Raw genomic sequence first — 57671 nt, 5'->3', positions numbered from 1 at the left:
GGGCAGCGATACCGCCAAGATCGGCTCGTCGATTTGCACCCACTCGACGCCTGCCTGCTCCAGTTCGCTCAGCAGCTGGACGAAAGGAGGGAGATACTGTTCGACCAGAGCGTCAAGATCGTCGGCCCGATAGCCTTTGGACAGCTTCAGGAACGTATAGAGTCCGAGCACGACAGGCTTGCCTTCAATACCCAGCTTCTCCTTCGCTTCCCGATAGGCTTGAAGCGCGCGATTCTCGACGAGCGACGGGGTGACCCCATTCAGCTCGGGCACGATGTAATGGTAGTTCGTATTGAACCATTTCGTCATCTCGCACGCGGTCGCCCCTTGGATGCCCCTTGCCATGGCGAAATAGGTCGCGACCGGAACCGGACCGCCCTTATGGCCGAAACGGGCCGGGACGACGCCGAATTGGACCGCCATATCGAGCACATGGTCGTATAACGTAAAATCGTTTACCGGAATGAGGTCGATTCCTTTCTCCTGCTGTACCTTCAGATGCTTTAGCCGGATTTGTTCCAATTGCGCGGCAAGATCGGTCTCATTCGTCTTGCCTGCCCAGAACGATTCCAACGCCTTCTTCCATTCCCGGTCCGCTCCGATACGCGGATAGCCGAGCGAGCTGCTGCTTATCCCGTTCATATCCATCCTCCTGTTATTCTAGCTTTCTCTACGTTTCTCTTGCATGCGGACGCAAAAAAGACATCTTTTACCCGGAAAAAAGCATAGGTAAAAGATGCCCCTCATTTGTACAATTGGCGGACGCGATCTTTAACACCTCCCTATCTCCCGTAGGTGAAGCAGTGCTGTCAGAACAGGCAGGTCTCCTGGCTCCGGAATCATCGCCGTCAGCAGCCTTCCCGGTCGTTCGACCAGTGGCTTCCTAAGCTGACAACTACTCCGTTACAGTGGCGGGACCGCGTCGGTATTGCACCGATCTTCCCTTTTAAGCACCGGCCTCGGCCGGCGCACCCATTCCCACGATATTCGGTTATCGGGTTGCACACTTACACATGGATCATACAACACAATGGCAAGATGTGCAAACCTTATCGGAATACTGACTTATAGCCTCGTAAATATTGGAGCGGATCGCATGCCGATCTTGCTCGATCCATTTTTCATCGATGGCCCATCGTCAAAAGGCGGTAGCCGGGTTGAAGGATGACTATCGGTCTACGTGTAAAGCCGATGAAAAACCGCCGGGAGCTTGCGTCCCGACGGCCATCCGATCGATCCTCAATCCGCCTTGCTCTCGGACAATCGACGAATCTCCGCTTCCGATAACCCCGTCACTTCCGCGATCAGGGCAATATCCATTCCTTTGCGAAGCATGGAAAGCGCCACTTTTCCTTTTGCTTTTGCTTCTCCCTTTGCTTCCCCTCTAGCTTCTCCTCTAGCTTCTCCCTAGGCTATGAGACTGTTCCGCTCGATCAACGAATGTTCCCTTGCCTCGTACAGGCGGATCGTCTCCTCGTCGCTGCTCAACCATTCCAGCCGCTCTTCGGTTTTCCCAATGACAGGGCCCATTTGTATCAGCTCCTTCAATTGATCGGCAGGCAACTTCTTGTCCATGAAAAGCAGCCAACGGTGTAAGGGATCCTGCAGTTCTTCTCTTATACACGTACTTCGTTAGTTATTCTGCGTTAATCCGCACTACTTCTCTTCTACATTTATGGCTCGACCGCTAAATGGAAAAGATACAGGTAAATTTGGCCAAACCGGTTGAGGAGATACCTTAACTGGAAAACATGCATCTAAATTCGCTCCATTTCGGCTGATCGGGTGGTGAATACTTGATTACCTGCATGTTTTCCATTAAAAACAAACGTAACCATTAAAAATCCGTTTTTTGATGTAGTTTTTCCATTTAGCTTATACAGTAGCGTATTTCTCTGACCCGCCGCCGCGTAATGCAGCGCCACAACTGGCACCGATGCTGTCTTGTTAGAAAAAGAGGCTACCTCTCGAGCAGCATTTGGCTCAAAACAAATCCGTCCTTCAACCCTTGCTCGTACAGAAACGCTTCCGCCAAGCTGTGCAGGTGATTCATCTTCTCCTCGTATTCGAACCACATCTCTTCGCCCTCATCCGGCAGCATATTTTTCAATTCGGCAAACAATCGGTTAATGTCTCGCATCAAATCATCGTAATCGGGAACCCGTATGGCCAACAGCTTACCGTGTACGATCGTCTGATCGAGAATGAGCTTGTGAAATGCCTCGCGAATATCGCTCACCGGACACACTCCGATACTGGATCAAGTTATTATTGTATATTAGGTATTATAATTCATAACCTATAATTAGCCAAGTATAATTTGTTACATATTTTTCTCAAACTGTCTACAATTAAGTATAGATCACCCTCAGAAGGGGTTTAAAATTGGTGAGACTTGTTGACGCACGAAAACAGGCAGGCGTTTCTCAAGAACAATTAAGTCGTATAATTAGTGTATCTTTAAAGCATTATCAAAACATTGAACATGGGTTAAGTGTTCCGACTGTAACAATCGCTCTGCATATATGCGAGATACTGGGGATCGATCCTCGTGAGATTGATGAGTGGAAGGAACGACGAACGCCCAATATCAAATTGTAGCTGGATACTGCTTGGATTGATTTGTTAGTACAGTAAAAAAGCAAACCTAACGGCCAGTTTTGCCGCATAGGTTTGCTTTTTCAATTTTAACCCCACTTAATGATGCGCTACCGCCGCATCAATGCCGGCCAAATGCTTGCGTCTGGCCAAGACGAACGCAACGCCCAATAAAACCATAAATGCGCCGAAGTAGAAAGGAACTCTCGGGCTGTACCATTCGGCGAGCTTTCCGGCCAACCAAGGCGAAATCGCGCCTCCCATAAACCGAACGAAGCTGTAAGCCGCAGAAGCGACCGATCGCTCGACCGGGGCCGACTCCATAACCGCTGTCGTTATCAGCGTGTTGTTAATGCCGAGGAAAATGCCGGAGATTACGACGCATGCAATAATCGTCGCCGGTGTGACAGGAACAGAAAGGCGGCTCCCATCAGAATGCTGACGCCGAAAAACGGCCCGCGCCAGGAAATCGAACCGAGCTCGCCGCCCAACAACGGACCGACGGCGATACCGAGTCCGAGCGCAGCCTCATAAAAGATAATGGCCTTGGCCGTCCCCGACGCAGACAAACCGACGATGGCGGACAGAGCTGTCGCAAGAAAGAGCGAGTTGCCCAGTCCCCAGCCTCCTCGCAGCCACACGATCGAGTTGATCGTATCGGAGTTGCCCGCGAAGGCCGAGAACATAATAATCAACGCAATGCCGACGATTAACGTCCATTTCGTCCCGAGACGGCTGGACACAAAACCGGTAATAAGCATGGCTATGCCGGTTACAAGATTATAGCTCGTGAACAGGAGCGATACTTGGCTCGGAGTCGCGTTCATTTTCTTGGCTATCGCCGACAATATCGGACCGACCAGGCCTATTCCCATAAAAGAAATGACGCAGGCAAAAGCTACAGCCCATACGGCGAGCGGTTGGCTGAAAGTGCCGGATCGTTTCCGAAGCTCCTGAACATTGACGGATGGTGCGGATGACATATACTTGAACCTCCCGATTTACTTGAATGTATGGCCGATTGGTGCAGTCCGGTTAACCTCGGCGGAGCGAGTCGCCTTTACATAGTTGCACAATACAACTATAATGCAATTGTATTATACAACTTATCTCCTTTCTATCAATCGGGCAAGATTCCCGCACGAGGTTGATCCGGAATCGGACAATCAAGTAAAGTAGCACATAGGAGACGAATGCGAAAGGATGGGAACGATGGAGCAAAAACGTTTGGAGGACATCGATTTGGAACTGGCCACACTCGTTCGAAGAGCAACCGCGGCAGCTACGGACAAAAAACTGGGCACGTTGGAGCGCTCGGCCTACTTGCTGCTGACTCAGTTGTCCGCCCACGGTCCGATCGGTGTCAAGGCATTGTCCGAGCAATTCCGCCTCGATATCTCGACCGTCAGCAGACAGACGGCCGTTTTGGAAACCAAAGGATATATTCAACGTCTGCCCGATCCTACAGACGGCAGAGCAAGCAACTTTCAAATTACGGAGCTGGGCATGCAGGAGCTCCAAGAGACCAAGCAGGCCAGATTGGTCCGTTTCTCTAAGCTGTTCCACGACTGGTCGGAAGAGGAATGCCGGATGCTCGGACAGCTGCTGGCCAAGCTGAACCGCACGTTTATCGACGAATAAGAGCACATCTGCCGCCCATGCGAAGAAACCCGCGCTATACTACTATACGCAGGCTGCACATATTGCTAAGGTACCATCGCATGCATCCCCGACCCGTTTACGGGCTTGCCTCCAGGCTCTCGATCCGTTGCAGAACGGCATATTCGTCAGGGTAAATCATCAAATAGTCGGTCAACCCGACCATCCGGAACAATTTCTGAAAATGCGGCGATATGCCGTATGCGAACGTCCGGAACCCGCCCTTCATGCCAGCCCTGACGATACGGATCAGAACGGCGATACCGGCGCTATTAATATATGGAACGTGCGTGAAATTCAAAATCAAATACGGTCCCGACGCCCCCAAGCCGGTTTCCCACGATCGCTGTCCGAGCATCTCTTCCTCGGCTTGCCTGGTCATGTCGCCGTTCATATCGAGAATGATCCCGCGTTCGAATGACCGCAGCCGAACTTGAAAATGAGTATCCATGCGAGACGACTCCCTTCTATTTGTCATATCCAAATTCGATTTCCGTATAAAATGCACCCGCTTCGCTTCCGAAACGGACCCGATCCGCAAGCGACAGGATCAGCTTCAGCCCCCATCCGCGAGGATTGTCCTCTTGCAGCTTATTTCCGGCTACCATAGCCGCGAGCCGCTTTTCCTCCCATTGCGCATAGTCGAAGCCCGACCCGCAGTCGAAAATGCGGTATACGGTTCTGGAATCCGAAACTTGTACCCGTACTCGCACCTGCAGGCGCCCGTCCAGCTTGTTGCCGTGCTCCAGCGCATTTAGACAAGCCTCGGTGACTGTCGTAATCATATCGTCCAAACGGTCGCCGAATAGGCTGGAGGTACCCGAAAGCTTCGCGATGTTGGCGGAAATCCGTTTCTCCCGCCCGAACTCGCTCGGGATGCTCCATTCTGTTCCGATCAACCATTTCTCACTCATCTTTACACCCTCTTTCATCCTTTCTTGAACACATTGCCGGTTCTTGCTCCCCCATCTTCGCAAATACAACTGTCCTTCACCCCTTTTGCAGCAGAAGCTTGAGTATCGCTATAGGGTCACAGCTAAAAATCACCGCCACTCCCTTGGGGTATCTATGAATTCGGCAGCAGAAAGGGGTTCCCCTCTCGACTCGGAATGGAATCAAAAAAAAGAAGAGAGGCCTAAGCCACTCTTCCTCCAACCGTTCATTTGACCAACTGCCCCCGCGTAACGCCGAGCTGGTTCGTCGCTTTCAAAGCGCGCCACACGCTCGTGCCGCTGATCGCGCCTTGCAGCGCACGGCTGTACAGATCGAGCACCTCGCGCACTTGGTCCGGCGACTCCTCCAGAAACTCGACCCTGTAGGAGGTTACGCCCAGCTCCCGGAACTGCGGCAAATATTCCGCGCCGGATTGCTCGATCGCATTATACACCGTATTGCGGCAGCCTTCGTCGACACGGACCGGATGGGACATGCCGATTCGATCCTGCAGCGAAACGCGGTGATCCTCGCAAGGGCGCCCGCAGTTCGTGTAATTCGTCCCTTCGCTCAGGAACGTGCAATAGACGCAATGCTCGGTGTGGAACATCGGCAAATGCTGATGAATGACGATCTCCAGAGTCGACGGATCGGTCCTTCTCAGCATATCGACCATTTGCTGGATGTTCAGGTCGTAAGAAGGCGTTACCCGGCTGCAGCCCGCATCGACGAACAGCTCGACAGTCTTATGATTGACCGCGTTAAGCGAGAAGTCGCCGATCAGCTCCGGCCGGTAACCGTCCTTGCTCTCCGCCCGGTGCTTCATGAAGTAATACATCGCGCCGGTGTTCCTTACGAGCATGGCGTCCGGACGAAGATTGAGCATGTTTTTGAAGTAGCCGGTTTCTCCGGGCATATGGATGCGAGGTGTAGCCAAAGCGATCTTCCGGCCTGCCGCCCGCACCGCCTCCATCGCCGCCGGGAACTGCTTGATGAACTCGAAGTCGGCGTAGATCCATTCCACTTCGGTCGTCAATACCGCCTTCACCTGCTCCAGATTGCGGCATAACGCGATGAGATGCGGCTGTTGCGGACGATCGCCCCCTGCATCGGAGGAGAATATTCCGGCCGGTACTTGGCGGTGCGCATCCTCATACACATCTACACTACGCTTCCTATATTTGCGCGGCTGCTGGCGAGCCTTCTCCAACTGCTCGACCGCAAGACGGCGCATCTGGTTGAGCTCCCTCATCGGGATAATGAGCGACCCTTCCAGGTCGAGCTCCAGGCCGTTCAGGGCGCAAGTAGTCCCCCCGAGCCGTCCGAACTGCTCCTCGAACAGCGCCCGGTCCATCGGTCTTTTCTCCGCCTGCACGAGACCCAGCTCCGACCGAACTTCCACGGAATGCCCCGTCAGCTCGTCCGTCCATACGGATTGCAGCGGCTGTCCGAGCCGTCCCGCAACTTTGACGTTTATCGGAAATACGCGGTACGGCTTGTCCGTCTCGAACGTTTGCCGCAGCTTCTTGTCCAAATGCGGATCGCTCGTTTTCCAAATCCGGTCCCCTACGCGCACCCGCTTCAAGTCGACATCGTTGCGTCCGGGCACGATTTCGATCAATCCGCCCGCCGCCTCGCCCTCGAGCTTCTGCCCTTTGCGCCGGATGTCGTATACCCGTCCGCCTTCCTCCGGCTTCGTAGGATCGCCTGCATCGAACACGATGCCGTCCCCGCGCTTCAGCGGCGCTTCCAGCTCGCACAAGACGCCGTCGCGCAGCAGCTGCTTCACGCGCCCGAGGAATACGCCGCGGCTTTTCGGAAAGGTTCCTTCGACCAGCTGTTTATTGTTCGTTCCTTTGAGAAAACCGTACGTGAAGCCGCGCGAGAAGCTTTGCTGCAGCTCGCGCAGCTCCTCCTTCGTCGGCTGCGGGTCGCGTCCGGCAAAGTAGCTGTCGATCGCCTTACGGTATTTGCCGACAACGTTGGCCACATATTCCGGCGACTTCAGCCGGCCCTCGATTTTGAACGAGGTCACTCCGGCCTCGATCAGCTCCGGCACAAGCTCCAGAGCGGCCAAATCTTTGGGCGACAGCAAGTAGGCGACATCTCCCATCGGCTTCTGCACGCCGTCGACCATGAGATCGTAAGGCAGCCGACATGCTTGCGCGCATTCCCCGCGGTTGGCCGAACGGCCGCCCCACATTTCCGAAGTCAAGCATTGGCCCGAATAGGAAACGCACAGCGCCCCGTGTACGAACACTTCCATCGGAAGCTTCGCCTGGTCGCCGATTTGCTTGATTTGCTTCAAATTGTTCTCGCGTCCGAGTACGACCCGTTCGATATCGAACGGCTTCGTAAATTCGACCGCCTCCGGGGAGGTGATCGTCATTTGCGTCGAGCCGTGAATCGGGAAATCCGGAGATATGTCCCGGATCAGCTTCACCAGTCCGAGGTCCTGGACGATGACCGCATCGACTCCGGCGTCGATGCAAGCCTCGATCAGACGTTTGGCGTCGTTCAGCTCCTCCTCGAACACGAGAATGTTGAACGTGACGAACCCTTTTACCCCGTACAGGTGCAAAAACGACATAATGTCCGGCAGCTCGTCCATCGTAAAGTTTTTCGCCCGTACGCGGGCGTTGAATTTGTCCACGCCGAAAAAGACGGCGTCGGCCCCGTTGGCGACGGCTGCCCGCATGCAGTCCCAATCGCCGGCAGGAGCCAACAGCTCGATATGTTCGATGCGAATGTCTTCGCGCATGATTCGTTCCTCCAATAGCTTGCATGGAGCGGTTCCGACCGCCCCCTTATCCTTATAGTGTACCAGAAAAGGGGGCAGCAACGCCATCGGAGCAATTTGGATCGATTTTATGCGCAAGCTCGTCGGATTGTTTAGAAAGCTTTGACGAGAAGCCCGACCAAATTCGTGTCCCGGTAAGCGACACGCAGCCCGTCCAGCCGTTCGACGGACGTCCCGTCGCATTTTCTGGCGTCGGCCAGATCCGTCGAACGAAGCAATCGCCCCCGGGTAACCGGCGGTCAATCGGCGTGCCCGTTACAATAGGCCGCAGCATAAAAAGCGATCAAGCTCCCGAATAGGGAACCGATCGCTCTATAACCCTCATATGCACGATAGACTATCCATGCTCCTCGCTCGGGACGACCCTTTTCTTGATCTCCCCGAACGATACGGGCGTGTAGTCCCAATGCTCCACGCTTACGTTGAAATACTGATTGCCCTCGTACTTTTGCCCGTGGATGTGTCCGTGGATATTCACATACGGCATGTGCTTGTTCATATACATCGGCTCGTGCGACAGCAGGAAAAAACCGCCGTACACGATCGGGTATTCGCTCACCTGCTCGAAACCCGCATCGAGCCACCAAGTCCGCGAGCGTCCCCTGTCGTGATTGCCCATGATCAACGTTTTCGTTCCGTTCAACCGTCCCAGTATGGCGCTCGTTTTCTCCTTATTGAGGAAGGAAAAATCGCCCAAATGAAAGACGACATCGTCCTTGCCGACGGCCGCGTTCCATTTCGCGATCATCGTCTCGGTCATTTCCTCCGTGCTGCCGAACGGTCTCGACTCGAAATCGATAATGTGCTTATGCCCGAAATGATGGTCGGATATAAAGAAAACGTCGGCCATCCGTTACGCCTCCCCGCTCAGCTTGCGTTCGACCTCGCTCCGCGCGGGCAGAGCAGGAATAGCACCGCGCTTCGTCGTCGCGAGCGCCCCGACCGCATTGGCGAAACGGAGAGCCTCGACGGCGAAAGCCGGTTCGGCGAGCGTCTCATCCAACCCGGACGCATCGATATGCGCGTTCGCCAGCTTCCAGAGCAGCCCGCCGACAAAGCCGTCGCCCGCTCCGGTCGTATCGACCGCCTCGACCGATACGCCGGGAACGGTTACATCGCCCGTCTGCGTGAATACGCGGCAGCCTGCTGCGCCCAGCGTCACTACGACGCACCGCGGCCCGAGCCCGAGCATCAGCCGCGCTCCCTCCTCGATGCCGGCTCCGCCGTACAGAAACCCGATCTCGTCCTCGCTTACTTTGACCAAGTCGGCAAACGGCAGCTGATCGAGTATCGTCCGGCGGGCAAAGTCCGCATTCGTCCATAACGGCAGTCTGACGTTCGGATCGTAAGAGACGAGCGCCCCGTACGCTCTTGCCCGTCTGGCCGCATCCAGCGTCGCCGTCCTGCACGGCTCCGCTATGAGCGACACCGAGCCGAAGTGAAAGATGGCCGCATCGCGAAGCCATTTATCTTCCACATCCTCCTTGCGCAGCAGCATATCCGCCGCCGGGCTGCGGAAAAACACGAAATCGCGTTCTCCGTCTTCCCTCAACGATACGAAAGCAAGCCCGGTCCGGGCATCGTCCGTAATGGTAAGAGCCGGCTCGACGCCTGCCTCCTCCAACGCCGTGCGCAAAAATTCCCCGAACGGATCGCGGCCGACCTTCCCGATAAACCGCGACTTCCCTCCGAGCTTCGCCACCGCGGCAGCCACGTTCGCCGGAGCGCCGCCGGCCGCTCTGTGAAACGTGTCGACTTGCGACAAAGGCAGCCCGTTCGATTGCGGCACAAAATCTATCAAAAGCTCTCCCAAGCAAACCACTGTATTTTTTTCCATGCGTGTTTCCTCCTCCAAACGGAAGTCTTGCCTCGAATTATATCGGATGTATCGACAAAAGTGGAGTCGGATCGGCAACTTTCTCCTTCCGCCGATCGTCAAATGTTTAACAAGCAAGCATGAAATGCTATAATGACACTAGTCCTTAAGCCGATTGGCGATTTATTTCAACATTACGGAACGACTATTCTACAAGTTTTGAGGGATTGCCTTGTCATTGCGCAAAAAAGCGGCCTGGTTCGTCGGGCTCCTGCTGCTCGTCGCGGTGTTCGCGCTCGTATTCAGCCACAGGCAGGAGCGGGTGCGGCTGCTGTACGCCAGCGGGGGGGATGCTTACGACCGGGCGGCTTATCTGAATTTCCAACAAGCGATTGTAGCCAATGCCGACGTGAGCCGGCTTTCTCTCGACAAGCTCGATGCGAAACGGCTTCAATCTTACGATGCCGTTTATTTGGACGTTTCGCTCAAGCAATCGCCCGTGCTGCGGGAAGCCATACCCGATCTGGAAGCGTATGTGAGCCAAGGCGGCCACTTGTTCGTAGAGAACGACCTGCTGAATGACTTGCCCGCGCAGCTGCTCGGCGCATCCGCCCTCGAGCCAGTCAAAGGCTCGGCCAAGCCGATATTCGATTACCCGCAAGTACGCGGAAATTTGCAAGGCTTGCAAAACGTATTCAAGCAGTTTGCGGACAACTTTACCGCCCACGGATACATAACCGACATGACCGATATGATGCCCGGGTTCGATTGGGGGCAAGCGATCGTCCCTTCCACGGCCGAGCCTCTCGTATCGATGAACGGACAGGCGCTGTACGCGGTCAACCGGTACGGGCTGGGCACCGTACTATCGGCAAGCACGTTTTTGCCGAACCGGTATTTCATTACCGGGTTCGATCTGCAAAGCGGAATGGATTCGGCCAAAGGCTTTCCGACGAAAGCGACGAAGCACGACATGGGACTGAATGCGCCGGGACGCTCTTTATATTTCGAATTCAAGACCGGACTGCCGCAAGAGCCTTACTTTCATTTCTCGTTCGCGGCGGCCAACCATTTGTTCCGCAATGAATATTTATCCTACGTATCGAAGGAAACGCTCGGATACAGCCTCAAGAAGGTGTTCGGCCCTTACGGACGCCCGGCCATGGCGTACCAGAACCATTTCGAGGCGCTTCCCGCGATTGAGCATAAGGAAGGCATCGCGTGGGCGGAGCAGCTCAAGACGTACAACCAGATTCCATCGTTCTCGCTCGTGCGTTCGTCGTTCGACTGGCACCACTGGTACGAGGGCATTACGGTTCATTTGAATACGGGAACTACGGAGAAGCCGCAATTCGTCGGAGAATTCCCGAACTCGTTCTATTCCAGCGGGACGCTCGTCACCAGCGGGAACAGTCCGCTGACGGTCGGCCTTTATCCCGGCAAAAACCAGCTCGGGATGAAGCTCGAGCTGCCGTACCGGGCATATCCGGCCCTGGCCGACTTGAACGGGGACGGCCTGCCCGATTTGATCGTAGGCAGCTTCGATGGTTATTTATACCACTATCCGAACGCGGGGAAACAATTGTCCACGCAAATGGTGCCGGAAGGGACCTCGCACCCCGACGGGTTCGGAGCCCCGCAGCAGCTGAAGCTCGCTAACGGACAGGTATTCCGCACGGACGGCTACTCTACGGTAGCGGCAGCCGACCTTAACGGTGACGGCTTGATCGACCTGGCGATAGGAAGCGCCAAAGGGGACGTCGTAGCCCTGCTTCAGCAAAAAAAGGGCGGCTTCGCCTCCCCCGTCTCTCTATTGTCCGACGGGCAGCCGATTCGGGCCCGCTCCCATGCGGCTCCCGCTATCGGAGATATGGACGGGGACGGGACGATCGATCTGGTCGTCGGCGATGCGGACGGACGTCTTACGGCCTATGCCGGCATTCCCAGCAAACCGATGCAGTTCGGCCCGGGCCGGCCGCTGTTCCAAATAAAAGCCGGTTACGCGGCGCCGGCTATCCGCGACATGGACGGAGACAAAATCCCCGACCTTGTCGTTGGCAACAGCGAAGGGGATTTGCTCGTATACGCCCAAAACGCCGGGAGCTGGCTGCTGCAAGGGCCGATCGAAGGCCGTACGAACAATCAGATGGGCTCGAAGGCGCTCGTCGGCGGACAGTATTCGGTGCCGCTCTGGGCCGATCTGAACCATGACGGCAAGGAAGATTTGATCGTCGGCCAGCTGCAGTACAGCAAGCCCGTTCCGGTGGACGACCCCGCGTTTCCGTTCAAGAAGGAACTGCGGGAATTTCTCGACTACGCCGCTACGAACAAGCTGGAAATCGTTCCGCACGTATACGTGCACAGCTTTCTCAGCTCCGAGCAGGAGAAGCTGGAATTGCAGCTGCAGCGCAAGTCGTTCGCCGCGCTAGGCTTACCGTGGACCCATACGGGAACGAACCAGCATACATGGCGGATCAATCAGCTCGATCGGCTGCAGACGCTGCGCAACGAGAACGAAGCCGACATTTGGTACAACTTCGGCTTCAAGCCGTCGGACAGTCCGACGGAGCCTCAATGGGGCCAAGACTTCGTATGGAGCTTCCCTTTTCTGCTGGACGACAGCCGGTTGAAGACGTCGATGCTGCTCCATGCCCCGGGCTTTATGTACAAGCCGGGCGACAAAGGTACGTCGGACATTTACAAATCGTACGCCATGCTGGACATGCCGATCGATTATTTCGAGCATATCGAATACCAATACGACGATCCGGACAAAAGGAATATGATGACCACGTTCGTCCGCTTCTTCGACGAATTGCGGACGTCCTACGACTACAATTTCATGGCCGAGCCGCAAATGGCCCGCTCGTTCCTCGCCACGATGAAAAGCGAGATCCGGGTGGAACGCCCTTGGCTCGTCTATGCGATCGATCGGCTGAAGACGAAATTCGGCAAAGGGCTGCATTTGACGCTTTCCATCTCCGCCGATACGGACGGAGTGCCGGACATGGCAGGCGAATACCGAGATACGGCCGGAGTCGTCTTCGAGCCGGGCGAACGCTATGCGGACTACCCGTTCGCGACGGACTCTCCCATCTTTACAAAAAAAGAGGACAAGCTGTACGTCGGTCTCGGCCTGCGCCGTCTCACCAGCGTCTCCGTCAACTGGGGCGCCGAGCCTTTCCATATCGTCCGTTCCAACGTTCCCGTCCGCATCGAGGACAACGGGACGGCATGGACGATCCGGCTCGACTCCGACGGCATGCAGCAGGTCAAGCTGTACGCCCCTAGGCCGCTGAACATAACCGGCCAAGACCTGAAGATCGAGAAAGACCCGCAGGACAACCTGTATACCGTCACGCATTTCGGGGCCAAGACGAGCATTACCGTTACGATGCCGAGCGATTGACATACCAGACTTTTAGAAGGAGACTTGACGATGGAAGACATTATGCTGGAACTGGAGCGCCATATCCGGGAGCGCTACGAAATCGAAGAGAACGATGACGATTTCACCACCGATGTCCATTTGTTCGATTATGGCTTCATCGATTCGATCGGAGCGACCGCCTTGATCGCGCATATCGAGAAAACGTACGGCATTCAAGTAACGAATCAGGATTTGATGCTGTATCCGCTCAACACGATAACGGAGATATCCTCCTTTATCGCCGCCAAAACGGGGAGGTAACGCCATGCATACCGATAACGCGACTACCTGCGTCATTTCCTTGGATCGGCTCGATCCGAACCAGCATGGACAGCTCAAATACGCCTCGGCGTTCGTAAGCGAGCATATTGACGACATACGACTGGAGAATGGCACGATAACGATCACCCACCACGATCCGGACGGCGGGGACAAGATCGCAGCCGGCGTCCAGCGGCTGATCGAACGGTTTTCCAAGGGCGACTTCGGCTTTAAAGAGCATATTCTGTTCGAGAACAGGGGCACGATGCCATACCGAGGCGATATTATCGCGGATCTGGTCGAGGCCAAGACGATCAAGGTGCTGGAGCCGGGTCTGTTCATATTCCGCGAACCGTTCTCGAGCTTGCTGCGCTTCTTCGACGACACGTTCGTGCAGCGGATCGCGAACGCCTTCGGGGCCAAAGAGGAGTCGTATCCGGCCGTCATCCATTTGTCTACGCTCGATAAGACGAATCATTTCACCTCGTTCCCGGAGCACCTTCATTTCTTGAGCCATCTGAGGGACGATCTGGACGTCATCGAATCGTTCTCCGAATCGATCCGGCAATCCGGCGGCTGGAAAGCCGACGCTCCGCTCGATTTGAATCGGAATATGCCCAAGCCCCGCTTCGCGATGAATCCGTCTACGTGCTATCATTGCTATGAAGGGCTGCAGGGAGAGTCGCTCGAGGGAGACGGCATCGTCGCGACCGCGGTGGCCAAATGCCACCGTTACGAATCGAAAAACCATACCGACTTCGGCCGCTTGCTCGACTTCAGCATGCGCGAAATCATTTTCGTCGGCAAACCGGAGTTCGTCCGCGAGAGCCGGCTGAAAGCGGTAGAGCATCTGAAGACGCTGGCCCGCGAATGGGAAATCGACTGCCTGATCGAGAACGCGAACGACCCGTTCTTCACGAACGATTTTCAAGTGAAGGCCTCGTTCCAGCGCAATCAGGAAATGAAGTATGAAATGCGGCTGACCATCCCTTACATCAACAAATCGATCGCCTGCAGCTCCGTCAACTTTCACAGCACCGCCTTCGGTACCGCGTTCGATATCAAGATCGGCAAACGGCCGGCCACTACCGGCTGCGTCGGCTTCGGGCTCGAGCGGTGGGTATTCGCGTTCCTTGCCCAATTCGGCTTGAACGAGGAAGGCTGGCCCGTGTCGTTCCGCGAGCAGTACCGCGCTTGGCAATCCAAATAAAGATAACGAGTGATTCGCGTGAAACTTTTGAGCTATGTGAGAAAGAACGGATTCGTGCTGCTGCTCGTCGTCGCGTTCCTGCTGATTGACGTATTCGTCGCTCGGCTGGACCCGATGACGAACTCCCGGCGGTTCGAGAAAGACGATTTTACGAAAACGTTGTTTCATCATCAGTGGGATCGGTCCGGTCCCGTTTTTTTTGGCAACTCGGCCGTTACCGGTGCGTATATGGAAGACAAGGCGCAGCTGCCGCTGGTGGAAATGGGCATGTCGTACGGCAAAATTACCGATCTGCGGGCAATCATGAAGCGCGGCTTATATGACTTCCAAGAGCAGCTCGTCATCGGCATCGACGTGCATACGATGCTGGACCGGATGCAGACGGATCCCCGTTTCCCTTGGTCCAGGCCGTGGTACAGCCCGTATATATTCCACTATCGCGACTATTTCCAGGATGCGGGCGGGGAGTGGATCCGCAACGCTTGGGCCGGACTGCTCCGGAGGGAACTCGATTTCGGCACGTACGAGCCCCGCTGGATCGACAAGGAGCTGTACTTCGGGCGCGAACCGGCCGAACAGCTGAAGAAGGACTGGGAACGCTACGAAGCCAATTACAGCTGGATGCAGCTAGGGGATATGGCCGACAATCTCGATGCGCTCGACTGGGTAATCCGTTATGCGAACGATCGCGCGCTGCCACTTAAAGTCGTATGGATGCCGCTCAATCCGGACACCGCTTATCCGCAGCCGGCCTACTGGAAGCAGCTCAAGGAACGCGTAGGCGGTACTTTGCAATCGAACGGCATACCCGTCCTGGACTTATCCGACGTCTTCAAGCCGGACGAATTTCACGACCTCGTCCACTTGAACCGGGAGACGGGCGCGCCCAAATTTACGTCGGAGGTGGACCGATGGCTGCGTTCCTTCGAAAAGTCGGGGAAGTGATCGTCTACGCGATCATGCTCGCTCTTGTGGCCGTTTGCTTTACGGGCAAAGGGCTGTTTATTTATGAAGGCTTTTGATCGACCGTCCATTCCCAAAGGAGCCCGCTCATGTCTTATTTGTTGAACCTGCACGCTTTGGCCGCCCTGCTCGGCATGGTCTTCGTGCTCAGCTTAACTCGGCGATGGCCGCACAACAAACGAATACTCGTGCTCTTGTTCAACCTATGCTTCCTGTACTTGTTCAGCCGCAAGCTGTTCCTTTTCTCGGCCGTGTACGTACTCGTCAACTACGCGGGATACGTATGGATGTGCTACGCTCCCAAAGGACGGAGACTGCTGTTCGGTACCGCGATCGTGCTCAATGTGGCCGCCGTCGCCTCGCTCCGGCTGTTCGGGATGCACATATTCGAGCATCCGCTTTTCGACGCGATCTACTTATTCGGTCTTATTTACACGGTTCTGAAAGTGATCGACGCCTACTATTTCGCTTATTACGTAGGCAAGGACGGCAAAGCGCCGTTTCTGGACTTCGTCAACTACTTGCTGTTCATCCCGACGTTCACCTCGGGACCGATCCTGAAGTTCCGCGACTTCATCGCCGATTCCAAGAAGCCTTATGCCGTATCCGCAGCCGATTTCGCAGCCGGAATCAAGCGCATCATATTGGGCTTGTTCAAGAAAGTCGTGCTAGTCGCAGGCATGACCGTCGTGTTTCAGGACGTGCTCGGGCACGATCTTCGTTTTTACCACAGCTTGTTTCTGATGGTATGGTTTTATGCGCTCATTTATTTCGATTTCTCCGGTTATTCCGATATCGCGATCGGCTTCGGCCGGCTGATGGGCTATACGATTCCGGAAAACTTCAAACAGCCGTTCCTGTCCCCTACGCTCACCCAATATTGGCGCAATTGGCACGCTACGCTCGGCGACTGGTTCCGGGACCATATTTTCATGATTTTCTCGCGCAAATATTCATCCCGCGGCGCGGCTGCCGGATTGTCGATCCTGATCATGGTATGCATCGGACTATGGCATGGCTTCTCGTGGCTGTACTTGCTCTGGGGGCTCTACCACGGCATCCTGATGGCACTGGAAAGCTTAATGAAGCTGTCTCTCGTTAACCGGAAAAAGGTGTCGTCCGGCTATTTCTTTTTCCGCTGCATATGCACCCAACTGCTGGTGACGGCGGCTGTCATCGTATATAGCGGGAATTCGGACGTGGTGCTGCGTATTTATAAAGGGTTGCTTCAGTTTTGAGGCCGAAATATCCGGGGTTCGGCGTCTGTTTATTTGGAGACGGAAAAGACCTGCAGGCGATAATCGCCTGCAGGTCTTTTCACAATTGCCTCGGTCCTTGGACACTCAGTGATGTCGAGCAGCTGTAAAATAGGCTGTTATTTATCGGGTAGCCTACAGTCAGCCATTGCTTACTGTAAAAAGTCCAGTTATTTTCGGGCGGTTTCGATCATTCGGCGGTTTCGTGGTGATTTAACGGTATGTTTTCCAGTTATTTCGTCAGAAATCGCCTAAGACCTGAATTTACCTGCATCATTTGAGGCTGTTGAAAAAGTCTGCAAAGAGAGGAAGCGCCGGAGACAAGAGGTGGGGGAATGCGCTCCACATCCGTTAACATCGTGTTGTTTTTAAGATTTTAGCGGTTACAACACGATTTTAAAGTCAACCGCTTCGCTTTCCGCACATTTCCCCCACCTCTTTTTGTATGACAAACCTCTCTTTTGACTTATTCAACAGTCTCATCATTTCCAGTTAGCTGAAGGGCCTGCCGTTCACTGTTCGCCGATTGTTTATACTGGATACAAGCCACCGGGAAGGGCCGATTATGGTAAATGGAATTGCTTATCGCGCGAAGCATATCCTTTACTTTTTCGCATGCCGACGGGTCCCCTCCGAGCTTTACAATCAATGACCCTTCCTTGGCGCTTACAGTGCCGCCTCTTATCGGGGTGTCCAAATAAACCATGTTTCGATTACTAACCGCCTCGGAGATTGCATTGCTCGGAATGGGCGCTATTGTATTGAACCCCTCACCCTAACGTATTGCCGCACTAAATTGGAAAAACAAAAAACTACCGGTTTCTTGCAACACGGTAGCTGGTACTCTGCCTATCGATTTTAACTACGAACCTCTGTCGGTATGACTACGTTATGTTTAACCCATCCATCCTTGTACCATAAAGATGTCCAATACGATAAACACGAATAGACTGAACGCGGCAAATCCGATCGCGAATTTATTTTTTACCTTTGCGCCGACCAATCTCACCACGGCGACGATCAAAAGGATCGTAAACAAAATCATGAAAAGGTCGAATGTGTGGAAGTTGGATGCACTTGCCGCAGCAGCTTCATCTGCCAAAAACATAGCTTGGGACCTCCTTAAGGTTAAACATCACAAAATTCTCATCTTCATCTATGTTATCCTGCCCGGTCAATCGTTGCAAGCAAATTCTGTATTGTTAACAAGTTTGTCACCATTTCCCCAACGTGCCGATAGGAATAAATCGGACATTTGATCCTGCATGTATAAGATGTCCATCTCTTCTACTATTTATAACACCTCGCATGCCGAGAAAAAACACCCACAGGACCGGAATGCAGCATTCCTCACCTATGGGTGCCACTCGCTACCCGGCTCTATACGACGGCGTTTTCTTGCAGCTTTGCAGCGTCCCGCTGCTGCTCGGTCCTTACCCGGTCTCGTTCCAAGATCGGTTTCAGATATTTGCCCGTATAAGATTCGGCTACTTGGACCACTTCCTCCGGAGAGCCGACCGCAACGATCGTACCGCCCCGGTTCCCGCCTTCCGGTCCCAGATCGATCAAGTAGTCTGCCGTCTTGATCACGTCCAGATTGTGCTCGATGACGAGTACCGTTTCTCCGCTATCTACCAAACGGTGCAGCACCGTCAGCAGCCGGTCGATGTCGTCAATATGAAGTCCCGTCGTCGGCTCGTCCAAAATGTATATCGTCTTGCCGGTGCTGCGCCGGTACAGCTCGGCGGCCAGCTTCACCCGCTGCGCCTCTCCCCCGGACAATGTCGTTGCAGGTTGACCGAGCTTCATGTAACCGAGGCCGACATCAAGCAGCGTCTGCAGCTTCCGGTGAATTCGCGGAATGTTCTGGAAAAACTCGCAGCCGTCTTCGATTGTAAGCTCCAACACTTCCGCGATGCTTTTTCCTTTATACTTGATGTCCAACGTTTCGCGATTGTACCGTTTCCCTTTGCATACTTCGCACGGCACGTACACGTCGGGCAAGAAGTGCATTTCGATCTTGATGATGCCGTCCCCGCGGCACGATTCGCACCGTCCGCCTTTCACGTTGAAGCTGAATCGGCCTTTCTTATAGCCTCGGACCTTCGCTTCCGTCGTGTTGGAATAGACGTCGCGAATATCGTCGAACAGGCCGGTATAAGTAGCCGGATTGGAACGCGGCGTTCTGCCGATCGGCGACTGATCGATATCGATCACCTTCTCGATATGCTGCAGCCCCGCTATCTCCTTATGCTCCCCGGGACGCGTCTTGGCTTTCTGCAAATCGCGGGCAAGCGCCTTATACAAAATATCGTTGATCAGCGTGCTTTTGCCGGAGCCGGATACTCCGGTGACGCAGCTGAAAACGCCGAGCGGAATTTTGACGTTCACGCCGCGTAAATTGTTTTCCTTCGCCCCTTTGACTTCAAGCCATTTGCCGTTCGGTTTGCGTCTCGGGCTCGGTATAGGAATGAACTTCTTGCCGCTCAAATATTGACCGGTCAACGAGTTCGGATCTTTCATAATCTCTTCGGGAGTCCCTTGCGCGACTACTTGTCCGCCATGTATGCCCGCTCCCGGCCCTATATCGATAATGTAGTCGGCAGCCAGCATCGTATCCTCGTCATGCTCGACGACAATAAGCGTGTTGCCCAAGTTGCGCATATGCTCCAACGTCTGGATTAGCCGGTCGTTATCCCTTTGGTGCAGCCCGATGCTGGGCTCGTCCAAAATATATAGAACGCCCATCAAGCTGGAGCCGATCTGGGTAGCAAGCCTGATCCGCTGCGCTTCGCCGCCGGACAACGTTCCGGCCGAACGATTGAGCGACAAATAGTCCAGCCCTACGTTTACGAGAAACCCGAGTCGGGCTTCGATTTCCTTCAGAACGAGATTGGCGATCGTCCGTTCTTTCTCGCTCAGCTCCAACGACTCGAAGAAGCTCGCCGCTTCTCCGATCGATAGACGGGTAACGTAAGCCATGTTTTGGCCGGCGATCGTGACGGCCAAGCTTTCCCGCTTCAGCCTATGTCCTTTACAGCCTTGGCACGGCTTCGCGCTCATATATTGCTCGATATGCTCCCGGATGCCGTCTGATCCGGTCTCCCGGTAACGCCGCTCCAGGTTGCGCACGATTCCCTCGAACGGGACGAGTGCCTCCTTCGTAAACCCGAAGTCGTTCTCGTAACGGAATTTGATCTTTTCCCCGCCGGTACCGTACAATATTTTCTTCATATGATCCGCATCAAGCTCGGATACGGGAACGTTCTTCGGTATATCGTAATGCTCGCAAACGGCGGCCAAAAATTGCGGGTAGTAGTTCGACGTGCTTCCCGCCCACGCTTCGAATGCACCGTCTTCGATCGTCAGAGCCGAATTCGGCACGAGCAGGTCCGGGTCAACGATCATTTTCGCGCCCAAGCCGTCGCATTCCGGGCATGCTCCGAACGGACTGTTGAACGAGAACATGCGGGGCGCCAATTCCTCGATGCTGAAGCCGCATTCCGGACAAGCGAGCTTCTGGCTGAACAGCAGCTCCTCTTGATCCATCACATCGACGATTACGCGTCCGTCCGACAGCTTCAAGGCCGTCTCCAGGGAATCGGCCAGACGCGCGTGAATGTCGTTCTTTACGACGATCCGGTCGACAACCACTTCGATCGAATGCTTTTTGTTTTTCTCCAACTCGATTTTCTCGGATAAATCGCGCACCTCGCCATTCACGCGAACGCGTACGAAGCCTTGCTTCTGGATATCCGCCAGCAGCTTCGTATGCTCTCCCTTGCGTCCTGATACGATCGGCGCCAAAATTTGCAGCTTCGTCCGCTCCGGGTACTCCATGATCCGGTCGACCATCTGCTCCACGGATTGGGCCGTTATTTCGATCCCGTGGTCCGGACAATGCGGCCGCCCGATTCTCGCGAACATAAGACGGAGATAATCGTATATTTCCGTTACCGTCCCGACCGTTGAACGCGGATTGCGGCTTGTCGTCTTCTGGTCGATGGAGATGGCCGGCGACAGCCCCTCGATCGAATCGACGTCAGGCTTATCCATCTGTCCGAGAAATTGCCGTGCGTATGCGGACAGCGACTCGACATAACGCCGCTGTCCTTCCGCATAAATCGTATCGAAAGCAAGCGACGATTTGCCCGAGCCGCTTAGCCCGGTCAGAACGACGAACTTGTCGCGTGGAATCGTCACGTCTACATTTTTAAGATTATGAGCTCGCGCTCCTTTGATCACAATACGATCTTGTGCCAATTCGGATCATCCTTTCCTTTACTGCGCCTTCAGTTCCAATATCGCGTCGCGAAGCTCGGCCGCCCGTTCGAACTGCAAATTTTTGGCCGCTTCCTTCATCTCCGCCTCCAACCGTTCGATCACCGAAGCGCGGTCCTTCTTCGACATTTTCTCGGACTTGATATCGGTCAAATAGTCGGCCTTCTGCTCGGCTACCTTCGTGGCCTCGATGACGTCGCGTACCCGCTTCTGTACCGTCTGCGGCGTAATGCCGTGCTTCTCGTTGAAGGCGATCTGGACCGCGCGCCGCCGCTCGGTCTCGCGAATGGCTTTCTCCATCGAATCGGTCCGTTTGTCTCCGTACATAATAACCCGGCCGTTCGCATTCCGGGCCGCCCGGCCGATCGTCTGGATCAGCGACCGCTCCGCGCGCAGGAACCCCTCCTTGTCCGCGTCGAGAATCGCTACGAGCGATACTTCCGGCAAGTCCAAGCCTTCGCGCAGCAAATTGATCCCTACGAGCACATGATACGTTCCGAGACGCAAATCGCGCAGCAGCTGCATCCGCTCCAGCGTCTTTATATCCGAGTGCAAATAGCGCACCTTGATGCCGAGCTCCTTCAAATAATCGGTCAAATCCTCGGACATTTTTTTCGTGAGCGTCGTAACGAGCACTCTCTCGTCTTTGGCGATCCGATCGTTGATCTCGCCGATCATGTCGTCGATCTGCCCCTTGGTCGGACGCACCTCGATAATCGGATCGAGAAGGCCCGTAGGACGTATAATTTGTTCCACCATTACAGGGCAGTGCTCGATTTCGAAAGGACCCGGCGTAGCGGAAACAAAAATCGCTTGGCTCACCTTTTTCTCGAATTCCTCGAATCGCAGCGGCCGGTTATCCAGTGCCGACGGCAGTCGGAAGCCGTGCTCCACGAGCACTTCCTTCCGCGCCCGGTCGCCATTGTACATGCCGCGGATTTGCGGGAGCGTTACATGGGATTCGTCGGCGATGACGAGCATATCGTCGGGGAAATAGTCGAAGAGCGTATAGGGAGTCGCTCCCCGCTCGCGGAATGTGAGCGGACCCGAGTAGTTCTCGATTCCGGAGCAAAACCCCATCTCGTGCATCATTTCCAGATCGTAACGGGTACGCTGCTCCAGCCTCTGCGCCTCCAGCAGCTTCCCCTGGGAGCGCAGCTCGGCCAATCGCTCCTCCAGCTCGCGCTCGATATCGACAAGAGCGACCTTCATCGTATCCTCGTGCGTGACGAAGTGAGAGGCCGGAAAAATGGCGATATGGTCGCGCTCCCCGATAATTTCGCCGGTCAACACGTCGATTTCGGTAATGCGTTCAATCTCGTCTCCGAACAGCTCGACGCGCACCGCCTGCTCTCCCCGCGAGGCCGGGAAAATTTCGATCACGTCGCCGCGAACGCGAAACGTACCGCGAACGAAGTTCAAATCGTTGCGCTTATACTGGATATCGACCAGCTTGTGAAGAATTTCATTGCGCGGACGCTCCATTCCCGTGCGCAGCGAGAGCACCAAATTCCGGTATTCGATCGGGGAACCGAGGCCGTATATGCACGAAACGCTGGCAACGATGATGACGTCTCTCCGTTCGAACAGCGAGCTGGTGGCGGAGTGGCGGAGCTTGTCGATTTCTTCGTTAATGCTGGAATCCTTCTCGATGTAAGTGTCGCTCGAGGGAATGTACGCTTCCGGCTGGAAGTAGTCGTAGTAGCTGACAAAATACGACACGGCGTTATTGGGAAAAAACTCCTGGAACTCGCTGCACAGCTGAGCCGCCAATGTCTTGTTGTGCGCGATGACAAGCGTCGGCCTGTTCAGCTGCGCGATAACCTGGGCCGCCGTAAACGTCTTACCCGTTCCGGTTGCCCCGAGCAGCGTCTGATACCGTTTCCCTTCGTTTATTCCGTGCACGAGCTCGCCGATCGCCCGCGGCTGGTCGCCCTGGGGCTTGAATTCCGACACTAATTGGAACGGCTTGTTTTGAAGCACGATATCGCTCATCGTTTATACCTCACTGGGTCTTTTGACTCTATTGGTTCATTTGACTCTTGCCGATATATGGTATGACATGAAGATTGCCGAATGTTTGTTCTCATTATTATACCTCTTTTCCCGAATTGTTGCAAATTTTCAAACAAAGGGCGTGGGTCTGAACGTATGGATTTGACTACAATACTCGGCATAGCGCTCGGCCTGCTCGCGCTGGTCGGCGGCTTTCTTCTCGACGGCGGCCATATTAGCGGGCTGCTCGTATTCAGTGCGGCCATCATCGTGTTCGGAGGAACGATCGGGGCGGTCGTCGTCAGTTTTCCGAAATCGCAGCTGAAGCAAATTCCGAAGGCTCTCCGTCTGGCGTTCCGGGAGAAAAAGACCGACCCCGAAGCGCTGATCGCGGAGCTCGTCGATATGGCGATGGTAGCCCGCCGCGAAGGGGTGCTGGCCCTCGAGGACCGCGCGCAGCAGCATCCGGACGGTTTTCTGCGCGACGGGCTGCAAATGGTAGTAGACGGCACGGATCCGGACCAGCTCCGCCAAATTCTCGAGGTGGAGATCGACGCGAAAGAAAAGCTGTATAACGGCTACGCCAAAATATTCGAAGCGGCCGGCGGCTATGCCCCGACGATGGGCATCATCGGTACCGTCATGGGACTCATCCACGTGCTTAGCAATTTATCCGAGCCGGAGACGCTCGCCGCAGCGATCGCCGTCGCCTTCTCCGCTACCCTGTACGGCGTAGCGAGCGCCAACGTCATTTATTTGCCTGTTGCCAACAAGATCAAAGTCCGCGGAGAAGAGCATGTCGCGGAGATGGAGATGATGCTTGAGGGCATGCTCGCCTTGCAGGCGGGGGAAAATCCGCAGCTCATCCAGAAAAAGCTGACCTCGTTCCTCCAATTGGAAACGGTGAAGGCGAACGGAAAGGACTCGAACGGCGATGGCGAGGAGACGTAAACGGCAAGCTTCTTCCCATTCGAGCAGCGAGCGATGGCTGATTACCTACGCCGATCTCATCACGCTGCTCATGATTTTTTTCGTTATCATGTACGCCATGAGCAAGGTCGATATCGCCAAATACGAAACGTTGTCCAAAGCGCTGCAAGTCCAGTTCAACGACGGTCCGTCCATCATTCCGAAAGGAACCGGCATTATGGGCGATGCCATTCCGGGCGAGGCGCCGGCGGGGGAAGATCAGCAAAAGGATGCGCCACCTGTGCAAACGGCCAGTACGGATTTGGAGCAAAAAGAACAAAATTTGCAAAACCTGCTCAAGGTCGTTCAGCAATACATCGCCGAGCAGCATCTGGAGGGACAAGTTTCCGCAAGCGATACTTCAAGAGGTATTGCGATTACGCTTAACGACTTGTTCCTGTTCGACCTCGGCAAAGCCGACCTGAAGCAGGGCGCCTATCCGGTTCTGGAGAAGCTCGCCAGTCTTTTTCCAAAGCTTAACGCCAAGGTAAGCATCGAAGGCCACACGGACGATTTGCCGCTCGCCGCAGGTTCGCTATTTCAAGATAACTGGGGACTGTCCCAAGCCAGGTCCGTCTCGGTAATCCGGTATTTCGTCAATTCGGCCAATTTGCAGCCCGGTACGTTTATTTCTTCAGCTTATGCAGATACGAAGCCGGTCTCTCCTAACGATTCCGATACGAACCGGCAAAAAAACCGCCGCGTCGAAATCGTCGTGCTCCGGGGCGACACAAATGGAAATTAGCCGTACCGTATCGCTTCGTCGATACGGTTTTTTTCTTTTATCCGATTGGGTTACTGGAGTTATTTCGTTGTAGCGCCGGGTTGATGCAACATTGTATCATTAGAGTAGCTGCGGTACAAGCAGACCCGGGAGCTGTTGCGTCCATAAGAGGATAAATACGTGACAGCTCCTTATTCCATTTCGACGGAGGTAGATGGAGTTGAGTCAACCAACAGGAGAGCAGGGCTATTTCGGACAATTCGGCGGGAGCTTTATTCCCCCGGACCTACAGGAAGTTATGAATGTTTTGACCGAACAGTTTTATAAATACAAGGACGATCCCGAATTCAATGAAGAGTACCGGTATTACTTGCGCGAATATGTCGGCCGCGAAAATCCGCTTACCTTCGCAGAACGGCTGACTTCTCATTGGGGCGGCGCCAAAATTTATTTGAAGCGCGAAGATTTGAATCATACAGGCGCGCACAAAATCAATAACGTAATCGGCCAAATTTTGCTGGCGAAGCGGATGGGGGCCAAACGAATCATTGCCGAGACAGGGGCCGGACAGCACGGCGTCGCAACGGCCACCGCTTGTGCCATGTTCGAGATGGACTGTATCATCTATATGGGCGAAGAAGATACCCGGCGTCAGGCGCTGAACGTGTTCCGGATGGAGCTGCTTGGAGCGAAGGTCGTGCCGGTGTCCAAAGGGCAAGGACGATTGAAGGATGCGGTCGACGAAGCGTTGAACGACCTTGTCGAAAATTATAAAACCACCTTCTATTTGTTGGGCTCCGCCGTAGGGCCTCATCCGTTCCCGACTATGGTCAAGCATTTCCAATCGATCGTAAGCGAAGAGTCGAAGCGTCAAATCCTGGAGAAGGAAGGGCGTCTTCCCGACGCGGTTCTTGCCTGCGTAGGAGGAGGAAGCAACGCGATCGGAGCGTTTGCGCATTATTTGGACGAGCCTGCCGTACGATTGATCGGAGTCGAGCCCGATCAGGCACCTACCTTGACGCAAGGCGTTCCGAGCGTCCTTCACGGGTTCAAGTGTCTGGTGCTGCTGGACGAGGAAGGAAATCCGAAGCCGACTTATTCCATCGCCGCCGGGCTTGACTACCCCGGGATCGGACCCGAGCACAGTCACCTGAAAACATCCGGACGCGCCGAGTACGTTACCGTATCGAACGAGGAAGTGCTGGCGGCGTTCCAGGAATTGTCCCGTACCGAGGGCATCATCCCCGCGTTGGAAAGCGCCCATGCCGTAGCCCATGCGAAGAAGCTCGCCCCGACGATGGACAAAGACCAAATCATTATTATCAATTTGTCCGGACGCGGCGACAAGGACGTCGAGCAAGTGTACCGCATGCTGAAACAATAACGACGGCATGAAAGCCTCCGTACATACCTGCCCTCAGGTATGCGCGGAGGCTTTCTTTCGACATTTCACATCGTCCTGCCCGTATCGCTGCCGGAGGCAGTCGCCGACTTGCGACGCTCCGCTTGCGTGAACCAGTTGATGTTGCGTTGCTCCAGAACGTACATCGCTTTGTCGTCCGGCGACAAAATGACTCCCAGCAAATGGTGCTCGCCCGCGAATAAAGCGCGCTTCACGAATTTGCTGTGCCCTTCCGTATTGATGACCTCCAGCTTGCAAAATGCTCCGTTCGTTCGCAGCGCTTCATGCAGCTCTTCTTTCGTGCGAACCTTGATGCCATTCGCCTTATGAATAATTTCTCCGGCCAACAGTCCCATTTCTTTCGCCGGACTGCCGGGCAGAATGCCCAATATTTTCAGTCCTTGGTCGTCGTGCACATAGAACGGGGGATTTGCCGTCTCCTCCCGCCTGCTCCACAGGAACAATGCTTCATGCAGCACCATTGCGGCAATAGAGCCGATCAGCGCGAATCCCGGCAGCCACTCGGCGCCCGCGGCAAGACCCATCACCGCAATTGCATAAACGAGCAGCAGCCTGGCGCTGCGCTTCGCCTTGACCTGCGGCAAACGGGTCGTCGTCATCTCGGCGAATCCGAGCATAACCGGCATAGCCGCAAAGGTCCAACCGGCCGACCATATATCCCCCCCGAACAGAGGCGTCCACGGCAGGCCGGCCGAGGATGACCCTGCCTGGATCGGAACGAGCAGCAGCAGCGGAACCGGCCAAAATTGCTGAAGCTGATAACCGCCGATCACCTTGCCGCGTTTGCCTTCGACAAATACGGGCATCGCCATATCCGCTCCCTGCTTGCCCACGAAGAAAGCTTCCAGCAAATGGAGCAATCCGACCAAAGCGAGCATGGAGGAAATAGGCAGCTCCTGCAGCGGCGCGATCGCCCTTCCTACATAGTCGACATCGGCTAATGCCGGAAACGCCATGACTATGAAATGAAGCACGCCGAGCAGCCCGACCGAATAGGCCAAACAAATGAACCTGACCCGAACGATTGCCAGCAGAGCGGACAGCACCCATAGCCATACCACAACGCCTAGAGGCACGGTTGCTCCAATGAACGCCATGACCAAGGAAGCGGCCATCCCGGCCACGATTCCCCATAGTACCGTCTTCCAAGCCGTATCCAGCAAAGAATGGAGGCGAGTCGAGAACAGCTGCCGTTCGAGCACGATTTGCCTGCGGTATTGCAGGACGACGAAGACGATTCCGACATAGTAAAACGGTTGCGCTGCCAGCTGCAGCAAAGCGTGGAGCACCTTCCGCGCCAATTCCACCGCGACGTCCATCGAACACCGCTCCTTTTCAACAAAGCCTTTATATCCGTGGCGGAATGTTATCGTTCCGGCATGACTGATTCGAGCAAAAGAAAAGAGAAGGCTGAACGAATCAACCTCCCCGTTTAAGTTCGACGCGTCGTTGGCCGATTCCTGCCGTAACGCGTACTTTTCCAGCAAATCCCGCTTTGTCGGATCGCGGCCTTTACCGTTTATTTAATCGCTTTTCTCATCGCATCGGCAGCCGCTTTCAGCTGCAGGTCGTTTTTCGGGTCGCGAATTTGCTTCGTAATCGCGTCCTCGATCGCTTGAGCCGTTTTCACGTCCACCTCGCCGTTCGCCGGCAAGCCATGCTCGGTTTGGAACGATTTGACCGCCTGGGCCGTTTTATCGTTAAAGTAACCGTCGGTGCGTCCCGGCGCAAGTCCGAGTCCTTCGAGCATAAGCTGCAAGTTTTTGACGTCGTCGCCCAGCATATCGGCTTTGAGCGTCGTTTTTTTGGACATCGGCGACGCCCTGAAGTAAGCGGGCTGCTCGACCGCGATATCGGGCTCGATCCCCTTTTGGTGAACCCAGTTTCCGTTCGGTGTCAGCCATTTCATCACGGTCATCTTGATGTTGCTGCCATCGCCCAATTCCTGCTGGTAGGTCACTTGAACGGTGCCCTTGCCGTACGTTTTCTCGCCGACCAGCTTGGCGCCGGACGCTTCCTGCAGCGCACCCGCCATAATTTCCGAAGCGCTGGCGCTGCCGTTATTGATAAGCACGGCAATCGGGTAAGGCTTGGTCGAGCCTTTGGACACGGTTTGCTCGCGCTCGCCCTTGCGGTCTTCGACTTGAACGATCGGCTTGCCGCTCGGGACGAACGGCTCGAGCATCTCCACGACAGCCTGCAGCATGCCGCCCGGATCGTTGCGGACATCGATCACGAGCGCCTTCATGCCTTGGTCCTCCAGCGCTTTCAGCTGGTCCTTGAACGCTTTGGCCGTATTTTGTACGAACTCGCGTATTTCGATTTTGCCCACTTGTCCGTCCAACATTTCGGAGTGGACCGTTTCAACCGGAATATCATCTCTAACGACTACGATCTCGATCGGCTCGGAGCCGGTCCGCATAATTTGCAGCTTCGCTTGCGAGCCTTTCGTGCCGCGAATTTTCATGACCGCTTCGGATAACGAAAGCCCGTCCAGCTTGTCGCCGTTCACGGACAGGATAATATCGTTCGTGCGAATGCCGGCTTTTTCGGCCGGAGATCCTTTAATGGGGGATACGACCTTGACCCGCCCTTCTTCGAGCGATACTTCCGCGCCGATTCCTTGAAACGTGGAATTCAACATGTCGTTGAATTGCTCCGCTTCCTTCTTGTCCATGTACGTCGTGTAAGGATCGTCCAAGGAACGGAGCATGCCGCTGATGGCTCCGTCAATCACCTTCGTCCGGTCCACCTCATGCAAATATTGGCCTTGAATCAATTCATACGTCGTCGAGAGCTTCTTCATTTCTTGGGTAGTAAACCCGCTTGCGCCAGGCTTGCTTCCGGACACGCTTTGTCCTTGCTCGGCCAGCGACAAAGGCCCTACAATCGTAAGCGTCAGCACGCTGCTCGCGAACATGGCGAGCAAAATGAACGCCACGAGAATATACAGATTGCGTCCCTTCCAGAACATGATCGATTTCACCGCCTTCACTGGCTTGTCTTAAGCGTACCGTTCTATTGTATGATGAAGTCCGATCGAATAGTAATTATTTTGTTACATACGGTATCGGATCGACTGGATCGCCGTTTTTGCGCACTTCGAAATGCAAATGGTTTCCGGTCGATTGTCCGGTCGACCCCACATAGGAGACGACATCCCCGGTCTTCACTTGGTCTCCTTCTTTCGCGGCCAAGCCTCTTGCGTGGCCGTACCATGTTTGCAATCCGCTTCCGTGATCGATGACAATCGTATTTCCGTACCCGCTTACCCATTGCGCGATAATGACCGTACCCGGAGCGGCGGCATGAATTTCCGTACCGGCGGGGGCGGGTATGTCGATTCCTTTATGGTTCTCGCTCTTCTTCGTTACCGGATTGATCCGGTGGATAAACCCGGAAGAAATCGTCGTTCGTCCCGGCAGCGGCCAACTGAATTTCCCGCCGCTGTACACGGCCGTCTGCTTGTTTTTGTTTTTCTCCGCCCACAGCTTCGATTTTTCCGCCGCCAGCTTTTTCAAGGCCGCTTCCTGTTCTTCGCTCAGCTCCTCGAATTGCTCCTCTTGCTTGGCGAGGCTCGCAATCAGCACCTCTTTATCTTTTTCCTTCGTTACCAGCGCGTTTTTGATTTGCTCGCTCTCCGCGTACTGGACTTGGACTTGCGCCAGCTGCGCTTCCACCTCGGTCTTCTTCTGGGCTACCGATTCCCGGTCCCTTTTGTTCGACTGCAATATTTCCTTGTCTTGGTTGACGATCGATCTCAACGCGTGATACCGGTCCAAAAAATCGCTGAAGCTGGTCGACTCGAACAGCACCTCCATGTACGATACGAACCCGTTCGTATACATGAGACGCACTCTCGACTTCAAGAGCTGATCGCGGGTCTCCACCCGATGCTCAGCCTCCTGAAGCTCGCTGTTCGTTTGCTTCACGTTGTCCTCTGTCGTCTGAATCTGCTTCAAAATTTCATTCAGCTTGGCGCCCTGCGCTTCGATCTGACTCCGCAGCTCTTGGAGGTTGCCAGCTTCTTGGGCTTTGCGGTTCGCGACCTCTTTCTTCATCTTTTCGCTGTCCTGCTGCTCTTTGGCCGCTTTCGCTTCCAACGCCTGAATAACCCCAAGCCGCTTATCGATTTCGGCATCAGTCATAGCATACCCTTGTTTTACCTCCGACATAAGCAGCAGCGACAATCCGCAAACCAAAATTAGCGATTTTTCCACCTTTTTCAACGCGTTACTCCTCCTTGGCGTTCGGACATACCGAAACGGGCTTGGACCTTCCGAATTTGGAAGCTTATACTTTCAAAAATTTGCGGACGGACAACAAACTGCCCCACACGCCGATCATCACGCCGATGCCCAGCAGCAGAACGGGGACGATCAGAACGAGCTCGTGAATAGGGATAAGCTTGATCAGCATCAACCCGAGAGGGACCTGCATATATTTCAGAAACTCGGCGTACCCCCACAGCAATACGCCTACCGGAATAGCGGAACCGATTAGGCCCAACAGCGCGCCCTCGATGAAAAACGGCCAACGGATAAAGCCGTTCGTCGCCCCGACGAGCTTCATGATGCCGATCTCGCGTCTGCGGGCCACAATCGTGATTTTGATCGTATTGGAAATCAAAAACATGGCCGTGAGAGCAAGCAGCAGCACGAATACGAGACCGACGTTGCGCACGATGTCGGTAATTTTGAACAAGGTTTCCACGGTGCCTTTGCCGTAATTGATTTTATATAGAAGCGGCGGGTTGTTCCGCGCATCGATCGCTTTAATCTGATCCGCCACCTGACCTACCACCCGCGGATCGGCCACTTCGACCGTAAACGAGTCGTTTAACGGATTGTTGTCGCCGTCGAAGCCTTCGAGCAGCTCCTTGCCTTCGTTCCCCATTTTCTCGCGCAGGATCGTCAGGCCTTCCTCCTTGGAGACAAACGTCACTTTGCTTACGTCGGCTATGGCGGCAATATCCCGCTGAACCGCATTTCTTTGCTGCTCGCTCGTATTGACTTCCAGGTAGACGCGTATTTCTACCTGACTCTCGATCTGGTCGGCCAATCGGTTTACATTCAGCGCCAGCAGCAGAAAAACGCCCAACACGAACAAGGATATGGAAATCGCGCTGATCGAGGCGAACGTCATCCAGCCGTTCCGTACGACATTTTTGCCACCTTCCCGTATATGCCGAGCGAAGGTGCTAATCCTCATAGCCGTATTCCCCTCTCAGCTGGTCGCGGGCGATATTGCCCTTCTCGATGGCGATGACCCGTTTGCGGATCGTGTTGACAATCTCCTTGTTGTGCGTAGCCATTACGATCGTAGCTCCCCGGAAATTGATTTCCTCGAGCAGCTTCATAATGCCCCATGAAGTTTCCGGATCCAGATTGCCTGTCGGCTCATCCGCGATAATAACGGCGGGGTTGTTCACGATTGCCCGGGCAATCGCTACCCTCTGCTGCTCGCCGCCGGACAGCTGGCCGGGAAGCGAACCCGCCTTCTCCTTCAGCCGGACCAATTCGAGCACCTCCATCGTCCGCTTCTTCATCAGCTTCTTGGGAGCCTCGATCACTTCCATCGCGTAAGCGACATTTTCATACACCGTCAGCTTTGGAAGCAGCTTGAAGTCTTGAAAAACGATGCCGATGTTGCGGCGGACATATGGAATTTTACGCTGCTTCAGCTTCTCCAAATTGAAGCCGTTTACGAAAATGTGGCCTTTGGTCGGCCTTTCCTCGCGATATATCAACTTCATGAACGTGGATTTGCCCGCACCCGACGGGCCTACCACGTATACGAATTCGTGGGCGTCGATTTTGACGTTGATTCCTTTCAAAGCATGGGTTCCGTCCGGATAAGTTTTCCATACGTCTTGCATTTCGATCACGCTATCACATCCTGTAAGAAGCTGCGATGGAACGAATCGTTCGCACGAGCGATAACCGTTCGATCGGTGATGACAAACCGGCTCATGATCTATGGACCTCCGCAAAGCACGAGGGTAAGTTGCGGGGCTTTGTTGACTGTGTGGGAAATCCCGATCGTTGCTCCTCGAATTACGTCGATTCGCGCTTTCTCGGCGCAACCCGTAAATGGGTTAGCATATAGAAGTTCGACACTTGCCACGAAAATCCTCTATGAAACTTTGCGATTCAACATATTCTTTCAACTTCCAGGCGTCGGCTCGGACTCGAGTCGCGCGGTTTTAGGCGTCTAATGTTGGTGTCAAATCCAGACAACCCTCCGCATATAGATAAAGAAAAGGTTGTACCCTGTTGGAGGAGCGAGCCGATGAATCGCCGATTTATAAACCGTCTCTTGCTCGTTATCGTTGTCGGAGTCGTCATGCTATGGGGTTGGTTTTGGTGGTATTCCGCACTCCGTACCGTTCCTCACGGCGTCCGCTTGGGGGAATGGAGTATCGGAGGAATGCCGGAGAAAGAATTCCGGCTTCAGCTGCAAGCTCGGATAGATCGGCTCTACAGCGAACCGATCCGACTCGAGCTGAATGGGGGGGATTCGGGTAAGGGGGCTTTCAAGTTGGGAAGTCTCGGGTTGTCTGCCAACGAGGAGCAGTTGTCGAAGCTATCCGACTACATGTTCGAAGGGAGCCGGCTAACTAAAGCGAAACGAAGGCTGCATATGCGTAATGCGGTTCTTCGGTTGGAATTGACCGTATCGGAGGCCGTACTTCAACAAACTTTGACGGCGGCCTGGCCTGAACGGATGAATCCGCCTACCAAAAATGCGGAACGGGTCGTTACCGGTGACGACCGGATTGTATATACGCCCGAGCTGCGGGCCCAAGCCGTAGATACACGGCCGCTGGCCGAACGACTCGTTGCTGCAGGTTACGAGCGCTTTAACCGCTCTTCCAATCCGAATACCGGCGAGGAAGCCTCTTATGCGACCTCCGTCCAAGTGCCGATGCGCGAGCTGGTTCCGCAGGTGACGCAGGATATGTTGAAGGCGCAGGGGGTAAATCGGAAAATATCCGAATTTACTACTTCTTTTCCGGGCAGCGTACCGGGCCGCATCCATAACATCCAGGCGACTGCCGCTACGATTCACGACAAGCTGCTTGCCCCCGGGGAACGATTCGACTATAGCACCATCATTCAGTCGACCGAGAAAAAAGTCGGGTACCGCGAAGCCCCGGTCATTTACAACGGGAAGCTTGTTCCCGGCATCGGCGGCGGGATCTGTCAAGTGTCGACCACGCTGTACAACGCCGTCCTTCTGGCCGGATTGCAGGTGAACGAAAGACGAAACCATTCGCTTCCGGTGAGCTACGTGCCTCTCGGTCAGGATGCTACGTACGCGAACGGCTACATCAACTTCATGTTTACGAACAGCAGCGAGCATCATCTATTGATCCGCACGGAGTCGGACGGCAATCGGGTTACCGTGAAGCTATTCGGCACAATGCCGGAGTCGGTGACATACGAAATCGAATCGAACATTTTGCAAACGTTGGAGCCTCCGGTCAAGTATGTCCGCAATCCGACTCTTCAGGTCGGGGCGCAAACCGTTTTGCAGCAGGGCAAGCCGGGATATGTAGTGGAAACGTTCCGCATTCGGAAAGAAAACGGCGCCGTCACAAGCAAAGAGCGGTTGTCGCAAGACAAGTACCAGCCGCAGCCCGCTTTGATAGCCGTTCATGGCAGCGATGCAGCGCCCGACAAAGACGGACCTCCCGGAGGCAGCCGTTCCATTATCGAGGATGGGGTCAGCGGTCCGGTATTTCCTAAGGGACGTTGAGCAGTCCCACCCAAGTTGAGCCCTGCCCTAAGCTATCTCCGAGAATTTGCAGGTACCATGAATACGTCGTCAATGGACACTACCTCTCCCGGCGAGCAGGCGACGGAACTTGCTGAGAAAGCCGGGTACTGGCCAAATATTGCGTGGGAGAGACATTGAACACTTTCTTGAAGCTTTTGCTGAAGGCATACACATCGCTGTACTCCATCCGTTCGGCCAGCTCGGATATGCTCATGCGGGACTGTACGAGCAGCTCTCCCGCCCTTTGCATTTTCGTTCTGGCTATAAAAGCTTTTATCGTTTCCCCCGTGCAAGCTTTGAACAGACGGCTCATATATTGCGCGGACATGTTCATTTCCCGGGCAAGCAGCTCCAAATCCATGCCGATCCCGCTTCGCTCGCGGATATAAGCCATCATTTGGCGCGCTTTTTGCATTTGCCGGACGGAGCAACCCGTCGGTTCTTGCGGTGACAGATGCAGCCGGAACAAATTGGCGAAGAACCGCTTCATTAAACAATCGAATTCGAGCTGCTGCAAAGGCAATGGAAATTCCAGCACATCCATCGCCTGATACAGCATGTTCTCCGCTTGGAACGCTTCCCCCACCAATGTGAAGCGCGGGAACGGAAAGCCGGCGTCCCATTCCTCCGCTCCCGACAGACCGAAATGCAAATATAGGACGGTCAGCCGGTTTTTCGGATCTTGGGCGGCTTTAGGCAAATCCCCGGGACGCATAACGACACAGCTCTGCTTTTGCAGCTCGAACGTCTCTTCTCCCAAGGTCATAGTGCCCCTGCCGGATATGACGTAGAAAATATCGTAGTCGTGGAAAGGCTTCTGATGATCCCAATACCAGCCGGGAGAGCACGCCCGCTTGCCATAGGACCCTCCGGTTCTGAACGTAACCGTTTCCAAAGGATGGTTCATGCTGCCGCCTCCGGACCTTGCCCTTCAACATTCCGCTTTCGTCATCTCGTTCGTAAAGACGATCTTGTATGCTTCGGGCGACATTTTGGTCGCCGACTCCGGCGCATAATGGAACTGCAGCGCTCTTCGCCGCGTATCCGACAAATTCGGAGGCGTTCCATGATGCAGCAGTCCGGAGAAAATCATAAGACCGCCGGGTTTTAAAGGTACGGCTTCATCCTTGGGCACGTCGACGACGGTATCGCACAGCTGCCAATCCCTTACCGCGTAATGCGGTACGGGTCCGTTCATATGGGACCGGGGTATGACATGCATGCAGCCATTGTCCAATGTAGCCTCGTCCAAGGCGATCCATACGCCGGCAACCATTTTCGTATAAGAAAAATTGCCGTACGCCATATCCTGGTGCCACGGCTTCTCGATGCCCGCATCTGCGGACGGCGGCTTGAGCAGAGCCTGATCTTCGCAAAATCGCGGACTCTCGCCGAACACTTTCTCCAGCACGTCCATTATTTTCGGATGAAAGCAAATGTGATGCAGCGCCGGACAATGGTCAACGAACTTGTGCAGCTTCCGGACGGCGAACTCGCGTTCCCTCTCGGACTCAAACTCGGGCCTGTCCTTCAACTCGCCCTTGCCGCGAACATATTGGATTTTGGGTCCGACAATGCGTCCGTGTATCACGTCGTCGATGTTTCGAATCGCTTCTTTCACTTCTTCGTCGGTCAGTACCCCGTCAATCGCCACATATCCCAATTCGCGATATGTTTTCACCGTTTCTTCGGTTACCTGATCCGGCGATGGAATACGGTGTTTCGCCAGCTGGTCGAACCGGTACATGCTGTTGCGTATATCGAGCGGATTCTCGGCAGGCTTCAACATAGCTCTTCCCCTCCTATCGGATTGATTTCATCGTACTAAATCAAGATCCCGATAGGAATGGGAGATGCCGTACATTGATGTCCCGAAGCGTATGCCTGTGGCACATTTACTTGCTCTTCTCGATATACTCCTCGAACCAGCGGTTATTCAAACCGACGGCTTCTTCCGCGCGGCCGATTGCCTCGGACACTTGGGCAGTAGCCGTGCCACCGTACACGTTGCGGGCGTTGACGACGTTTTCCGGCTGAAGCACCTCGTAAATGCGATCGTCGAACAGCTCCGAGAATTGCAGAAACTCCTGAAGGGTCAAGTCCAGCAAATATTTTTTGTTCTGGATGCAGTACAATACCGTTTTGCCGATTACCTCGTGCGCCTGCCGGAACGGCATGCCCTTGCTCGCCAAATAGTCGGCGATATCGGTGGCGTTGGAGAAATCCTGATTGACCGCCTGACGCATTCGGTCCCGGTTTACCTTCATCGTCGCGATCATGGGCGCGAACAGCTGGAGAGCGCCCTGCAGCGTACGTACCGTATCGAACATGCCTTCCTTGTCTTCCTGCATGTCCTTGTTGTACGCGAGAGGCAACGCCTTCAGCACGGTGAGCATACCGATCAGGTTGCCGTATACGCGTCCCGTTTTGCCGCGTACAAGCTCGGCCACGTCCGGATTTTTTTTCTGCGGCATAATGCTGCTTCCGGTCGTGAAAGCATCGTCCAGCTCGACAAATTGGAATTCGGTGCTCGACCATAGTACGATTTCCTCGCACAGCCGCGACAAATGCGTCATGACGAGCGAGGCGTTAGCGAGAAACTCGACGATGAAATCGCGATCGCTAACCGCGTCCAGACTGTTTTCATAGACGCGCTCGAAGCCGAGCTGCTGCGCTACGAAATGGCGGTCGATCGGAAATGTCGTTCCCGCCAATGCGCCCGCGCCCAGAGGGAGCATGTCCACTCGCTTGTAGCTGTCGCGGAAACGCTCGATGTCGCGTCCGAACATCGACACGTACGCCATCATATGATGCGCGAACAAAATCGGTTGAGCACGCTGAAGGTGCGTGTAGCCGGGCAGGATCGTATCCAGGTTCGCTTTCGCTTGTCCGATCAGCGCCTCCTGGAGCTTCACGAGCATGCCGACAAATTCGACGACCCGCTTCCGCAAGTACAGGTGCATATCGGTCGCCACTTGGTCGTTGCGGCTCCGTCCGGTATGAAGCTTGCCTCCGACCGGACCGATTTCATCGATCAGCGTCTTCTCGATATTCATATGGATGTCCTCGTCGGACACCGAAAATTCGACTTCTCCCCGGCGGATCATCTGCATCACTTTATGCAGCCCGTCCTGAATTTTCTCCACATCGTCCGCCGGCAAAATCCCGCATTTGCCGAGCATCGTTACATGGGCGAGACTCCCTTGGATATCTTCCTCCGCCAGCTCTTTATCGAACAGGATCGAGGCCGTATATTCCTCGACGAGCTGATCCGTTTTTTTCGTAAAGCGTCCACCCCAAAGCTTCGACACGTGATCCATTCCCTCCTTGGCATTGTTGTCATTGTCGCGAATTCGCTCGAAAGGCAAGGGTCGCTTTCGTTGCCGTCCGCATGAAGCAGACGATCCCGGCGCGCCTCCTTGCCCCTCGTTCGATCTTTGTTACATAGGCCAAATTCGCCGTTGGTGGCGCGAATTCGGCATAGGCCTTTTATTTGTTAGCGTTTTGGGCTACACCTGATGCCACGCGCAGACGGAGCGCGTTCAGGCGAATAAATCCGGTAGCGTCGCCTTGGTTGTATGCTTTGGACGGATCTGCTTCCATCGTCGCGATGTCCGGGTTGTACAGGCTGACCGGGCTTTGTACGCCTGCGCCCATAATGTTTCCTTTGTACAGCTTCAGCCGGACCGTACCGGTTACGTTTTTCTGGCTTTCGTCGACAAGCGCTTGAATCGCAAGACGTTCCGGCGCAAACCAGAAGCCATTGTATACGAGAGACGCATATTTCGGAATGAGCGAATCGCGCAGGTGCATCACTTCGCGATCCATCGTGAGCGACTCCATTTTCCGGTGAGCGGCGAACAGGATCGTTCCTCCCGGAGTTTCGTACACGCCGCGGCTCTTCATGCCTACGAAGCGGTTCTCGACCATGTCGACGCGTCCGATGCCGTGCTTGCCGCCCAGCTCGTTCAACGTCTCCATCGCTTCGAGCGGGCTCAGACGATTGCCGTTTACGGCTACGCAGTCGCCTTGCTCGAATTCGAGCTCGATATATTCGGCTTGGTCCGGAGCCTCTTCCGGAGCGCGGCTCAGCACATACATGTCGCGGTTGGAATCGGCGCTAGGGTCGAACCAAGGATCTTCCAGCATGCCGCTCTCGAAGCTGATATGCAGCAGGTTGCGGTCGGTCGAATACGGCTTGGATGCCGTAGCGGTAACCGGGATGCCATGCTTCTCGGCGTAAGCGATCATTTCCGCGCGGCCCGGGAACTGCTCGCGGAACTCCTCGATGCGCCATGGCGCGATGACGTCAAGCTCCGGTGCAAGCGCAGCCGCGGTCAGCTCGAAACGGACCTGATCGTTGCCTTTGCCGGTGGCGCCGTGCGCGATAGCCGTAGCGCCTTCGGCGCGGGCGATCTCGACCATGCGCTTCGCGATCAGCGGACGGGCTATACTCGTGCCGAGCAAATATTGGCCTTCGTACAGCGCGCCGGCCTGGAACATCGGGTAGATGAAATCGCGGGCGAATTCTTCGCGCAAATCATCAATGTAAGCTTTCGTGGCGCCGGTGCGCAGCGCTTTCTCTTCCAGCCCGTCAAGCTCGTCCTTTTGTCCGATATCGGCAGTGAATGTAATGATTTCCGCATCGAACGATTCCTTCAGCCATGTCAAAATTACGGATGTATCCAGCCCGCCGGAGTAGGCCAATACGATTTTTTGTTTCGCCATCGTTTCTTGTCTCCCTTTCTAAACGAACTTCATCAATGTATGTTTGTGCCGAACTTTAAGCCGCATAGCGGAAAGACATATGCGGCTTAAGCGCGACTGATTGGCATCCATTAACCCATAAGCGCGGCCATGACCGCTTTTTGCGCGTGCAGACGGTTCTCCGCCTGGTCGAAAATAATCGAGTTCCGCCCTTCGAGGACGCCCTCGCTCACTTCTTCGCCGCGATGAGCCGGCAGGCAGTGCATGAACAAATAATCTTTTTTCGCATAGCGGGCCAGCTCTTCATTGACCTGATAGCCGGCAAACGCGATTTCCCGTTCCTTCTGCTCGGCCTCGAAGCCCATGCTCGCCCAGACGTCCGTGTACACGACGTCGGCGTCGGCGATCGCTTCCTTCGGATCGCGGGTCAGCAGCAGCGAGCCTCCCGTTTGCGCCGCGTTTTCGCGGGAATTCGCCACGACCTCCGAATCGGGATCGTACCCTTCCGGGGACGCTACCGCCATATGGAGGCCAAGCTTGGCCGCTCCCATCATTAAGGAGTGTACCATATTATTGCCGTCGCCGATATACGCGATTTTCAACCCTTCCAGCTTGCCTTTCTTCTCCAACACCGTCTGGTAGTCGGCCAAAGCCTGGCAAGGATGGGAACGGTCCGTCAGACCGTTGATGACCGGTACGGTCGCCCCTCGGGCGAGATCGATCACGGTTCGGTGAGCATACGTACGGATCATGATCCCATCTAAGTAGCGGGACATCGTTTGCGCCGTATCCCATATCGTTTCGCCGCGGCCGAGCTGCAGATCGTTTTTGCTTAAGAACAGCGCGTGACCGCCCAACTGGTACATGCCCACCTCGAACGAAACGCGCGTGCGCGTAGACGACTTCTCGAATATCATGCCAAGCGTCTTGCCTTTTAGCGGCTGTTGGCCGTCACCGGCTTTTTGCTTTTTCTTCAAATCGATCGCCAGATCGATCAGGTAGCGGATTTCCTCCGGCGTGTAATCGACCAGCCCGAGAAAATCCCGGCCTTTTAGGCTGGCGGCCATATCCTGCAGCAATGTTTCGGACATTGTGCTCCCCCTCAGACGGGGCGATTTCGCATGAAACCGCCCGTATGTTAAGTCTTATCGTTAATTTTGTCCATATTTCCAATCTGTTACTTGACCGATGCCGCCGCTTTCTGAGCCAGCACGGAGGCGATAATATCGATCCCTTTATCCGCGTCCTCGCGGGTAACGAGCAAGTTCGGAAGCAGCCTGATCACGTTTGGCCCCGCACCCGTAACCAGCAATCCCGCCTCATGAATGGCCGGAATGAACTCCGATGCCGGCAGCGTGCACTCGATGCCGATCAAGAGCCCTTTGCCGCGAATTTGCTTCACGAGAGGATTGCTGCCCAGCTTGGCGTTCAACTGGGCTACGAAATAGTCTCCCAATTCCGCTGCCCGCTGCGGCAGTTTGCCTTCGACCAACGTTTCGACCGTGGCGATTCCGGCTGCCGTAGCGATCGGCGTTCCGCCGAAGGTGGAGCCGTGGCTGCCCGCGGAGAATGCATCGCGCAGCTTCGCCTTGCCCAGCATCGCCCCGATCGGAAAACCGCTGGCGAGACCTTTTGCCAAAGTAAATATGTCCGGCTCGATGCCGTAGTGCTCATAGGCGAACAGCTTGCCCGTCCGGCCCATGCCGGTCTGGATCTCGTCGACGATGAGCAACAGATCGTGCTCCTTGCACAGCCGTACGGCTTCCTGCACGAACGCCGCGTCTGCCGGATTTACGCCGCCTTCGCCTTGTACCAGCTCGAGCATGATCGCGCACGTTTTGTCGGTCACGTAGCTCTTGAGCGCATTCGCGTCGTTGTAAGGGGCGTATACGAACCCTTCCGGCAGCGGATGGAAGCCTTCCTTCACCTTGTCCTGCCCCGTCGCCGTCAGTGTAGCAAGTGTCCGTCCGTGGAACGAAGTATGGAACGTTATGATTTCATAGCGCTGCTTGCCGAGTACTTTGGCATTGTAACGGCGGGCCAGCTTGATTGCGGCCTCGTTCGCTTCGGCCCCGCTGTTGCAGAAAAAGACGGCGTCCGCGCAGCTATTGTCGGCTAACAACCGGGCCAGCTTCTCCTGATTCGGGATATGGAACAGGTTGCTCACGTGCCACAGCTCGCCAAGCTGCTCGACGAGCTTTTCCTTGACACGTTCCGGCACGTGGCCCAAGTTCGTTACCGCCAGTCCGCTGGCGAAATCGAGGTACTCTTTGCCCGTATCGTCCCAAAGACGGCTGCCTTCCCCTTTCAAAAGCGTAATCGGGAATCTGGCATACGTCGGGAACAGCGCGCTCTGTTGTTCGCTCACAAGTCCTCACTCCATTTCGGTTCTTATTCCGTTCGATAAAAACGTCAAGCAAATCCGAAGCCGTTTCGGCTACCGTTGAATGCGCGTGCCGATCTTGTCGCCCCGCAGCACTTTGCTCAGCACTTCCGGCTCGGTTCCGTTTACGATGACGACTTCCTGCACTTGCCCTTGAATGCATTGGATTGCGGCGCGAACCTTCGGGATCATCCCGCCATAGATGTCGCCGCAGGCAATCATTTGTTCGATTTCCGCAACGGTCACGATCGGCAGAACCCGCTTCTCGCCGTCGACGTTTTTCATAATGCCGGGCACGTCCGTAACGACGATCATCCGTTCCACGCCCAGATGCGAAGCTACCGCTCCCGCGGCCGTATCGGCGTTGATGTTGTAGCGCTGGGCGTTGTCTCCGAGCCCGACAGGCGCGATGACCGGCATATAGCCCATATCGACGATTCCTTGGATAATGGCCGCATTCACGTTGGTCACGTCGCCGACAAGGCCGACCTCATCGGCGTTGGCTACGGGCTGAGCTTGGATCAAATGACCGTCTACCCCGGACAATCCGAGCGCCTTTGCCCCGGACTGCTGGATTTTGCGGACGATTTCTTTGTTGATTTGGCCGGAGAGCACCATCTCGACTACGTCCAGCACCGCTTCGTTCGTTTTGCGCAAGCCGTTCACGAACTCCGTTTCGATCCCCAGCTTGCCAAGCGTATCGGAAATAGCCGGTCCCCCGCCGTGAACGATGACCGGGATCGTGCCTTCGTCCTGCAGCTTCTTCAAATCGAGGAAAAAAGCGTCGGGCAGCGCCGCGAGCGTGCTCCCCCCGCATTTCATTACAAAACAGCCGTCGCTCATGAAAAAAGTGCTCCTTTACCTGCTAAGGAGCCGCGATTGTCTTCCATTCGCAGCCCCTTACTTATGATCGATCGTTCAAGTCCGGTATGCCGCGTTAATGCGGACGTAATCATAGGTCAGGTCGCAGCCCCAAGCCGTAGCCCCGCTGCCGCCCATATGCAAATCGACATGGATGAGAACAAAATCGCCTTTTAAATATTCCGCTGCCTTCTCTTCGTCAAACTTAACCGGACGCGACTGCTCGAGTGTTACGATATCTCCCAAGCGGATGTCCACCGTCTCCGTATTGACCGGATAACCAGCCCGCCCGACGGCGGCGATGATTCTCCCCCAATTGGCATCGGCGCCGAAGCAGGCCGACTTCACCAGACTCGACCCGATGACCGTCTTCGCGAAAGCGCGCGCCGCTTCAACGGACTCCGCTCCGACGACGCTCACCTCGATCAGCTTCGTCGCACCCTCGCCGTCGCGGGCAATCGCTTTCGCCAGCACTTCTCCGACATAACGGAACCCTGCCGCGAATGCTTCCCAATCGGGATGTCCTTCGCCGAGCTCGCCATTGCCGGCCAAGCCGCTCGCCATCGCGACGACCATATCGTTCGTGCTGGTATCGCCATCAACCGTAATCATGTTGAACGTCGTATCGGTCGACGCGTTCAGCAGCTTTTGAAGCGCAGCCGACGAAATTGCCGCATCGGTCGTAAGGAAGCCGAGCATAGTCGCCATATTCGGATGGATCATGCCCGAACCTTTAGCCGCACCCGCAATATGTACCGTACGGCCTTCGACCGTCAACCGGACGCAGATCGTCTTCTTCACCAGATCGGTCGTCAATATCGCTTGGCTGAATTGGTCGCCGCCCTCATCCGTGGCCGATACCCGAGCAGGCAAGCCGGCGATGCCCGCCGTTACCTTGTCCATCTTCAGCAGCTCGCCGATGACGCCGGTTGAGGTTACGCCTACGTAATGATCCGGCACGCCGAACATCCGGGCCGCTTCCGCACGCATGGTCCGGGCATCGTCTTCGCCTTGCTTGCCGGTACAGGCGTTCGCATTGCCGCTGTTGACGAGCATGACCTGCAGCTTGCCTTCCACGGCGATGCTTTCCTTCGTTACCTTGAGCGGGGCCGCCTGGAACGCGTTGAGCGTATATACGCCCGCCGCCGTAGCCGGGACATCGCATACGATGACGCCCAAATCGTTGCGCTGCGTCTTCTTGAGACCGCAATGCAGCCCTCCGGCCCGAAAGCCGAGCGGTGTCGTAACCGAACCGTTATCCACTACTACAAACTCGTTATGCTGCGCCATACCGCAACCATCACCATCTTTCTTCAACAATGCTATATGCATGCCCAACCCCGGCGTTCCCGAAAGTATTCGGCATTTGCTACGTAGCTCCACTTTTTGGGGTGCTTTACGGGTATACTGGCGTAAACGCCAAGCCCAATCCTTCGTCCCAGCCCATCATCAGGTTCAAGTTCTGCACCGCCTGACCGGCAGCGCCCTTCACCAGGTTGTCGATAACCGAGATTACCGTCACTCTGTTCGTCCGCTCGTCTACGGAAACGCCGATATCGCAATAGTTGGAACCGAGCACTTCCTTCGTCGCAGGCCATTTTCCAGCGGGACGGATGCGTACAAACCGGCGCCCTTCATAATAATTCCGGAACAGGTCGAGCACTTCCTCGTCCGTCCTTTTTTGGGTCAGCTTCGCGTAGCTCGTCACCAAAATGCCCCGGGTCATCGGCAGCAAATGCGTCGTGAACGTCATCGTTACCTGTTGTCCGGCTACCCGGCTAAGCGTCTGCTCGATTTCCGGCGTATGCTGGTGACGATTTACTTTATAAGCGAGCGTGTTCTCGTTGATCTCCGAATAATGGTACGACAGTCCGAGACCGCGTCCCGCTCCGGAAACGCCCGTCTTCGCGTCGGATACGATTGTCTCCGCATCGATCCAGCCTTCGGCCAGAAGCGGCACCAAGCCGAGTGCAGTAGCGGTCGGGAAGCAGCCCGGGTTGGCGATCAGATCCGCCCCCAACACGTCGCTGCCGAACACCTCGCACAAGCCGTACACCGCGCGCTCCAAATACGCCGGGTCGGCAGGCTTATGTTTATACCATTTCTCGTATACGTCTCCCCGCTTCAGCCGCAGATCGCCCGATACGTCTATTACCTTCAAGCCAGCCTCGACAAGCTTCGGAGACAGTTCCGTACTGACCCCATGCGGCGTCGCCAAAAATACGACATCGGCCTTGCCCTTCATCGCTTCTACATCGATCGCTTCCAGCCGATCCGTAATAATTTCCGATAAATGCGGATATCCTTCGGCGTATAAAGCCCCTGCGTTGGAAGACGAAATGACCGACGCAATGTCCACCTCCGGATGCTGCAGCAGCAGCCGGATCAATTCCACGCCACCGTAGCCGGTCGAACCTACGATAGCCGCACGCAATTTGCCGCTCATGGCAAACCCTCCCCCATGTTGAAACTCGCTCATCCCGATGATGCCGTCCCTTAAAACATATGCATCATTATACAATCAAGAGAATAAAAATTCAATCTCTTTTTTAAACGCCCTTCATCGATCATACGGAATATTTTCCGTCACTGCAATAGGTTTTACAAGCTCACCCGTGCAGCTTGAACCCTTCCCCCAGAACTTCGTGCGCATCGGTCAAAATGATAAAAGCGTTCGGGTCGACGGACCTCACAATCGTCTTCAATCGGGTAACCTCCGTTTGGCTGACGACCACCATCAGCGTCGGGCGATCTTCCCCGGTGTAACCGCCTCGGCCGTCCAGAAGGGTCAATCCCCGATCGAGCTCGAACAGGATCGCGTCGCGGATGGCTTCCATCTCCTTGGTCATAATGAAAGCGACTTTGGAGTACCGGAATCCGATCTGTACGATATCGATCGTTTTCGTCGTTACGAACAGACCGATCAGCGCATAAAGCGCCTTCTCCGGCGAGAATACGATGCCGGCCGCCAGTATAACCGCTCCGTCCAGCATGGCTACGGCAATTCCATAGCCGACTCCGGTCCATTTGTGAATGAGCTGGGCCGCCGAGTCCAGCCCGCCGGTCGAGCCTCTGCCGCGAAATACGATGCCGAGTCCGGCCCCGATTCCGATGCCTCCATAGATGGTGGCAAGCAGCGCGTTCGTCGTAAGCGGACCGAGGTCGCGGGTCAGCAGAACGAACAAAGGCAGCACGACGGAAGCAACCGCCGTCTTCAGCCCGAATTGGCCGCCCAGGAAGAGCATGCCCAAAATAAACAAAGGGATGTTGAGCACCCATTGCATAACGGCCGGCTCGATGCTGAACAATTGCTGGATGATGGTGGAGATGCCGGCCACTCCGCCGGAGGCGATTTGATTCGGATTCAGGAAAAAGTTGAAGCTGAGCGCTATAGCCAGGCAGCCTGCCAGCAGCAGCCCGTACTCGATCGCCTGGTGCAGCGGACTTCCGATCCGTATGGCGGGATGTTTGCGGCGCATCGACACCCTCCTCGATTCATGATGCCTCCAAGTCGGAGGCATGGCTTGACGGACAGCAGGAAGGAAAAAAATCCTACACTATGTGTAGGATAAACGTTCCCCCGAATAATTATGAAGCTGATTCCGGTTTTATTTGCTGCCGCAAGTATGCATCGATAAAAGGATTGATCTCCCCGTCCATGACGGCCTGCACATTTCCCGTCTCGGCCTGGGTTCTGTGATCCTTCACCATGCTATACGGGTGGAATACGTAAGATCGGATTTGGCTGCCCCAGGCGATATCGGATTGCTCTCCGCGAATTTCGGCAAGATGCTTGGCCTGCTCCTCCAGCTTCTTCTCGTACAGCTTCGACCGGAGCATTTTCATCGCGCGCTCGCGGTTTTGGATTTGCGACCGTTCCAATTGGCATGCAACGACGATTCCGCTCGGAATGTGCGTAATGCGCACGGCCGATTCGGTCCGGTTGACGTGCTGACCGCCGGCGCCGCTGGCACGGTAGGTATCGACTCTCAAATCCTCCGTGCGGATTTCGACCTCCACATCCTCCTCGATCTCCGGAACGACGTCGCACGATACGAACGAAGTATGCCTGCGGCCGGAAGCATCGAACGGCGAGATGCGGACCAGCCGGTGTACGCCTTTTTCCGTTTTCAAGTAGCCGTACGCATTGTGCCCTTTAATGGACAGCGTCACGCTTTTGACGCCGGCTTCGTCACCCGGCAAGTAGTCGAGCACCTCGACCTTGAAGCCCTGTTTCTCCGCGTAACGGCGATACATGCGCAGCAGCAAGTCCGCCCAGTCCTGGGACTCCGTGCCGCCAGCGCCAGGGTGAAGCTCGAGAATGCAGTCGTATTTGTCGTACGGCTGGTTGAGCAGCAGCTGCAGCTCGAAGCTCTGCAGCTTCGCATGCAGCTCCCGGATGCTGGCGGTCAGATCCGCCGCCATACTGTCGTCGCCCTCTTCTTCGGCCAGCTCCAGCATGACCTCAATATCGTCATATGCGGAGGCGAGTCCTTGGAACTCGTCGACGACCGATTTGACCGCATTCATCTCGCCGATCAATTTTTGCGCCTTCTCATTGTCGTCCCAGAAGTCGGGCGCGGCCATCTTCTCTTCGAAGTTGGCGATTTGCTCCAGCTTGAGATCTAAGTCAAAGAGACCCCCTAAGGTCTTGGATACGTTTTGCCACTTCTCGCAAATCTTGTTTTACGTCCGCTTCCAACATAATTACGATCACCTCTAAAGTTTATTAACAGCTTGTTTCGGCAAAGGGAAGCCCCCTTGCTTAGGGGGCTCTCCAAAACCTGCTTGCGCAGTTTATAGTAGGCAGCGCGGCAAACGGATTATTTGCCGTGGCACTGCTTGAATTTTTTGCCGCTTCCACATGGGCACGGATCGTTGCGGCCGACTTTATCCTCGGCCTTGGCCGGCTGCTTGCCTTCCGCTTCAATCTTCGGGTCGACGGCCTGGCCTTCGGCCACGGCTTGACGCTCCAGATTCGACTCGACATGGGCCTTCATAATGTACTTGGCCACTTCTTCTCGAATGCTCTCGATCATTTCCTGGAACATCTCGAAGCCTTCGAATTGATACTCGCGAAGCGGATCTGTTCCCCCATATGCACGGAGATGAATGCCCTGGCGCAGCTGCTCCATCGCATCGATGTGGTCCATCCACTTGCTGTCTACTGCACGCAGCACGACGACCTTCTCGAATTCGCGCATCGTCTCTTCGCCCATATCTTGCTCGCGTTGATCGTACAGCTTCTTCACAAGGCTTTGTACGTGTTCGACGATCTCTTCACGTTCCTTCGCCCACAGCTCATCCGCCGTCAGCTGACCTTCGTGCAGGAAAGTCGAGTTGGCATACTCCGCAATCGCGGCCAAGTCCCACTCTTCCGGCACCTGATCGTCTGGAGTATGCGCCTTAACGATCCGTTCGATGACAGGCATAATCATATCGAGCGTAATTTCTTTAATGTTCTCGTGCTCCAACACCTCGCGGCGCTGCTTGTAAATGATTTCGCGCTGTTGATTCATGACGTCGTCATACTGCAGGACGACTTTCCGCGTGTCGAAGTTATTGCCCTCCACCCGCTTTTGCGCCGACTCGATCGCCTTTGTAATGAGCTTGCTCTCGATCGGCTGATCTTCCTCGAATCCGATCCGCTCCATCATGCCCATGATGTTCTCCGCGCCAAATCGGCGCATCAGCTCATCTTCCATCGACAAGTAAAACTGCGACGAACCCGGGTCGCCTTGGCGACCTGCGCGTCCGCGAAGCTGATTGTCGATCCGGCGGCTTTCATGCCGCTCCGTACCTATAATATGCAGCCCGCCGAGGTTCGGAACTCCTTCTCCCAGCACAATGTCCGTTCCGCGTCCGGCCATGTTCGTCGCGATCGTTACCGCGCCGTGCTGACCCGCTCTCGAGACGATTTCGGCTTCCTCCGCATGGTGCTTCGCATTCAATACCTTATGCTGGATGCCCTTTTTCTTCAGCATGTCCGACAAACGCTCGGAATTCTCGATGGATACGGTACCGACAAGAACCGGTTGTCCATTCTTGTGGGACTCCACGATTTGTTCCACTACCGCTTTGAATTTACCGTTCACGCTTTTGTATACGACATCCGGCGCATCGTTACGGATCATGGGCCTGTTCGTCGGCACGACGACTACCTCGAGCCCGTAAATTTTCTTGAGCTCTTCCTCTTCCGTCTTCGCCGTACCGGTCATACCGGATAGCTTGCGGTACATCCGGAAGTAGTTTTGCAGCGTAATAGTGGCAAGAGTCATGCTTTCGTTTTGCACCTTCAGCTGCTCTTTCGCTTCGATCGCTTGGTGCAAGCCGTCGCTATAGCGGCGACCGACCATTAGACGTCCGGTAAATTCGTCGACGATGATGACTTCTTCCTCTTGAACGACGTAATCGACGTCGCGCTTCATAATGACATGCGCCTTCAGCGCTTGGGTAAGATGATGGTTAAGCGTAACGTTGGCATGGTCGTACAAGTTCTCGATGCCGAACGTTTTCTCCGCTTTGGCCACCCCGGCTTCGGTCAAGTTGACCGAACGCACTTTAATATCGACCACATAGTCTTCCTCCGCGGTCAGACGCTTCACGAAACGATCGGCGGAGTAGTACAGATCCGTCGATTTGGCAGCTTGTCCGGAAATAATAAGAGGCGTCCGAGCTTCATCGACAAGAATCGAGTCGACTTCGTCGATAACGGAGAAATAGAGCGGCCGCTGAACCATCTGCTCTTTGTAAAGCACCATATTGTCGCGCAAATAATCGAAGCCGAACTCATTGTTCGTCCCGTACGTAACGTCGCACGCGTAAGCCGCCTGCTTATCGTGATGAGACAGACTGTTCAGATTGACGCCGACCGTCATGCCCAGGAATTCGTAAATTCTCCCCATCTCGGCACTGTCCCGTGCGGCCAAGTATTCATTGACCGTCACGACGTGGACGCCTTTACCGAGCAGCGCGTTCAAATAAACGGGAAGAGTGCCTACGAGCGTCTTGCCTTCCCCGGTTCTCATCTCGGCAATTTTGCCTTCATGAAGCACCATTCCGCCGATCAGCTGTACGTCGTAATGCCTTTTGCCCAATGTGCGCAAAGAAGCTTCCCGCACGACGGCGAACGCCTCCGGAAGCAGATCGTCCAGCTCTTCGCCCTGCTCGAGTCTCGAACGGAACTCCCCGGTTTTATCCCGGAGCTGCTCGTCCGTTAAAGGCTTTAGTTCCGGTTCCAGCCCGTTGATGACTTCGACCGTCTTCATCAGGCGTTTGATTTCACGATCATTGGTATCGCCAAATATTTTTTTTACGAGTCCTAACATGCGAGAACCCCTTTCGCTATACGTAGTTCGTCCTTGGAACAAACATGAATGTATGGATGGAATATAGCCGCTTGCCCCCGAAACCGGTTTGCATAAATTGTAACAGGTTGCGCCAGCCGCCGCAACAATCGGGTTTTGGACAAGCCTTGCGAGAGTTAAGTTAACTGCGGGATGGCCATCGCGCTAATCGCCCAGAACATCAGGAGCAAGTACGCGATCAATCCGAAGTAGGCGAACCCGTAGCCTAGCCTCGCTTTCGCCGGAACTTCATAATAAGTCTCACTTTCATGAGTATGGCCTTGTACCGTTGCAACTATGAAAAGTTTATGCTCCTCCCCGTCGGTCTTTCTCTCGACGCGGAATACTTCGACCTTTTCAATAATGGATTGCCCGGTCAAATCGGCGGTATGCTCCAGTCCCAACGCTTCCCATCTCACCGTAATTTGCTGTACGCCTTCCAGCGTGCTCGAGGTCGTGAACGGCAGCTCGCGTCTATGTTCTTCGCCCGGGATGAAATAGCCTTGATCCAGCAACGGCTGCAGCGGCGTCTCCCAGCTCAGCGTATGCTTCATCGGGGTCACTTTCACTTGGCGGATATACTTTTTGTACAGATCATAAGCAAACAATATCCAGAAAATAATCAAGATCCAGGCTTTCATAAACACAATAAGCAGCGCTCCGCCGATAAGACCGACGATCCACAGCCACCGGCTGATCGCCGACGCGATTCTGCCCCCGTCCAAAGGCTGCATAGGCAGCAGGTTGAACAAATTCAAGAAAAACCCGATCTTGGCGATCACGATCCAAATATACCAGCCGGATCCCCCGCCCGTCTGCAACCCGTACCAGCCCGTCGCGAATGCCAGCGTGGCGCCCACAGTCCCGATTAATGGTCCGCCGTAAGCAATATACGCTTCCGTGAGCGCGTCCCTCGGATGCCGCTTCATCATGACCAGCGCACCCACGAACGGAATGAAAAAGGGCGCGCTCACCGGCAGCCCTTTACGCTTGGCCGCCATGACGTGGCCCATTTCATGAATAAATATCATCGCAACCAAGCCAACCGCCACCTGCAGCGGAAATACGATCGTATAGGCCCATACCGTAACCAGCATGCTGACGATGGCCGAACCGAACTTGCTGAACTTCAAAAGCGCCAGAAGCGTCTTGGCTTTGCTGAGCAAAAACAGCCCGGCTGCCCCGAACAGCCATCCGCCGCCTCGTTTAGCCGATTTGTTCTCCAATGGCGTTACCCTCCTTGCGGCTTTCTTCTTATTACGCAAAAAAGCCCGATCCGTTTCAGGATCGGGCTTTTGGCTGGCCGCTATTCGTGCTGCCTTCATCTTCCATTCGATACGCTATGTGATTTTGCCTTTACATTCGATTATGTGTTTCAGCTCGGTTCGATCAAGCCGTATTTACCGTCGTTTCTCTTATAGACCACGTTCACTTCCTTGGAGTCCGAATTGGCGAATACGAAAAAGTTATGGCCGACCATGTTCATTTGGAGAATCGCTTCCTCCACATCCATCGGTTTTAAATTAAAGCGCTTTGTGCGCACGAGTTCCAAGTCATCGTCTTCTTCATCCAAGTAACGTACTGCGGTGGAGCCGTCGTAGCTTTCCCTGAACAATGAGCGGGTGCCGTCTCTCCGGAATTTGCGGTTGGCCTTCGTCTTATGCTTGCGAATTTGACGTTCGAGCTTCTCGGTTACCAGATCGATCGAAGCGTACATGTCTTCGCTTCGCACTTCGGCGCGGAGCAGTACGCCCGGCAGCGGAATCGTCACCTCAACGGTTTGCATATTTTTGATTACGTTCAACGTGACGGTCACATCTGCGGTGGGAGCAGTTTCAAAGTACCTTTCCAGCCTTCCGATCTTCTTTGCCGCATAATCTTTTAGAGCGTCGGTGAGCAGCAAGTTTTGTCCGCGAATGGTAAAGTTCATTGTCCAACAGCTCCTTTCAAATGGATAAAGCATATTCGCCTTCCGCACTCAAGGAGCGAAAAAGGAATGGCTTTATCAGGAAAACGACTATCGTCAGAAAAAACGCTTGGTCTTCCAAAAGCATGATTTTCTGTGACAATCCGGAAAAACTGCCGCAGTACGGGGCCTCCTTCAATCAGGTCGTCTACAGCCGTTTTTCTTACTATCATTATATCATATTAAGATGCCCACTTCAAAAAAACTTTACAATAATTCAAAATGTTTTGTATATTCAGATAAATTAAAAAAAGACGAACCCTTCTCGTCCGGATAAACCGCGTATAATACAAAAAAGACACCCCGGTTTCCCGGGGAGTCTTCGCTGCTAGCGTATATATTCAATCGCGGCCACGTAGCCGGTTGATTATATCTTTACGACGTTAGCTGCTTGCGGTCCGCGTGCGCCTTCCACGATGTCGAATTCTACGGCTTGGCCTTCTTCCAAGGTTTTGAAGCCGTCCGATTGGATTGCCGAGAAATGTACGAATACGTCTCCACCGTCTTCGCGCTCGATGAATCCATAACCTTTTTCTGCGTTAAACCATTTAACTTTACCTTGCATGCAAAACATTCCCTTCATCTTCAAATAGCTGTGGGCTATGCCCACATCCTGACTATACCATCCGGACCGCTTAATGTCAACGTGAAAGCGATATCTTAAGTTCCAGCAAAAGTCATTTTTTTGCTAGAGCGAATTGCGGGAAAATTTCGCTATTTACAAAAAACTCACATTATGAAAGCTTGTTTTCATTAGTTATTCACAGGCTTATCCACATTATCCACAGGTGGGTTGTCCAGTTATTCACAGAAGAAACAGGAGAAAGTCGAAGCTTGTCACCCGAAATCATAGTCCCAAAACTCATATAATTGCTCCTATCGAAGTGGACGAAGATTGGAAGATTTAGAGCTGGAAACAACGAAAAAGACATACCTCATAGGCATGTCCTGGTGAATGTTTATTTCTTGCGATCGAAGAAAAAGCTGTTTGTGTCCATCGCGGAAACGTCGTATCCTGTGCGCTGCTGCTTGGCCCGCCGAAAGCGAAGCAGCTTGTCTTGGGCTTCTTCCTTGAACCGAGCCATGGCCTGTTCAATGACCGATTCCCATTGTTGAAAAGACTGTCCGGGAAAGCCTGCCAACAGAGCCAAACGCTCTGCGGGGTCCATCCGTTCCATAACGTCAAACAGCTGCCTTCGACGCTCCATATAACGATCTACTTGTTCTACTGTAGCATTCTCGGCCTCTTCCGCCATTCGCTCCGTCAGTTCAAGCAGCTCGCTTACCGGGTTAGCCATGTGCGGATGCGCTGGAAGCGGCGGACGGTGCGGCTGTAGTAGCTGCAGGCACTGCGGCTCCTCCGGTTCTCGCTTTTTTGGCCGCCTCGGCCCACGTATCGCGCAATTCGATTAGAAAGGTTAGAACTTGATCGACAGGCGCAGCATCTTTCTTGACGTTGGCCTCGATCAATTGATCGATGAAATAGTCGTACAGCTTCGTCAAGTGTTCCGAGATCGGAATATTCTGATCCAGCGTAATCATCAATTCCAGCAACACTTCCTGAGCCTTTAGCAGATGCTTGTGCGCCTGACCATAGTCTTTCTGCACGATCGTTTCTTTCGCCTCTTTGCAAGCTTTGATCGCCACGTTATACAGCAGCAGAAGCAACTGCTCCTTCGGAGCGGTCATGATCGTGTTCTCCAAATATTTGCTCTGCTGCGACTGATTTTGCGGCGGATTCTTCGGGATGCTCGGCACGGCTTGATTCGTTGGGGGCGGTACTTGCACCGCTGCCTGAGATGCGGCTTGCGGCTGTTTTCCATAAGCTGAACGGGCCTGGGAATACGTATTACTCACCTAAAGATGCCTCCCTAACTGGATTTATTGGAGCCGCCCAACTGCTGAGCAAGCCAGTTGCTCTGCTGGTTCAATTGATTGATGTATCTTTCCATTGCGGTAAACTGGGCGTAATACCGATCTTCGGCATCCTCCATCCGATCCGTCAACCGCTCGATTCGTTCATCGTAATCGTTCAGAAGCTTGCCTTCCTCGTATTGCGAGTAAGTCATGTCCGTTGTTCCCGCTATAGACTTGATCTTGTCAATCAGCTCGGTCGCCTTCTGATGAAGTCGGACGGCAAAGCCGTCGCCGGCGTCGGTTTTGGAGTTGCCGTCATCCACGGTGAACATGGCCGCAACTTCTTCCGGGCGCTCCGCTATGGCTTTACGCAGCGTTTCTTCTTTAATCGTAAGCTTCCCGTTCTCCGTATAGGACGATCCGGTTGTGATGCCGATCTGGGTCAACTGCTTGAGCTCGCTTCCGGTCAATCCGCCCACCACGCTTGCCAACGAGTTCCGGAACGAGGACAAGGCATTTCTCAACATGTCATCCCGCCGCAGCATCCCGCTTTTGGCCTTGGTCTCCCATGCCTTGACTTGTTCCTCGCTCATTGCTTCCTTCTGGGCGTCGGTAAGAGGCGTATAGTCGCGATCCCGGGTCTCGCTCGTTTTCGCGGTAATATCGTCCACCAGCGTATTGTATTTGTCCACGAACGATTTGATTTTATCGTAAATGGCATCCGTATCTCCGGATATGGAGACGGAAACCGGATCGTCCGTCTCTTTCTTGGCGGTAACGTTCAGCCCGTTTACGACAAAGCTGTTGGTCGCATACTTGGCTTCAACGCCGTTATACTCGATTACGGCATCTTTTCCTTTAGTCTCCAATTTCGTGTATTCCTGATCGGAAGTCGTGGTGAACACGTTCGTTCCCGAAGCATTCTGGAGGCCCAATTGCTCGAGAATTTTGATATCGTCTTGAGTCGTGCTTTCGGAGACTTCGGCGAACTCCAACTGCTTGGACTGATCGGCATTAAAAAACGCCAGCTTGCCGTCGGCGTTCAAATACGCCGAGACGCCGGACTTCCCCAAGTCCGATCCGTTGATTTGATCGACCAGGTTCCCGATGGACGTATCCGCCTTGATGGAGAAGTCATAGTCTTTGCCATCCCGTGTAATACGGAAAAATTGGGTATCGATCGTCTTATCCTTCGTCAATTCGGCAGAGATGACGGGAAGCAGCACGCTATCGAATTTCGCCGTCGTCGTAATCGTCTCGCCCTTTACCGTCGATACGGCAGAGCCGGACAGCTTGAATACGTCGCCCAATAAATCCGCATTCGTGCTTTTCAACTCGAACTTGGCGGCTTCCCCCGTCGCCGGGTTGGTGAAATAAAACCGGTCCAGGCTCGCATCATAGCTTGCATTAACGCCGGTTAGACGAGTCTTGTTATTGATATTGCCCATTACGTCGGAGATTTTGTCCGTAGGCTTGATCATGACCGTTACGCTGCCTTTTTCGCCGGATAATGTGATGGATGTAGCTTCCGTTACGCCGAGCTCGGACATCTGGGCCTGATTATTTTTTTTGCCGATTGCGGACGATGTCACGGTAGCCGAGCTGGCCAGCTGCTTGACTTTTATCGTATACACGCCCTCGATCGCCTGGTTCGTAGCCGACACTTTGACGGCCTGCTCGTTCTCGGACTCGGCTTTTTTCGTCGTATAAGAGCCTTTGAGCTTCATATCGAAAGCGGCATCGCGAAAAGCGAGCACCTTCGTGTTGACTGCCCGGTAATCGTCCCGCTTCCACTCGATCAATTGCTTCTGCTGCTTGACCTTGTCTATCGGAGTTTGGTACGCCTGCAGCAATTGCTTGACCAAGGAATCGGTATCCATTCCGGTAGCCAACCCGCCAATTCGAAATACCATTCTGCCGTCTCACTCCTTTTTTGCCCGGGGCTTGCATGGTCGTCTCCATGTTGTCCTGCTTAGGCTTACACTCGCTTATCCACGAGTATACCGGCCATCTTCATCAGATCGGCCACAAGATCGAGATGCTTCTCCGGGGGAATTTCGCGGATCACTTCGCCGGTCTCCCGGTTCATGACCTTGACCATGACTTCCTTTGTCGACTTGTGTACGGAAAAATCCAAATAAGTAAATGGGCCTTGCACAAGCTTCAACGCCTTCTCGACCGCGCGAATCCATTGCTCCTCGCTCATGGAAACCGGTTTTCCTTGCTTTTCCGCTCTCTTGGCTTCCTCTTGGGTTATAGTGTGAGAAGCGGGTTGCGGGATATCGGGAACACCTGCTGGCAATTGTGACTGATGCGGAGGCGGCGACATTGGCGTACCCGAAACCCCTTTGACTGAACCAAGCGATGAGTCCATGGTCCCTTCCCCTTTCGAGTTCCGTTACTACATTCATCGGAACAATTCCGACGATAGTTTAGGGTGAAACGTCAGTTTTTGATCAATATGCTCATATAAGCCATCGTAGTATAGCCGTTTTCCTTCAGAAGCTTCTCCATCTTCTTTAAATAGGCGTCGCTATGCTCGATCGTTTTGGCGAACGACTGGATAACGAGCATCACCCGATCGGTGTCGAGTCCTTGGTGATACCCCGCATTGCCGATGAGCAGAAGCTTGATCATGGAATAATGGATGACCATCATGACATAGGCATCGAACAGCTCCTTGCTGCCCGTGAAAGGGAACATGTTTTTATAAACGTAATTGACCAAATAATTTTCAAGAATATATTCATGCTCGGCCATAAAAGGCGCGTAATGGTCCTGGTAAGCCTCCGCGTAACGCTGGGCGATTTGTTCCACCGGCGTTTCTTTCGTGTACTGAATGCCGTGCAGGAAGTGGGTGATCACTTCCATGTAGCGGGAGCTGTTGACCCCGCTCGCGAACCGCTGGTCGACGATTTCTTTAGCCAGCTTCATCTGAAGCGCCGTCTGAACGGGAACTTCATCCAATTGACTCTTGACGGATTCTTGGAAAAGCATCACCATGAACTCTTCGATCAGTTCCGGAATTTTCTGAACTTCTCCGGCTTGGGCCTTTTCCTGCACTTTTTGATAGAACAAGCCGAGTAGAATCAGACGGCTGGACAGAGAGAAAGCTCGGTGCTGCAGCACTTGAATGGTGAAGATGCGCAGCTCCCAGAAAAAGCGTTGAGGCTTGTTCAAATATTTGACGTCGCCGGTATGCAGCTCCTTATTGGCGGCAAACCGCGCTTCGGCATCTTCTTCGATTTGGTCGAACTCCATCGGCTCCGGATTCAGAAGAGCCAGACGGGCGATTTCCGGACACGAGACGGTCGCGGACCGCTCCCACTGCCCATTCGTCATATTGTTCGATCTGGGGTACTGCGAGCAAGTGTTGGACAAATACGATTCGCCCAAGTTTTTCTGAATGCCGCACAGCTTCTCCCCGTCCAGAAACGGACAGGCCCCGCCGCCCTTCATCTTGATCTTCGCGTAGTTGGCCGGCGACGGATTCGAGCGGTTGCGGGTCACATATTTATCAAGATCAGTCTGCAGCTCGGCATGATCCACATCCTGGTATTTTCGATAGGTAGCTTCGTCAATATTGACGCGCCATCCGACACAGCAGCTGTCTTCGCAGCTCGGTCCGATGCATTGGAATTTCCGCATATATTGCGGGACAAGGGCAAGTCTCGTTTTCGTTTTTACGGTCACAGCGATTCCCCTCACACGACGTAATTTGGATTCAGGTAAAGATGCACGGTGTTATGCCATAAGCGATATACAGGAACTAGTCGGGCAAGCGATAACGGCAATTCGTGAAAATGACGAGTACGGAAAGCATCGGCCATATCATCCAACCGTTCGTTTAACTGCTCCTGAACCGCAAACCAGCCGTCGGTACGCTCACTGTAATCGGTGTCGATCGACAGATAAACCGATCGTTCAATATGATAGATGGCGTCCAGCACATCGCAATACAGCGTCAGGGACAATTCGTAATAGCCCTGCTGCATTTGCCATTGCATATGCGTCAAGCCTTCCAGACAAGTATCGGCCAGGACCAAGGTCCGTTCTCGAACTTCATAATCGGGGGACACAGGGTAACCCTCGCCTTCGTGAATGTATCTCATATTAGAAAGAAAGGGACTCTAGTCCAACTAGAGTCCCCCGGAGATTGGACCGGATTAACGGAGCAATTGCAGTACGCCTTGCGGTTGTTGGTTCGCTTGTGCCAGCATCGCTTGAGCCGCTTGGGAAAGGATGTTGTTCTTCGTGAACTCCATCATTTCTTTCGCCATATCTACGTCGCGGATACGGGACTCGGAAGCGACCAAGTTCTCGGAAGAAGTACCCAAGTTGTTGATCGTGTGCTCCAAACGGTTTTGGAATGCGCCCAATTGGGAACGTTGTGCCGAAACTTTCTCGATGGCGTCGTTGATTACGCTAAGAGCAGCCGAAGCTTTCTCGCT

The 57671-nt window shown here is 54.4% G+C and carries 51 protein-coding genes, 1 pseudogene and 1 riboswitch (1 of these 53 running past the window's edge); of the genes and pseudogenes, 11 read left to right on the top strand and 41 right to left on the bottom strand.

What is annotated here, in order from left to right; genetic code table 11:
- From metE to FE784_RS25650, 3 genes are all read right to left on the bottom strand, one after another.
- On the bottom strand, positions 1 to 642 hold the beginning of the coding sequence (gene metE / locus FE784_RS25655; RefSeq protein WP_139605115.1) for a 5-methyltetrahydropteroyltriglutamate--homocysteine S-methyltransferase. The gene continues 1650 nt to the left of window position 1, outside the view; 642 of the gene's 2292 nt are visible here — the first part of the coding sequence; it begins with the start codon at positions 640 to 642; its stop codon lies off the left edge, out of view.
- Positions 643 to 800: 158 nt separating this feature from the next.
- Positions 801 to 991, bottom strand: a riboswitch (cobalamin riboswitch).
- Between the two features lie 416 nt (positions 992 to 1407).
- The gene (locus FE784_RS42470) at positions 1408 to 1530 is read right to left on the bottom strand and encodes a hypothetical protein (RefSeq protein ID WP_281287160.1); all 123 of its coding nucleotides are present in this window, start codon (positions 1528 to 1530) and stop codon (positions 1408 to 1410) included.
- Between the two features lie 430 nt (positions 1531 to 1960).
- Entirely contained in the window at positions 1961 to 2239 is a 279-nt protein-coding gene (locus tag FE784_RS25650; protein ID WP_139605114.1) for a hypothetical protein, read from the bottom strand.
- Between the two features lie 149 nt (positions 2240 to 2388).
- On the opposite strand from FE784_RS25650, the gene FE784_RS25645 reads away from it, so the two are divergent.
- Positions 2389 to 2601, top strand: coding sequence for a helix-turn-helix domain-containing protein (locus FE784_RS25645; protein ID WP_139605113.1), 213 nt, complete (start codon positions 2389 to 2391; stop codon positions 2599 to 2601).
- A 96-nt stretch (positions 2602 to 2697) separates the two neighbouring features.
- Here the strand turns inward: FE784_RS25645 and FE784_RS25640 are convergent.
- Positions 2698 to 3581 (bottom strand): annotated as a pseudogene (locus FE784_RS25640) (MFS transporter).
- 229 nt (positions 3582 to 3810) lie between these two features.
- On the opposite strand from FE784_RS25640, the gene FE784_RS25635 reads away from it, so the two are divergent.
- The gene (locus FE784_RS25635; protein WP_139605112.1) at positions 3811 to 4239 is read left to right on the top strand and encodes a MarR family winged helix-turn-helix transcriptional regulator; all 429 of its coding nucleotides are present in this window, start codon (positions 3811 to 3813) and stop codon (positions 4237 to 4239) included.
- A 97-nt stretch (positions 4240 to 4336) separates the two neighbouring features.
- On the opposite strand, the gene FE784_RS25630 is transcribed toward FE784_RS25635, so the two are convergent.
- The 6 genes from FE784_RS25630 to FE784_RS25610 form a co-directional block, all read right to left on the bottom strand.
- Positions 4337 to 4708: an STAS domain-containing protein gene (locus FE784_RS25630; RefSeq protein ID WP_139605111.1), complete on the bottom strand. Its 372-nt coding sequence runs from the start codon at positions 4706 to 4708 to the stop codon at positions 4337 to 4339.
- A gap of 16 nt (positions 4709 to 4724) precedes the next feature.
- Entirely contained in the window at positions 4725 to 5171 is a 447-nt protein-coding gene (locus FE784_RS25625; RefSeq protein ID WP_176706512.1) for an ATP-binding protein, read from the bottom strand.
- Positions 5172 to 5416: 245 nt separating this feature from the next.
- A complete protein-coding gene (locus FE784_RS25620; RefSeq protein ID WP_139605109.1) occupies positions 5417 to 7951 on the bottom strand; it encodes a U32 family peptidase in 2535 nt (844 codons plus the stop codon).
- A gap of 131 nt (positions 7952 to 8082) precedes the next feature.
- Complete coding sequence (locus tag FE784_RS42465) at positions 8083 to 8208, bottom strand: hypothetical protein (protein WP_281287159.1); 126 nt, start codon at positions 8206 to 8208, stop codon at positions 8083 to 8085.
- Positions 8209 to 8327: 119 nt separating this feature from the next.
- Positions 8328 to 8840 carry a metallophosphoesterase gene (locus FE784_RS25615; RefSeq protein ID WP_139605108.1) on the bottom strand — a complete coding sequence of 171 codons (513 nt, stop codon included), beginning with the start codon at positions 8838 to 8840 and terminating at the stop codon, positions 8328 to 8330.
- Between the two features lie 3 nt (positions 8841 to 8843).
- Positions 8844 to 9827, bottom strand: a complete 984-nt coding sequence (locus tag FE784_RS25610) for a PfkB family carbohydrate kinase (protein WP_139605107.1) — start codon at positions 9825 to 9827, stop codon at positions 8844 to 8846.
- A 211-nt stretch (positions 9828 to 10038) separates the two neighbouring features.
- Here FE784_RS25610 and FE784_RS25605 point away from each other — a divergent pair, with 211 nt between their 5' ends.
- The 5 genes from FE784_RS25605 to FE784_RS25585 all read left to right on the top strand — a co-directional run bounded on the left by FE784_RS25605 (position 10039) and on the right by FE784_RS25585 (position 16908).
- On the top strand, positions 10039 to 13215 hold the full coding sequence (locus FE784_RS25605) for an FG-GAP repeat domain-containing protein (RefSeq protein ID WP_246132171.1): 3177 nt from the start codon (positions 10039 to 10041) through the stop codon (positions 13213 to 13215).
- Positions 13216 to 13245: 30 nt separating this feature from the next.
- The gene (locus FE784_RS25600) at positions 13246 to 13497 is read left to right on the top strand and encodes an acyl carrier protein (RefSeq protein WP_139605106.1); all 252 of its coding nucleotides are present in this window, start codon (positions 13246 to 13248) and stop codon (positions 13495 to 13497) included.
- A gap of 4 nt (positions 13498 to 13501) precedes the next feature.
- The gene (locus tag FE784_RS25595; protein WP_139605105.1) at positions 13502 to 14707 is read left to right on the top strand and encodes a hypothetical protein; all 1206 of its coding nucleotides are present in this window, start codon (positions 13502 to 13504) and stop codon (positions 14705 to 14707) included.
- 18 nt (positions 14708 to 14725) lie between these two features.
- Positions 14726 to 15652 carry a type 2 periplasmic-binding domain-containing protein gene (locus FE784_RS25590; RefSeq protein ID WP_139605104.1) on the top strand — a complete coding sequence of 309 codons (927 nt, stop codon included), beginning with the start codon at positions 14726 to 14728 and terminating at the stop codon, positions 15650 to 15652.
- 107 nt (positions 15653 to 15759) lie between these two features.
- Complete coding sequence (locus FE784_RS25585; RefSeq protein ID WP_139605103.1) at positions 15760 to 16908, top strand: MBOAT family O-acyltransferase; 1149 nt, start codon at positions 15760 to 15762, stop codon at positions 16906 to 16908.
- Positions 16909 to 17392: 484 nt separating this feature from the next.
- On the opposite strand, the gene FE784_RS42940 is transcribed toward FE784_RS25585, so the two are convergent.
- The 4 genes from FE784_RS42940 to uvrB form a co-directional block, all read right to left on the bottom strand.
- Complete coding sequence (locus FE784_RS42940; RefSeq protein WP_425465570.1) at positions 17393 to 17674, bottom strand: NAD(P)-binding domain-containing protein; 282 nt, start codon at positions 17672 to 17674, stop codon at positions 17393 to 17395.
- Between the two features lie 147 nt (positions 17675 to 17821).
- Positions 17822 to 18034 (bottom strand): hypothetical protein, encoded by a 213-nt coding sequence (locus FE784_RS25575; RefSeq protein ID WP_139605102.1) that lies wholly within the window; start codon positions 18032 to 18034, stop codon positions 17822 to 17824.
- 272 nt (positions 18035 to 18306) lie between these two features.
- Positions 18307 to 21189, bottom strand: coding sequence for an excinuclease ABC subunit UvrA (uvrA, locus tag FE784_RS25570; RefSeq protein WP_139605101.1), 2883 nt, complete (start codon positions 21187 to 21189; stop codon positions 18307 to 18309).
- 18 nt (positions 21190 to 21207) lie between these two features.
- Positions 21208 to 23202, bottom strand: coding sequence for an excinuclease ABC subunit UvrB (gene uvrB / locus FE784_RS25565; RefSeq protein ID WP_139605100.1), 1995 nt, complete (start codon positions 23200 to 23202; stop codon positions 21208 to 21210).
- A 156-nt stretch (positions 23203 to 23358) separates the two neighbouring features.
- On the opposite strand from uvrB, the gene FE784_RS25560 reads away from it, so the two are divergent.
- From FE784_RS25560 to trpB, 3 genes are all read left to right on the top strand, one after another.
- Positions 23359 to 24153 (top strand): flagellar motor protein, encoded by a 795-nt coding sequence (locus FE784_RS25560; protein WP_139605099.1) that lies wholly within the window; start codon positions 23359 to 23361, stop codon positions 24151 to 24153.
- Complete coding sequence (locus FE784_RS25555) at positions 24137 to 24916, top strand: OmpA/MotB family protein (RefSeq protein ID WP_139605098.1); 780 nt, start codon at positions 24137 to 24139, stop codon at positions 24914 to 24916. The genes FE784_RS25560 and FE784_RS25555 overlap by 17 nt, the downstream gene beginning before the upstream one ends.
- 199 nt (positions 24917 to 25115) lie before the next feature.
- Positions 25116 to 26279, top strand: coding sequence for a tryptophan synthase subunit beta (gene trpB, locus FE784_RS25550; RefSeq protein WP_425465568.1), 1164 nt, complete (start codon positions 25116 to 25118; stop codon positions 26277 to 26279).
- Between the two features lie 65 nt (positions 26280 to 26344).
- Here the strand turns inward: trpB and FE784_RS25545 are convergent, their stop codons facing one another.
- The 5 genes from FE784_RS25545 to ftsE form a co-directional block, all read right to left on the bottom strand.
- Positions 26345 to 27637 (bottom strand): PDZ domain-containing protein, encoded by a 1293-nt coding sequence (locus tag FE784_RS25545; RefSeq protein WP_139605096.1) that lies wholly within the window; start codon positions 27635 to 27637, stop codon positions 26345 to 26347.
- A gap of 200 nt (positions 27638 to 27837) precedes the next feature.
- Entirely contained in the window at positions 27838 to 29292 is a 1455-nt protein-coding gene (locus tag FE784_RS25540; RefSeq protein WP_139605095.1) for a S41 family peptidase, read from the bottom strand.
- A 76-nt stretch (positions 29293 to 29368) separates the two neighbouring features.
- Positions 29369 to 30538 (bottom strand): murein hydrolase activator EnvC family protein, encoded by a 1170-nt coding sequence (locus FE784_RS25535; RefSeq protein WP_246132173.1) that lies wholly within the window; start codon positions 30536 to 30538, stop codon positions 29369 to 29371.
- Positions 30539 to 30611: 73 nt separating this feature from the next.
- Entirely contained in the window at positions 30612 to 31529 is a 918-nt protein-coding gene (ftsX, locus tag FE784_RS25530; protein WP_139605093.1) for a permease-like cell division protein FtsX, read from the bottom strand.
- On the bottom strand, positions 31519 to 32205 hold the full coding sequence (ftsE, locus tag FE784_RS25525; protein ID WP_139605092.1) for a cell division ATP-binding protein FtsE: 687 nt from the start codon (positions 32203 to 32205) through the stop codon (positions 31519 to 31521). Before ftsE ends, ftsX begins: the two co-directional genes overlap by 11 nt.
- A gap of 404 nt (positions 32206 to 32609) precedes the next feature.
- Between ftsE and FE784_RS25520 the strand changes: the two genes are divergently transcribed.
- The gene (locus FE784_RS25520; RefSeq protein WP_176706511.1) at positions 32610 to 34079 is read left to right on the top strand and encodes a VanW family protein; all 1470 of its coding nucleotides are present in this window, start codon (positions 32610 to 32612) and stop codon (positions 34077 to 34079) included.
- 79 nt (positions 34080 to 34158) lie between these two features.
- Here FE784_RS25520 and FE784_RS25515 read toward each other — a convergent pair whose 3' ends face one another.
- The 22 genes from FE784_RS25515 to FE784_RS25410 form a co-directional block, all read right to left on the bottom strand.
- Complete coding sequence (locus FE784_RS25515) at positions 34159 to 35007, bottom strand: AraC family transcriptional regulator (protein WP_139605090.1); 849 nt, start codon at positions 35005 to 35007, stop codon at positions 34159 to 34161.
- 24 nt (positions 35008 to 35031) lie between these two features.
- On the bottom strand, positions 35032 to 35889 hold the full coding sequence (locus tag FE784_RS25510) for a phytanoyl-CoA dioxygenase family protein (RefSeq protein WP_139605089.1): 858 nt from the start codon (positions 35887 to 35889) through the stop codon (positions 35032 to 35034).
- A 106-nt stretch (positions 35890 to 35995) separates the two neighbouring features.
- Complete coding sequence (argH, locus tag FE784_RS25505; RefSeq protein ID WP_139605088.1) at positions 35996 to 37411, bottom strand: argininosuccinate lyase; 1416 nt, start codon at positions 37409 to 37411, stop codon at positions 35996 to 35998.
- Positions 37412 to 37589: 178 nt separating this feature from the next.
- Complete coding sequence (locus FE784_RS25500; protein ID WP_139605087.1) at positions 37590 to 38828, bottom strand: argininosuccinate synthase; 1239 nt, start codon at positions 38826 to 38828, stop codon at positions 37590 to 37592.
- Positions 38829 to 38938: 110 nt separating this feature from the next.
- Positions 38939 to 39898, bottom strand: coding sequence for an ornithine carbamoyltransferase (argF, locus tag FE784_RS25495; protein ID WP_139605086.1), 960 nt, complete (start codon positions 39896 to 39898; stop codon positions 38939 to 38941).
- 86 nt (positions 39899 to 39984) lie between these two features.
- Positions 39985 to 41175, bottom strand: a complete 1191-nt coding sequence (locus tag FE784_RS25490; RefSeq protein ID WP_139605085.1) for an acetylornithine transaminase — start codon at positions 41173 to 41175, stop codon at positions 39985 to 39987.
- A 69-nt stretch (positions 41176 to 41244) separates the two neighbouring features.
- Positions 41245 to 42033: an acetylglutamate kinase gene (argB, locus tag FE784_RS25485; RefSeq protein ID WP_139605084.1), complete on the bottom strand. Its 789-nt coding sequence runs from the start codon at positions 42031 to 42033 to the stop codon at positions 41245 to 41247.
- A gap of 75 nt (positions 42034 to 42108) precedes the next feature.
- Positions 42109 to 43341: a bifunctional glutamate N-acetyltransferase/amino-acid acetyltransferase ArgJ gene (gene argJ, locus FE784_RS25480; RefSeq protein ID WP_139605083.1), complete on the bottom strand. Its 1233-nt coding sequence runs from the start codon at positions 43339 to 43341 to the stop codon at positions 42109 to 42111.
- Between the two features lie 106 nt (positions 43342 to 43447).
- Positions 43448 to 44497 carry an N-acetyl-gamma-glutamyl-phosphate reductase gene (gene argC, locus FE784_RS25475; protein ID WP_139605082.1) on the bottom strand — a complete coding sequence of 350 codons (1050 nt, stop codon included), beginning with the start codon at positions 44495 to 44497 and terminating at the stop codon, positions 43448 to 43450.
- Positions 44498 to 44660: 163 nt separating this feature from the next.
- Positions 44661 to 45530 carry a YitT family protein gene (locus FE784_RS25470; protein ID WP_139605081.1) on the bottom strand — a complete coding sequence of 290 codons (870 nt, stop codon included), beginning with the start codon at positions 45528 to 45530 and terminating at the stop codon, positions 44661 to 44663.
- 109 nt (positions 45531 to 45639) lie between these two features.
- A protein-coding gene (prfB, locus tag FE784_RS25465; RefSeq protein ID WP_139605080.1) for a peptide chain release factor 2 occupies positions 45640 to 46756 on the bottom strand; the annotation gives its coding sequence in 2 pieces (ribosomal slippage) (positions 45640 to 46683 and positions 46685 to 46756; 1116 coding nt in all).
- A gap of 118 nt (positions 46757 to 46874) precedes the next feature.
- Positions 46875 to 49379 carry a preprotein translocase subunit SecA gene (secA, locus tag FE784_RS25460; protein WP_139605079.1) on the bottom strand — a complete coding sequence of 835 codons (2505 nt, stop codon included), beginning with the start codon at positions 49377 to 49379 and terminating at the stop codon, positions 46875 to 46877.
- 155 nt (positions 49380 to 49534) lie between these two features.
- Positions 49535 to 50623 carry a site-2 protease family protein gene (locus FE784_RS25455; protein WP_139605078.1) on the bottom strand — a complete coding sequence of 363 codons (1089 nt, stop codon included), beginning with the start codon at positions 50621 to 50623 and terminating at the stop codon, positions 49535 to 49537.
- A gap of 149 nt (positions 50624 to 50772) precedes the next feature.
- Entirely contained in the window at positions 50773 to 51327 is a 555-nt protein-coding gene (gene hpf / locus FE784_RS25450; RefSeq protein WP_139605077.1) for a ribosome hibernation-promoting factor, HPF/YfiA family, read from the bottom strand.
- Between the two features lie 403 nt (positions 51328 to 51730).
- A complete protein-coding gene (locus tag FE784_RS25445) occupies positions 51731 to 51928 on the bottom strand; it encodes a cold shock domain-containing protein (RefSeq protein ID WP_138881805.1) in 198 nt (65 codons plus the stop codon).
- A gap of 394 nt (positions 51929 to 52322) precedes the next feature.
- Positions 52323 to 52661 (bottom strand): flagellar protein FliT, encoded by a 339-nt coding sequence (gene fliT / locus FE784_RS25440; protein ID WP_176706510.1) that lies wholly within the window; start codon positions 52659 to 52661, stop codon positions 52323 to 52325.
- Positions 52654 to 53220, bottom strand: a complete 567-nt coding sequence (gene fliS / locus FE784_RS25435; RefSeq protein WP_218103809.1) for a flagellar export chaperone FliS — start codon at positions 53218 to 53220, stop codon at positions 52654 to 52656. Before fliS ends, fliT begins: the two co-directional genes overlap by 8 nt.
- A 14-nt stretch (positions 53221 to 53234) precedes the next feature.
- On the bottom strand, positions 53235 to 55133 hold the full coding sequence (fliD, locus tag FE784_RS25430) for a flagellar filament capping protein FliD (protein ID WP_139605075.1): 1899 nt from the start codon (positions 55131 to 55133) through the stop codon (positions 53235 to 53237).
- A 65-nt stretch (positions 55134 to 55198) separates the two neighbouring features.
- Positions 55199 to 55549 carry a flagellar protein FlaG gene (locus tag FE784_RS25425; protein ID WP_139605136.1) on the bottom strand — a complete coding sequence of 117 codons (351 nt, stop codon included), beginning with the start codon at positions 55547 to 55549 and terminating at the stop codon, positions 55199 to 55201.
- Between the two features lie 116 nt (positions 55550 to 55665).
- The gene (fliB, locus tag FE784_RS25420; protein ID WP_246132170.1) at positions 55666 to 56913 is read right to left on the bottom strand and encodes a flagellin lysine-N-methylase; all 1248 of its coding nucleotides are present in this window, start codon (positions 56911 to 56913) and stop codon (positions 55666 to 55668) included.
- Between the two features lie 11 nt (positions 56914 to 56924).
- Positions 56925 to 57299, bottom strand: a complete 375-nt coding sequence (locus FE784_RS25415; RefSeq protein WP_139605074.1) for a DUF8042 domain-containing protein — start codon at positions 57297 to 57299, stop codon at positions 56925 to 56927.
- Between the two features lie 87 nt (positions 57300 to 57386).
- Positions 57387 to 57671, bottom strand: a 285-nt coding sequence (locus tag FE784_RS25410; RefSeq protein WP_281287158.1) for a flagellin, incomplete at its 5' end; no start/stop codon positions are given.

It is taken from the genome of Paenibacillus hemerocallicola (assembly GCF_006265175.1).
GTDB classification, from domain to species: domain Bacteria; phylum Bacillota; class Bacilli; order Paenibacillales; family NBRC-103111; genus Paenibacillus_AB; species Paenibacillus_AB hemerocallicola.
Note: the sequence above shows the minus strand (reverse complement) of the source record. Positions and strands in the feature narration are given on the sequence as shown.

Coding starts and splice junctions, on each gene's coding strand:
- FE784_RS25515 (WP_139605090.1), bottom strand. CDS start 35,007: ATGAACCATCCTTTGGAAACGGTTACGTTCAGAACCGGAGGGTCCTAT.
- FE784_RS25615 (WP_139605108.1), bottom strand. CDS start 8,840: ATGGCCGACGTTTTCTTTATATCCGACCATCATTTCGGGCATAAGCAC.
- FE784_RS42470 (WP_281287160.1), bottom strand. CDS start 1,530: ATGGGCCCTGTCATTGGGAAAACCGAAGAGCGGCTGGAATGGTTGAGC.
- FE784_RS25610 (WP_139605107.1), bottom strand. CDS start 9,827: ATGGAAAAAAATACAGTGGTTTGCTTGGGAGAGCTTTTGATAGATTTT.
- ftsX (WP_139605093.1), bottom strand. CDS start 31,529: ATGAGGATTAGCACCTTCGCTCGGCATATACGGGAAGGTGGCAAAAAT.
- FE784_RS25585 (WP_139605103.1), top strand. CDS start 15,760: ATGTCTTATTTGTTGAACCTGCACGCTTTGGCCGCCCTGCTCGGCATG.
- uvrB (WP_139605100.1), bottom strand. CDS start 23,202: ATGAGCGATATCGTGCTTCAAAACAAGCCGTTCCAATTAGTGTCGGAA.
- fliD (WP_139605075.1), bottom strand. CDS start 55,133: ATGGTATTTCGAATTGGCGGGTTGGCTACCGGAATGGATACCGATTCC.
- FE784_RS25545 (WP_139605096.1), bottom strand. CDS start 27,637: ATGGACGTCGCGGTGGAATTGGCGCGGAAGGTGCTCCACGCTTTGCTG.
- FE784_RS25425 (WP_139605136.1), bottom strand. CDS start 55,549: ATGTCGCCGCCTCCGCATCAGTCACAATTGCCAGCAGGTGTTCCCGAT.
- argF (WP_139605086.1), bottom strand. CDS start 39,898: ATGTCCGAAACATTGCTGCAGGATATGGCCGCCAGCCTAAAAGGCCGG.
- FE784_RS25520 (WP_176706511.1), top strand. CDS start 32,610: ATGAATCGCCGATTTATAAACCGTCTCTTGCTCGTTATCGTTGTCGGA.
- FE784_RS25575 (WP_139605102.1), bottom strand. CDS start 18,034: ATGTTTTTGGCAGATGAAGCTGCTGCGGCAAGTGCATCCAACTTCCAC.
- argJ (WP_139605083.1), bottom strand. CDS start 43,341: ATGGCGCAGCATAACGAGTTTGTAGTAGTGGATAACGGTTCGGTTACG.
- argB (WP_139605084.1), bottom strand. CDS start 42,033: ATGAGCGACGGCTGTTTTGTAATGAAATGCGGGGGGAGCACGCTCGCG.
- hpf (WP_139605077.1), bottom strand. CDS start 51,327: ATGAACTTTACCATTCGCGGACAAAACTTGCTGCTCACCGACGCTCTA.
- FE784_RS25625 (WP_176706512.1), bottom strand. CDS start 5,171: ATGAGTGAGAAATGGTTGATCGGAACAGAATGGAGCATCCCGAGCGAG.
- secA (WP_139605079.1), bottom strand. CDS start 49,379: ATGTTAGGACTCGTAAAAAAAATATTTGGCGATACCAATGATCGTGAA.
- FE784_RS25560 (WP_139605099.1), top strand. CDS start 23,359: ATGGATTTGACTACAATACTCGGCATAGCGCTCGGCCTGCTCGCGCTG.
- FE784_RS25540 (WP_139605095.1), bottom strand. CDS start 29,292: ATGTTCTGGAAGGGACGCAATCTGTATATTCTCGTGGCGTTCATTTTG.
- FE784_RS25445 (WP_138881805.1), bottom strand. CDS start 51,928: ATGCAAGGTAAAGTTAAATGGTTTAACGCAGAAAAAGGTTATGGATTC.
- FE784_RS25470 (WP_139605081.1), bottom strand. CDS start 45,530: ATGCGCCGCAAACATCCCGCCATACGGATCGGAAGTCCGCTGCACCAG.
- FE784_RS25620 (WP_139605109.1), bottom strand. CDS start 7,951: ATGCGCGAAGACATTCGCATCGAACATATCGAGCTGTTGGCTCCTGCC.
- FE784_RS25630 (WP_139605111.1), bottom strand. CDS start 4,708: ATGGATACTCATTTTCAAGTTCGGCTGCGGTCATTCGAACGCGGGATC.
- FE784_RS25555 (WP_139605098.1), top strand. CDS start 24,137: ATGGCGAGGAGACGTAAACGGCAAGCTTCTTCCCATTCGAGCAGCGAG.
- FE784_RS25510 (WP_139605089.1), bottom strand. CDS start 35,889: ATGTTGAAGCCTGCCGAGAATCCGCTCGATATACGCAACAGCATGTAC.
- argC (WP_139605082.1), bottom strand. CDS start 44,497: ATGAGCGGCAAATTGCGTGCGGCTATCGTAGGTTCGACCGGCTACGGT.
- FE784_RS25635 (WP_139605112.1), top strand. CDS start 3,811: ATGGAGCAAAAACGTTTGGAGGACATCGATTTGGAACTGGCCACACTC.
- FE784_RS25600 (WP_139605106.1), top strand. CDS start 13,246: ATGGAAGACATTATGCTGGAACTGGAGCGCCATATCCGGGAGCGCTAC.
- FE784_RS25500 (WP_139605087.1), bottom strand. CDS start 38,828: ATGGCGAAACAAAAAATCGTATTGGCCTACTCCGGCGGGCTGGATACA.
- FE784_RS25595 (WP_139605105.1), top strand. CDS start 13,502: ATGCATACCGATAACGCGACTACCTGCGTCATTTCCTTGGATCGGCTC.
- fliT (WP_176706510.1), bottom strand. CDS start 52,661: ATGGCTAACCCGGTAAGCGAGCTGCTTGAACTGACGGAGCGAATGGCG.